General features: G+C 68.9%; 38 protein-coding genes and 9 pseudogenes. 29 read left to right on the top strand and 18 right to left on the bottom strand.

Annotated features, from left to right (window positions below):
* The first annotated feature begins 801 nt into the window (after positions 1–801).
* Positions 802–1,005 carry a cold-shock protein gene (locus ACIPUC_RS00335; protein ID WP_446585947.1) on the top strand — a complete coding sequence of 68 codons (204 nt, stop codon included), beginning with the start codon at positions 802–804 and terminating at the stop codon, positions 1,003–1,005.
* 469 nt (positions 1,006–1,474) lie between these two features.
* Positions 1,475–2,005 (top strand): ferredoxin, encoded by a 531-nt coding sequence (locus ACIPUC_RS00340; protein ID WP_446585948.1) that lies wholly within the window; start codon positions 1,475–1,477, stop codon positions 2,003–2,005.
* Between the two features lie 575 nt (positions 2,006–2,580).
* Here ACIPUC_RS00340 and ACIPUC_RS00345 read toward each other — a convergent pair.
* Entirely contained in the window at positions 2,581–2,961 is a 381-nt protein-coding gene (locus tag ACIPUC_RS00345; protein WP_446585949.1) for a DUF317 domain-containing protein, read from the bottom strand.
* A gap of 408 nt (positions 2,962–3,369) precedes the next feature.
* Between ACIPUC_RS00345 and ACIPUC_RS00350 the strand changes: the two are divergent.
* A pseudogene (locus ACIPUC_RS00350) lies at positions 3,370–3,691 on the top strand (transposase); the annotation flags it as partial.
* A 78-nt stretch (positions 3,692–3,769) separates the two neighbouring features.
* On the opposite strand, the gene ACIPUC_RS00355 reads toward ACIPUC_RS00350, so the two are convergent.
* Positions 3,770–4,375, bottom strand: coding sequence for a dihydrofolate reductase family protein (locus tag ACIPUC_RS00355; RefSeq protein WP_446585950.1), 606 nt, complete (start codon positions 4,373–4,375; stop codon positions 3,770–3,772).
* A gap of 397 nt (positions 4,376–4,772) precedes the next feature.
* On the opposite strand from ACIPUC_RS00355, the gene ACIPUC_RS00360 reads away from it, so the two are divergent.
* Positions 4,773–5,300, top strand: a complete 528-nt coding sequence (locus tag ACIPUC_RS00360; protein ID WP_446585951.1) for a hypothetical protein — start codon at positions 4,773–4,775, stop codon at positions 5,298–5,300.
* Positions 5,301–5,663: 363 nt separating this feature from the next.
* The gene (locus ACIPUC_RS00365; RefSeq protein WP_446585952.1) at positions 5,664–6,041 is read left to right on the top strand and encodes a DUF5958 family protein; all 378 of its coding nucleotides are present in this window, start codon (positions 5,664–5,666) and stop codon (positions 6,039–6,041) included.
* Between the two features lie 39 nt (positions 6,042–6,080).
* Here the strand turns inward: ACIPUC_RS00365 and ACIPUC_RS00370 are convergent, their stop codons facing one another.
* Together ACIPUC_RS00370 and ACIPUC_RS00375 are read right to left on the bottom strand one after the other, a co-directional pair.
* Positions 6,081–7,178 carry a barstar family protein gene (locus ACIPUC_RS00370; protein WP_446585953.1) on the bottom strand — a complete coding sequence of 366 codons (1,098 nt, stop codon included), beginning with the start codon at positions 7,176–7,178 and terminating at the stop codon, positions 6,081–6,083.
* A gap of 177 nt (positions 7,179–7,355) precedes the next feature.
* Positions 7,356–7,508, bottom strand: coding sequence for a hypothetical protein (locus tag ACIPUC_RS00375; RefSeq protein ID WP_446585954.1), 153 nt, complete (start codon positions 7,506–7,508; stop codon positions 7,356–7,358).
* A gap of 295 nt (positions 7,509–7,803) precedes the next feature.
* Here ACIPUC_RS00375 and ACIPUC_RS00380 point away from each other — a divergent pair, with 295 nt between their 5' ends.
* The 3 genes and pseudogenes from ACIPUC_RS00380 (at position 7,804) to ACIPUC_RS00390 (ending at position 9,197) form a co-directional block, all read left to right on the top strand.
* Positions 7,804–8,283: a DUF6924 domain-containing protein gene (locus tag ACIPUC_RS00380; RefSeq protein WP_446585955.1), complete on the top strand. Its 480-nt coding sequence runs from the start codon at positions 7,804–7,806 to the stop codon at positions 8,281–8,283.
* A 75-nt stretch (positions 8,284–8,358) separates the two neighbouring features.
* Positions 8,359–8,653 (top strand): annotated as a pseudogene (locus tag ACIPUC_RS00385) (NF041680 family putative transposase); the annotation flags it as partial.
* Between the two features lie 118 nt (positions 8,654–8,771).
* Entirely contained in the window at positions 8,772–9,197 is a 426-nt protein-coding gene (locus tag ACIPUC_RS00390) for a hypothetical protein (protein WP_446586795.1), read from the top strand.
* 83 nt (positions 9,198–9,280) lie between these two features.
* Here the strand turns inward: ACIPUC_RS00390 and ACIPUC_RS00395 are convergent, their stop codons facing one another.
* Complete coding sequence (locus ACIPUC_RS00395) at positions 9,281–10,810, bottom strand: NnrS multi-domain protein (RefSeq protein WP_446585956.1); 1,530 nt, start codon at positions 10,808–10,810, stop codon at positions 9,281–9,283.
* Positions 10,811–11,140: 330 nt separating this feature from the next.
* Between ACIPUC_RS00395 and ACIPUC_RS00400 the strand changes: the two genes are divergently transcribed.
* A complete protein-coding gene (locus tag ACIPUC_RS00400) occupies positions 11,141–11,425 on the top strand; it encodes a hypothetical protein (protein WP_446585957.1) in 285 nt (94 codons plus the stop codon).
* 207 nt (positions 11,426–11,632) lie between these two features.
* Positions 11,633–12,136, top strand: a complete 504-nt coding sequence (locus tag ACIPUC_RS00405; RefSeq protein ID WP_446585958.1) for a hypothetical protein — start codon at positions 11,633–11,635, stop codon at positions 12,134–12,136.
* A gap of 36 nt (positions 12,137–12,172) precedes the next feature.
* Here ACIPUC_RS00405 and ACIPUC_RS00410 read toward each other — a convergent pair whose 3' ends face one another.
* Positions 12,173–12,424 (bottom strand): hypothetical protein, encoded by a 252-nt coding sequence (locus ACIPUC_RS00410; RefSeq protein WP_446585959.1) that lies wholly within the window; start codon positions 12,422–12,424, stop codon positions 12,173–12,175.
* A 334-nt stretch (positions 12,425–12,758) separates the two neighbouring features.
* Between ACIPUC_RS00410 and ACIPUC_RS00415 the strand changes: the two genes are divergently transcribed.
* The 3 genes and pseudogenes from ACIPUC_RS00415 to ACIPUC_RS00425 form a co-directional block, all read left to right on the top strand.
* The gene (locus ACIPUC_RS00415) at positions 12,759–13,385 is read left to right on the top strand and encodes a hypothetical protein (RefSeq protein WP_446585960.1); all 627 of its coding nucleotides are present in this window, start codon (positions 12,759–12,761) and stop codon (positions 13,383–13,385) included.
* A 1,080-nt stretch (positions 13,386–14,465) separates the two neighbouring features.
* Positions 14,466–14,837: a hypothetical protein gene (locus ACIPUC_RS00420; protein WP_446585961.1), complete on the top strand. Its 372-nt coding sequence runs from the start codon at positions 14,466–14,468 to the stop codon at positions 14,835–14,837.
* A gap of 169 nt (positions 14,838–15,006) precedes the next feature.
* Positions 15,007–15,132 (top strand): annotated as a pseudogene (locus tag ACIPUC_RS00425) (transposase); the annotation flags it as partial.
* Between the two features lie 159 nt (positions 15,133–15,291).
* On the opposite strand, the gene ACIPUC_RS00430 reads toward ACIPUC_RS00425, so the two are convergent.
* A complete protein-coding gene (locus tag ACIPUC_RS00430) occupies positions 15,292–15,636 on the bottom strand; it encodes a hypothetical protein (RefSeq protein ID WP_446585962.1) in 345 nt (114 codons plus the stop codon).
* Positions 15,637–16,061: 425 nt separating this feature from the next.
* Here ACIPUC_RS00430 and ACIPUC_RS00435 point away from each other — a divergent pair.
* From ACIPUC_RS00435 to ACIPUC_RS00445, 3 genes and pseudogenes are all read left to right on the top strand, one after another.
* Positions 16,062–16,172: pseudogene (locus ACIPUC_RS00435) on the top strand (IS5/IS1182 family transposase); the annotation flags it as partial.
* Between the two features lie 710 nt (positions 16,173–16,882).
* Positions 16,883–18,420: pseudogene (locus tag ACIPUC_RS00440) on the top strand (serine hydrolase).
* Positions 18,421–18,727: 307 nt separating this feature from the next.
* Positions 18,728–19,297, top strand: coding sequence for a hypothetical protein (locus ACIPUC_RS00445; RefSeq protein ID WP_446585963.1), 570 nt, complete (start codon positions 18,728–18,730; stop codon positions 19,295–19,297).
* A 522-nt stretch (positions 19,298–19,819) separates the two neighbouring features.
* Here ACIPUC_RS00445 and ACIPUC_RS00450 read toward each other — a convergent pair.
* A complete protein-coding gene (locus tag ACIPUC_RS00450) occupies positions 19,820–20,122 on the bottom strand; it encodes a cupin domain-containing protein (protein ID WP_446585964.1) in 303 nt (100 codons plus the stop codon).
* A 481-nt stretch (positions 20,123–20,603) separates the two neighbouring features.
* Between ACIPUC_RS00450 and ACIPUC_RS00455 the strand changes: the two genes are divergently transcribed.
* The 4 genes and pseudogenes from ACIPUC_RS00455 to ACIPUC_RS00470 form a co-directional block, all read left to right on the top strand.
* A complete protein-coding gene (locus ACIPUC_RS00455) occupies positions 20,604–21,341 on the top strand; it encodes a dienelactone hydrolase family protein (protein ID WP_446585965.1) in 738 nt (245 codons plus the stop codon).
* A gap of 246 nt (positions 21,342–21,587) precedes the next feature.
* Entirely contained in the window at positions 21,588–21,881 is a 294-nt protein-coding gene (locus ACIPUC_RS00460; RefSeq protein ID WP_446585966.1) for a barstar family protein, read from the top strand.
* Between the two features lie 55 nt (positions 21,882–21,936).
* The gene (locus ACIPUC_RS00465) at positions 21,937–22,680 is read left to right on the top strand and encodes a hypothetical protein (RefSeq protein WP_446585967.1); all 744 of its coding nucleotides are present in this window, start codon (positions 21,937–21,939) and stop codon (positions 22,678–22,680) included.
* 235 nt (positions 22,681–22,915) lie between these two features.
* A pseudogene (locus ACIPUC_RS00470) lies at positions 22,916–23,402 on the top strand (serine hydrolase domain-containing protein); the annotation flags it as partial.
* A gap of 636 nt (positions 23,403–24,038) precedes the next feature.
* Here ACIPUC_RS00470 and ACIPUC_RS00475 read toward each other — a convergent pair.
* From ACIPUC_RS00475 to ACIPUC_RS00505, 7 genes are all read right to left on the bottom strand, one after another.
* Complete coding sequence (locus ACIPUC_RS00475) at positions 24,039–25,178, bottom strand: NAD(P)/FAD-dependent oxidoreductase (protein ID WP_446585968.1); 1,140 nt, start codon at positions 25,176–25,178, stop codon at positions 24,039–24,041.
* A gap of 33 nt (positions 25,179–25,211) precedes the next feature.
* Positions 25,212–26,834, bottom strand: coding sequence for a LodA/GoxA family CTQ-dependent oxidase (locus ACIPUC_RS00480; RefSeq protein WP_446585969.1), 1,623 nt, complete (start codon positions 26,832–26,834; stop codon positions 25,212–25,214).
* Between the two features lie 16 nt (positions 26,835–26,850).
* Positions 26,851–27,576 carry a hypothetical protein gene (locus tag ACIPUC_RS00485; protein ID WP_446585970.1) on the bottom strand — a complete coding sequence of 242 codons (726 nt, stop codon included), beginning with the start codon at positions 27,574–27,576 and terminating at the stop codon, positions 26,851–26,853.
* Positions 27,577–27,924: 348 nt separating this feature from the next.
* Positions 27,925–28,425 (bottom strand): metallophosphoesterase family protein, encoded by a 501-nt coding sequence (locus tag ACIPUC_RS00490; protein ID WP_446585971.1) that lies wholly within the window; start codon positions 28,423–28,425, stop codon positions 27,925–27,927.
* Positions 28,426–28,615: 190 nt separating this feature from the next.
* Complete coding sequence (locus tag ACIPUC_RS00495; RefSeq protein WP_446585972.1) at positions 28,616–29,188, bottom strand: DUF6082 family protein; 573 nt, start codon at positions 29,186–29,188, stop codon at positions 28,616–28,618.
* 239 nt (positions 29,189–29,427) lie between these two features.
* Positions 29,428–29,652 carry a hypothetical protein gene (locus ACIPUC_RS00500; RefSeq protein WP_446585973.1) on the bottom strand — a complete coding sequence of 75 codons (225 nt, stop codon included), beginning with the start codon at positions 29,650–29,652 and terminating at the stop codon, positions 29,428–29,430.
* 59 nt (positions 29,653–29,711) lie between these two features.
* Positions 29,712–31,256, bottom strand: coding sequence for an FAD-dependent oxidoreductase (locus ACIPUC_RS00505; RefSeq protein WP_446585974.1), 1,545 nt, complete (start codon positions 31,254–31,256; stop codon positions 29,712–29,714).
* 31 nt (positions 31,257–31,287) lie between these two features.
* Here ACIPUC_RS00505 and tal point away from each other — a divergent pair.
* Together tal and ACIPUC_RS00515 are read left to right on the top strand one after the other, a co-directional pair.
* Positions 31,288–32,291: pseudogene (gene tal / locus ACIPUC_RS00510) on the top strand (transaldolase).
* A 47-nt stretch (positions 32,292–32,338) separates the two neighbouring features.
* The gene (locus ACIPUC_RS00515; RefSeq protein ID WP_446585975.1) at positions 32,339–33,589 is read left to right on the top strand and encodes an NAD(P)/FAD-dependent oxidoreductase; all 1,251 of its coding nucleotides are present in this window, start codon (positions 32,339–32,341) and stop codon (positions 33,587–33,589) included.
* 523 nt (positions 33,590–34,112) lie between these two features.
* On the opposite strand, the pseudogene ACIPUC_RS00520 reads toward ACIPUC_RS00515, so the two are convergent.
* Positions 34,113–34,313 (bottom strand): annotated as a pseudogene (locus tag ACIPUC_RS00520) (IS110 family transposase); the annotation flags it as partial.
* Between the two features lie 311 nt (positions 34,314–34,624).
* On the opposite strand from ACIPUC_RS00520, the gene ACIPUC_RS00525 reads away from it, so the two are divergent.
* Positions 34,625–35,272 carry a DUF7933 domain-containing protein gene (locus tag ACIPUC_RS00525; protein WP_446585976.1) on the top strand — a complete coding sequence of 216 codons (648 nt, stop codon included), beginning with the start codon at positions 34,625–34,627 and terminating at the stop codon, positions 35,270–35,272.
* 79 nt (positions 35,273–35,351) lie between these two features.
* A pseudogene (locus ACIPUC_RS00530) lies at positions 35,352–35,840 on the top strand (IS5 family transposase); the annotation flags it as partial.
* A 27-nt stretch (positions 35,841–35,867) separates the two neighbouring features.
* Here ACIPUC_RS00530 and ACIPUC_RS00535 read toward each other — a convergent pair.
* Entirely contained in the window at positions 35,868–36,614 is a 747-nt protein-coding gene (locus ACIPUC_RS00535; protein WP_446586749.1) for a hypothetical protein, read from the bottom strand.
* A 15-nt stretch (positions 36,615–36,629) separates the two neighbouring features.
* Here ACIPUC_RS00535 and ACIPUC_RS00540 point away from each other — a divergent pair, with 15 nt between their 5' ends.
* A complete protein-coding gene (locus ACIPUC_RS00540) occupies positions 36,630–36,752 on the top strand; it encodes a hypothetical protein (RefSeq protein ID WP_446585977.1) in 123 nt (40 codons plus the stop codon).
* 199 nt (positions 36,753–36,951) lie between these two features.
* On the opposite strand, the gene ACIPUC_RS00545 is transcribed toward ACIPUC_RS00540, so the two are convergent.
* Positions 36,952–37,629, bottom strand: coding sequence for a hypothetical protein (locus ACIPUC_RS00545; RefSeq protein WP_446585978.1), 678 nt, complete (start codon positions 37,627–37,629; stop codon positions 36,952–36,954).
* Positions 37,630–38,317: 688 nt separating this feature from the next.
* Here ACIPUC_RS00545 and ACIPUC_RS00550 point away from each other — a divergent pair.
* From ACIPUC_RS00550 to ACIPUC_RS00565, 4 genes are all read left to right on the top strand, one after another.
* Positions 38,318–38,827 carry a hypothetical protein gene (locus ACIPUC_RS00550; protein ID WP_446585979.1) on the top strand — a complete coding sequence of 170 codons (510 nt, stop codon included), beginning with the start codon at positions 38,318–38,320 and terminating at the stop codon, positions 38,825–38,827.
* A gap of 79 nt (positions 38,828–38,906) precedes the next feature.
* Positions 38,907–39,038: a hypothetical protein gene (locus ACIPUC_RS00555; RefSeq protein ID WP_446585980.1), complete on the top strand. Its 132-nt coding sequence runs from the start codon at positions 38,907–38,909 to the stop codon at positions 39,036–39,038.
* A gap of 682 nt (positions 39,039–39,720) precedes the next feature.
* Positions 39,721–45,906: a DNRLRE domain-containing protein gene (locus ACIPUC_RS00560; RefSeq protein ID WP_446586750.1), complete on the top strand. Its 6,186-nt coding sequence runs from the start codon at positions 39,721–39,723 to the stop codon at positions 45,904–45,906.
* Between the two features lie 93 nt (positions 45,907–45,999).
* Complete coding sequence (locus ACIPUC_RS00565; RefSeq protein ID WP_446585981.1) at positions 46,000–46,428, top strand: hypothetical protein; 429 nt, start codon at positions 46,000–46,002, stop codon at positions 46,426–46,428.
* Positions 46,429–46,658 lie beyond the last annotated feature (230 nt).

The raw sequence follows: 46,658 nt of genomic DNA on the forward strand, positions 1-46,658 counted from the left end.
CGGCGCTGCCACTCACCCAGCACCACTCCGATAAGAGCCAAGGAGCCGAGGATCGGAAGAGCTATCCACGGCATGCCTCCCAGCGCGACGACCGGCACAAGCGGCCCCAGTCCGAGGATGGGCAAAAGCTGTTGTCCCTTCACATCCAAGAAGTCGAACGGTACGGCCGAAGCGTTAAAAGCTCTGCCTGTGCGGGCGTCATGGGATGCCCCGCCAGACTGGGGGCGTCAGCACCCCCGCCAGGGCCCTGCTGAAGTTCTCTACGCCCCGCGACCCGGCCGCGCTCGCCGCGTTCATCAACCTGCGCGTCCTCAACCCCGAAGACGAACACTGGCGGCGGGGGGAAAGCCGCCGTCATCTACGCCCGCAAGCACGGCAACCTGCGCGTCCCGTTCACGTTCCGTGTGCCGGGCGCGGAAGGCGCGGAGGCGTCCGGGTGGCCGGCCTCGCTCGCGAACTTCCCGCTCGGGCAGTTGGCTTTGTACGTGACAACCGACGCCAGCCGAAGGTGGGTTCTGACTCCACTGGCACTACCGGGTAACCGCGTGGTGAGGTCCAGTTCGGTGTTGGCGGGGGGTAGTGCCGAAACTGCCGGTGGACTGACGGGGCCGTGTTCTCTGTGTGGCAGGAGTCCTGGGGAGATACCGTGGATGTCAGGAGCAGTCGTGGTTCCGAGCCGCTGCTCGCCCGTGATCGCGATCGCGGACGTTTCGGCTGTCCGGGACCGCTTGGGCGACGCCGGTCGGACGCGGCGGTCGCACAGTGCGGGCGCCAGCGGCTGCGCACGTCTAGGAGAACAGCATGGCTACTGGCACCGTGAAGTGGTTCAACGCCGAAAAGGGCTTCGGCTTCATCGAGCAGGACGGCGGTGGCCCCGACGTCTTCGCCCACTACTCCGCAATCGCCGCGCAGGGTTATCGCGAGCTCCAGGAGGGCCAGAAGGTGGCCTTCGACGTCGTCCAGGGGCAGAAGGGCCCGCAGGCGGAGAACATCACGCCGGCCTGAGGCACCCTCATCCGACGATGCCCCGCAGGCGGCCCACAGCCGCCGGCGGGGCATCGGCACGTTCATCCACCGCGGTCTGATTCTCGTATAGCTGCCACTGCCGGGCGGTGGAGTCAGAACCCACCTTCTACTGGCGTCGGTTGTCATCTACAAAGCCAGTCAGTGGACCGCCGGCGTCCGCCGCTTCTACGCCCGCGGCGACATGGACGAAGAGCGCGTCACGCAGCGGTCTGGTCCCACTTCGACGTCGCCTGGGAGGAGGGCCTGGCTGCCGCGCGCGGTGGGCGGCCGAGCACGGGCACCTCCTGGCGCCAGGACGCCGCCGTCCAGGGCGCGGCAGTCGGCATCTAGTGCTGTGACCGCGAAGGCTCACCGGGTTGAGCAGGCTGGCCACCTGGATCTGACCTTTGAGATCTCCAGCGCCCGGAACGCTGCTCGGCGGATCGAACGAAGGTCCTAGGCTGAGCGCATGACGCGCTACTTCGACCCGACGTCCGTTCTGGCAGCCGACCACCAGAGCCTGTTCCAGGGGCGCTGGTCGGACCGGCACTGGCTCAACGTGCCCGGGCCGTTCTACGGCGGTGACACCGACAACTGCCTGACGGGCCGGATCGTCGCCCCAGGGCATGTGCTCTACGACGGTGAACGGTTCGGCGAGTTCGACTATCGCCAACCCCGGACCGCCGCCGAGACCCTGCTCGTGGTCGAAGCGGTCGGCGACGATCCATGGGGCGGCTACGGATACGACGGTGACGAGCACTGGACGGCGGAGACCGTCCGGGAGTGGTGGCGGAACCGGGCCCGAGTGCTGGAGCACCTGGCCGCCGGGCGGAGCGATTGGGAAAGCATCGACGCGTCCTACAACCAGGGCACCGCCTCCGCCGTTCGTGACTTCGAGGCCTACATCGCGGACGGGCTGGAGCAGGGCCTGCGGATCTACCTGCACTGGCTGCTTGAGCGCCGCTTCCCGACTGAGGATGCCACCCTGCCCTCGCTCTAATGCTGTGACTGCGCTGACGACACAGGCAACGGGCGTCAGGGCCTCGCCTGGGTCGCCACCAGTTTGTTTCATCACCTACGGCCCGACTGTCGCTGCCTGCCCGGCTGAGCGCGCAGAGCCGCCCCCCCCAGCGACGGGCCTCACTGAGAGATGGCAACTGCCAGCACCGCGACATGACCTGCCAGCGACCCCGGCGGCTCTCGACGAGTTGAGCGACACGGCACAGGGCAACCGCACTTGGCACAGCAGCAGACGCGGAAGTCGGCGGCGGTATCCGGCCGCGCCAGATTCCGCCGCCGACAGAGGACCTTAATACCAGTCGACTTGGCGGCCGTAGCGGTGCCTGGCGGCGACGACAGGGTGGACTTCATCGCAGCCAGAGAGCGCGTGCCGGTCGCCCGGCTTCAGCAGCCACGCCCGTTCCTCGAAGGTGCCGTGGACATCCGCATCCCATGCTGCCGCGTGTGCGCGACAAGGGGCCTCCTGATGGCGAGGGGTGCGGGCAGCCGAAGGGGCTGCCGTCGGCCTGGAGAGTGCCGGACAGCAGCCCACACCGGGATGGGGCGGCGGGTTGGTCAGCCGGGGAGGCTGAAGGTGAGGCGGCCGGCAGCGAGCTCGGGCAGGGTGCGGCGCTGGACCGGGGTCGGCGAGGCGACGGAGGAGGCGAAGGCGCCGACCAGTTCGTGCGGGACGCTGGCGCTGAATGTCGCGGCCCACAGGTAGGGGGAACCAAGGACCGGCCCGGCCCACGCCTGCCAGCCCGTCAGGTCCGGTCGCGGGTCGCTGTCCTGGATGCCTTCAGGAAGAGGACCACAGGTGAAGCCAGCCGACAGACCCGGATCCCAGGCGGTGGTCTCGGGGTGGTCGTAGTCGCGGGGCCACCCCCTGTCGGACAGCGCCGACAGGACGGTCTCGCGCTCTCCGTAGTTGATGGCGGGATCGGTCCGGACTCTCACACTTCCGGATCCGCTCGACCTCCCCTCACTTGCGGCTCGCGCCGCGGCTCTCCCAGGTCCCGTGGCGGCGGTGGAAGCGCTGTGGGACGGCGATACCGTGCACGACTGGTTCATTGTCCTGGTCGCGGTCTTGGATGCCCCAGAGGGGGAGGGTCACCTGGCCACTATCTACCGACGCCCGGGCGGTGCTCCCCCTGGCGACGCCGCCGCCAAGGCCGGCCGGACGCTGGCCAACCACCTCGGTGTGCCGTTCCACTTCGCTTCTCCAGACATCCCTGACGACGACGCCCCGCGCTGCCGGCGGTCCAGCGACCGTCGGAAGGGCGGTGACGGGGCGGCGGATCGAGGCGACCTCAAGAGACCGGCCCCTGGAGCGGCAACGCTGAAAACGTTTACTGCTTACCGGAACGCATCCGCGGCATACCGCCCATCCGCTCCCGCCGTGGACCCCGACGGCGCAAGCCCGCCAAGCTCCACGCGGACAAGGGATACGACTACTGCCACCTGCGGCGATGGTTACGCGGACGCGGCATCAAGCACCACATCGCCCGCCGAGGCATCGAGTCCCCGCAGCGACTGGGCCGACACCGATGGGACCATCGAACGCACTATGGCCTGGCTCGGCGGCTGCCGCCGACTTCACCGCCGCTACGAACGCAAAGCCGAACACTTCCTCTCCTTCACCAGCATCGCCTGCACCCTCATCTGCTACCGCAGACTCTCCAAATGAGATGACGTCTTATTAGGTCTTGCTCCGCACCGCCGTCCGCCGGCCTGGCGGCCGTCCAGACCGGCGGACGGGGCGACGTCACGCAGGGACGCCGAGCGGCGGGTGCTCGAGCACGCGGGGCTTGTACTCGACCAGCTGGATGCGGCCGTCGAAGGTGCGGTGCTCGATCATCTCGAGGGCAACGTCCGGATAGCCGTCGTAGATGCGTTCTTCGCCCGTGGCCCCGGTGATCACCGGGAACATCACGACCCGGAAGCGGTCGACGAGTCCGGCTCGTAGCAGGGACCGGCACAGGCTGAGGCTGCCGATCGTGCTGAGGAGCCCCGAGCCACTCGACTTCATGGCGCGGACCGCCTCGACGGCGTCGCCGCGGACGAGCGTGGAGTTGGCCCACGTCAGTGGCTCCTCGAGTGAGGAGGAGAACACCACCTTGGACGCTTGCGTGAGCTCGTCGACGGACGCCTCTTCTTCGGGCCTGAAGTCGTCTTGGCCATTGGGGACCTGGCCTGCAGCGAAGCCCGACATAAGGCGGTAGGTGTTCGCTCCCATCAGGTAGGTGGCCTCGGGCTGCTCGCCGAGCCATGCGAGGTACTCCGGGCCCTCGAGGCCCCAGAACCCGGGCCATCCCTCTCCCGATGCGTGGCCGTCGAGGGAGGTGATGAAGTCGACGAGAAGCTCCGACATGGCGGTGTCCTTTCCTGGGGTGTCACGAGCTTGGACTGCCCGGGAGCCACAAACTCATCGGCCGCGCTGTGCAGTAACGAGAAACCCATGACGCTGCAGCCGAACAGATCGGCGGTGCGCCACCCGCGGACGGCCCGGGCCAACCGTCACGCTCAGCCGGGCCAAGTGCAACGCTCAGGGGCCAACTGAAACGCTCAGTCACACCCGGTTGTGACTTAGCGCCGTAGTTGGCCCCGGCAGACAACTAGAACGCTAAATCCGGACGCCACTGAACTGCGGAAATGCCAGAGAGGGCTGACCGTGGCACCCGCGAGACCTATGATCGATCTGTATGCGGCGGGTGGCTCACATACACGTGGGGCACTTCCACCACACGGTTTCGGCAAGGGCACGTGCCATGAGCGAAGACGAGGCCATCCGGCAGTTGCAGATGCTAGCCGACGAGCGGGCGCTCGGCTGCGAGGTCGACCCCGGCCGGCTCATCGAGGCTGGCCTCGGCGCACTGCTCACTGGCCTCGACACTCCCTCGATCCGGACTTTGGCCGGACTCGCAAGCGGGGAGGCGGAGCATGCGCCCGGGCTCTTCGAGGAGGTCCTGGACGAGCTCGGCATCACTCCGCGCCTGACTGCCGATCCCAACGCAGTTCTTTGGGAGCTGGCCCGTTCGTGGGCCAAGAGCATCGTCGACGGCTCCTGCGATCCGGGCACCGCCGCCGCGTTGATCTGGAGTGGAGTAGCTGCACCGCTGAACTATCCCGAAGAGCTCCGTGCGATTGTCGCGTGGGCGTCCACCTGGGAAGACTGGGACGGGGAACACTCGGACATCTCCCACGAAGAACTCAACGCCGGCATCATCCAGGCAGCCCGTGAGCTGCTGACAGCCCTTCCCCAACCTCCCTGGATTGCGGCCAATCCACCTAGGTAGATCGTCCGCCAATGCCCGGCACCGACGAGCGCGGCCGACGCCGGCATCGACTCCGTCGACCGGTGGGTGGCCACGGCCCGGCCCGCCCACGGGGAGGCTCGGGGCAACGCTGCACATCCGGAGGCAGCCAGGGCAACGCCGTAGGGCAGGACAAGATCGTCAAGGGTGCCGAGGTGCGACCACACGGGCTGGGTCCAGGACCTCGTGGCTCGACTGCTGAGTCCATACAGCCAGCACAACAGGACCGGGACGGCCGGGACAAGGGAGGCTGGCGAAGCTGGTTGCCAAGGCAATCTTCGATCCCTCTGCCTGCTACTGGCTGCAACGGTACGGACCAGGGATTCGGGCAGTGACCATGTTGGCGTGTGGCCTGCCGGTCGAAGCCGTCGTCCCGGGTCCGGGGCGGCTGCTTCGTACTACTCACTGAGCCCGGAGGAGCGGTCGGAGACAATGCTCTTTCTGCGCCATCACTGCGAGCAGGCACGCGCCGACGACGAAGACGGACCGGAAAGCATCCGCCGGGCCGGGCTGCGCCCGACGCACACACCCGCGGTACTCATCACACGCGGCCCGATCAACCGGCAACTGGGGAAGATCGTCTCTCTCACACCTGTCGACGAACGCCGCAAGGCGTTCCGGCTGCTGGTCGCCGTACTCTCGGTCGCCGATGAACGACGGCGCGAACGCTTCTGCGCCGGCGGATGCGGTCATTGGTGGCACAACCTGTCCGCCGCAGACTGACCCTCCCCCGTCGGCACCTCCCCGCGGCTCGGCTCCTGTTCAGGTGCAGGTGACGCGCATCCCGCCCTCCGCCAGGATTTCGAGCACCGCGGCGACCAGGTCGTACGGTTCGCCCTCCGACCTCAGGACGCGGGACAGGTGCTCGCGCGCGGTCGTGGCATCCCGCCAGAGCAGGCTTGCGGGGGCGGTGTAGCCGAAGGTGCCGCGCAGACAGTCCCTGAGGGCGTCCAAGCAGCCGCCGAAGTAGCCGCCCGGTCCGTTCACCGCCTCGCCGAGCGCCAGGTAGAGCCCCGGGACGTCGGTGATGTGCCGGCCGTCCAGCTCGTACGCGTGTCCGGCGGGCCGGTCCTGATGCTTGCGTCGGCAGGCCCGCTGGAGGACGAGATCGAGCCAGACCCCACGCTGCCGGGTGTCGAGGCAGGCCCAGGCTCCCGGTGTGTCCGGCGGGCCGGCGAGCCAGCGATCCCAGATGGCCCGCGCGTGCTCCGCAACGGGCGTGAACAACGTTCCGTCGAGTTCCAGATCGATCAGATCCGTGCCGTGGGAGGACGGCCGCCACGTGCGGACCTGGGCCCAGAACAGCCGGTCCGTGACACGCTCGTCCCGGTCATCCCGTACCTCCAACAGGGCCTCTCCCAAGTCCAGCGCCCGCCGGGTGCCCTTCGCCAGAGCCCACTGCAGCTGATCCCCCGGGGCGAGACCCCGCAGGACGAGCAGGGACTCGATCTGCCCGGGCGTCAGGACGCGGGCGAATTCCCGGCAGGAGCCCAGCCATCGGTACTCGTCGTGAAATCGGACAGGACCTCGGTGTCCCTCGGGCGGGCCCAGATAGACGTCCGTACCAGTGAGCACGAGACCGTCCGTCCCAGGGTGCTGCCCGAGGCTCTCCGCGTCTTCCAGAAGCCACGCATCGAGCGTGTTGTCTTCCGGCACCAGCCACACCCGAGCGCCGACCCAGCCCCGGACCTCGACTCCTTCCGGGACCCAGCCGAAGAGTTCGTACGTCTCGCGCCGGGGTTCTCCGAACAGTCCCTCCACCTCGGCGCAGACGCCCCAGACATGGCCGTTCCCCGTGTCCGTCAGCGTGTACCGTCCCTGCCCGCGATGGTCCTCGTCCTCATGCACGGTGGGAATCATGCCCGGACCACGAGTGGACCCGGAAGCAATTTTCGTGGTCGCCCGGGGGGACCCGCGGTTGAGCGTCCGTGGTCACGGCGGTGAGGCCCCGACGGCGGCGATCCTTCGCGGGGTCGCGGAAGGTCTTCCAGGCACCGTGGGCGCGGAAGAGGCTGAGCAGTCCAGCCCCCGCGATAGTCAAGCGCGGGGGCTGGACCAGCTCAGGTAGGCGATCAGGAACAGGCCGGCGAGCAGGCTGAAGATCACCTCGGCGACGGCTTCCCCAACCGTCTCCATCAGGAACTCGGCGACGCCCTCTGCTGCCCTGCGGATCCCACGGCGCTTCCCCATCTTCGAGTACGTCGCAGGCTCACCGGGGCCCTGGTGGGAAGGACCCGCGCGGGGCCGGAACGGTTGCCGAGGGTTGCTGAGAACGGAGATCGGGGGCCGGGAAAAGGGCGAGTGGAAGCGTAGGATCGCTCGCTGCCCCAGCGGGATGCAGCTATCCGGCGATCAGCACCTCCAGCAGCCCCAACCCGGAACCTGTGTAGCCGTCCCTCGGTGGGTGCCGGCCCGCCTCGGTCGGGGCCGGCATCGCCATGAGACATCCGCACGGCACGTACACGGATGACCGAGGGCCGGGAACTTGAGAGAACTGCCGACCGACACCGACCGCGATGAGTTCCACGCTCTGGTGGTCAGGACCGACTACGGCGACGAGCCGGCTTGGAAGGCCGTCACCGCGGAGCTGATGAAGCCCTGGGGAGACGACGGGTGCTACGAGGCTCTTGTTCACTTCGTCGACGATCCGGCCTGGGCCGGAGCGACCGTCGACGAAGTCCTCGAAGCCGCCTCGGCCAACGACGAGCTGAGCGTCCTCTTCGTCGCCGACTCGGTCACCATGAGCTCCGCCCACCATGCGCTCCTGGCGGTGGCCACCTCCGAGGAGGAGGACGAGCCCTTCGAAGAAGACGACGAGGGCATCCACGAGTTCGGGCGGGAGTTTCGCACGGTCCCGACCGAGGTGCACTGGATCCACGCGAATCTGTCGCTCGCCAACTTGGACTTCGAGGAGTACGCGCAGGCGGCCCACGAGGATCCCGAGAAGGTTTTCCGGTCCTTCTGACGGACGCGAGCGGGGGCACGGAAGGGGCCGACTTTGTCCGCGGCCAAAAGTCGGGGCCGACGCGGGCCCGCCGACGGCTGGACCAGGCCGAAGGTCCGTGAACCGGAGGCCGCCGACCGCTGGACGTGGCTGGTCATCGCGACCGATACCCAGCTCCGCCTGTCCCGCCCGCTCCCCGTCGACCTGCGACGCCCCTAGGAGAAGCCGGCCGACCCGAACAGGCTGACCCCGCACCGGCGTTCGCCGCGGGTTTCGGAACCTCCAAACGCGGCTGCCCTCGCCAGCGGCTGTTCCCAAACCCTCCCGCTCAGGCCCCGGACGGCCGCCCGGCTCGAAGAACCAACGGACGGCAACACGCCACGACGTCGGCCTCGAACTCGTCACCGGCCAGCCCTACCGTCGGCCCGCCCACCACAAGACGGGCACCAAACCCCGCCGAACCGGATGGGGCCGTATGGCAGCTACCCAAGTAGCCCTACGCTGCGGCAATGCCGAAGATCAGATTGAACAACGACACCGAGAAGATACTTGGGATCTGGCTCGAGCCATGGGGCGAGGACTATTGGATGAACCCCAAGGAGCAGTTCACGATCGTCACCGACACCCCCGCGGGCGTGCACCCTGACGAACCGCCCTTCGAGGTCGCCTTCCACGACCAAGGTGCCAGCGTCTGGGTGAACATCGGCTATGAGGCCACCGTCTACGACCAGTCCGGCTCCGAAGTGGACTGCGGACACCAACGCCCCCTCGCAGTGCTCCGGACCTGGACCGAGTCGGCCGAAGCCGCCGCCCGTCGAACGACCGACCCGTCCACACTCCGGGCGATGCGCGAGCATGCCGGGTTTCTCCGCCAGGCACTCACACAAGCCGAAGCAACCGATCAGCAAGCACAAGAACGCCCATCGTCACCATGACCGCACGCCAGGTCAGTGGTTAAACGACAAGCTTAGGCAGAGCCAGCACGAAACCGGAAAGCCGCACTCGGCCTCACACCAGCTCAGGTTCCTGGCGGGAGGCAGGACCGGGCCGGGTCCGCCGCCGGCACCAGGCGGACCTGTTCGGACGGGATCCTCAGTGGGCCGTCCGTTTCGGTGTTCCAGACGGCGATCCGCTCCCCCGTCACGGTGAAGGAGAGATAGGGATGGCTGGGGTCGAGTACACCTCCTTGCTCATTCAGTTCGTTGCGGGGCACGGTCGGCTGCACACACATCCATCGCGGCCATACCCCGTAGTACTCCGGCGCCTCCCTGCGGTTCTCAGCCGCATCGATCGCCTGACCGGCGGCACGCGGGGCCGAATCGGCGAGCCAAAGCACCCCCAGCAGCCCGTACGCAAGCAGAGTCGGTGCCCAGAGCACCGCGCTGATGCGCTCGCCGGGACGCGTCGACGGCCAGTGGAGGTGCTTGGCGATGCCCCACAGTGCCGGCAGGATCAGCACCAGGCTCAGCAGGCCAATCACCCTGGCCCCGGAGGCGACCTGCCCGACCGGGTGCACGTCCAGGTCATCAAGGGAGAGCGCCAATCGGTTCGCATACAGCGCGTGCTGGACGGTTGCAGAGCCGATGAAAAAGGTGAAGGTCAACGTTGCCAGCAGCGGCACGGCCCAGCCGATCCACTCACCCCGATTCCACTGGCGCATCAGAAGCCAGAGGCCGATGCCGATGGTCGGCACCGCGACTGTCAGCGCGGCCCCCTTGGCCGACAGCGACGGGAAGCCGCCGAGGGCCATGCCCACAACGGCCCCATACAGCCCAGCCATGCCGAACAGCGTGAGCGACCCGCCGCCGAGTGCTCCGGACACGTAGAGCCGGATCATCTGCCACGCCCCGGCGAGCAGGAACCCGAGGGCACAGGTCACCCAGAACCAGCGCGGGACTCCTTCCTGCCGACTGGCGAGGTACAGGCCGAGTCCCACGGCGATCAGGAAGCCAAGCAGCCGCGCTACCACACGGCTGAGGCGTTCCTCGCGCTTCATGGCGTAGCGGGCGAGAAGCCGGCGCCCCGGCGGCGGGTGGATCTCTGTGTCCTTACGCACCGGGGCGCCGCCGGGTAGGGCCATCCGGGCAAGTCTCTTGGCCTCCTGCTCCGTGCCCGCCGTAACCGAGCCCGTGTCGTGCACGCCGGACCAATCCTCGTAACGGGTCCAGAGTCCGCGCCGGGACGGGGACCGGCCATGGCCCTCGGCGAACACCCTCCACTCCGGCAGCAGCTCCAAGTCACGGACGACGAGTTCGGTCCGGCGCACGTACATCTCCAGCACGGCGGCCCGCGCCAGCTTCTGCACCCGCCACGCGGCTGCCTGCTCGGTGTGCCTGTTCCGCGCGCCAAACAGGCGTACCTCCACGGAGAACAGACGGGCCGGGGTGTCAGGTTCGGCGTCGAGCACCCCCGCCGAGAACCCGGTCCCGCGCGCAACGTCCGCAAGCACCGGCCAGCCGTACGCCGCGAACTCCTCCCGAGCCTGGGCCACGTCTCGCTCCGGGCCCCGCACCTCGATCAAAACGAGCACCCGCTGGTCGTAACGCACCCGATCACGCTAACGGAAGCGGACCACTAGATTCCCGTTGCGTCGATGCCCGTCTCAAAGTCATCGGCCGGTGCACCCGCACGGTCCTGTCCCGCCAACCGGTCTGCCGCCCCCGCACCCCCCTTCACTGGCACCGGCGCCAACCGCGGCCAGGTGCTCACCAACCAGCCGGGCCACATCCGAGCACAGCGAGACCCTCCGCCACGAGACGTTGTACATGCACTCGATCTCCCACATCTTCATGCGGTCGCGGTGATCGCGACGCCGAATCGCGGCGTACAGCTCGCCCTCGCGCCTACCTGCACCTCAAACGGACGTCACCCCCGTCCGGTGGCGGCCCGGCCCCCCTCGCCCCGCTCAGTCGCCGGATGGATCCTCCGCTGCCCCGAAACCCTCACCGAACCCGAGCAACTCCAGCTCAAGAACATCTCAGCCAACTGCCCCGAGATCGCAGCCCTCACCCGCCACATCTGGTCGTTCGCGACCATGGTCACCGAGCACCAGGGCGAACGGCTGCCGGACTGGCTCGACGCCGTCAGACGGGTGACCTCCCCAGCCTCCACACCCTCGCCACAGGACTCGAACGCGATCGGGACGCCGTCATCGCCGGCCTGACCCTGCCCTGGAGCTCAGGCGTCGTCGAAGGACATGTCAACAGGATCAAAATGCTCAAGCGCCAGATGTTCGGTCGCGCGGCTTCGCCCTCCTGCGGGAACGGGTTCTCATGTCCTGATCACCGAACACGCAGGAGGAACTCGATGGCAACACCATCTGAAAATGTGCGAGTCTCCTTCTCCCGGATGGCCGATCGAGAAGACTGTGATGACCCGCGACGACGCTCTCAAGCAGCTCAACCACATCGCGCGCGAGAGGGCATTCGGTAGGCACGTCGGGTCGGACCGGCTCATCCAGGCTGGGCTGGACGCGCTGATCGCCGGGGTCGAGAGTCCCTCCCTCGCCATGCTGGCCGGTCTCCTCCGGAGCGAAGAGCCCGAGGCTCCGGCACTCTTCGACCACGTGCTGGAGGAGTTGGGACTGCTTTTCCACCCGCCCGCTGACCCTCGGGCCGCGAAGTGGGCCCTGGCCTATTGGGTCGCCGGTCAGATCGCCGACGGATCCCTGGATCCCGCAGTCGGCACCCACCTCATCTGGGCAGACATCGCCTATGGCCTCGGCTACCCCGTAGAACTCCAAACCCTCGTCCACTGCGCGCACAACTTGGACGGCTGGGAGGAGAGCTGGGGCATCTCCGTCGAGGAACTCAACGAGGAAGCGGTTGAGGCAGCGAGGCAGTTCCTAGGCAAGGAGTCCGAGGCAGGGGACTGACCAGCGGTTCGTCTCGCCCCCAGGATTGGTCACCCGCTAGCCGATCCGGTCACTCAGCGTGGCTGCACCACAGAAGCTGAGACAGAACCACTTCACATGAACGAAGCCAAACTCCCGCCCAAAGCGGGGAAGTACTCCAGAGCAGGCCCTCAGTCGGTTGATGGCCCGCGTGCGGTCGGCTGCCAGGTCGTAACGGCGAGCGGTGAGCATCCGGATTTGGTGGGGGCGGAAGGCGTCGTCGGTGAGCAACCAGTCGGCATCGACGGTCGCTAAGTGATCATGCTCCATTTCGTCGTACGTGGAGCGCCACGAGCCCCGGTCGGTGGTGGGAGCCAGTGCCTCGAGCAGGAGCTGCAGGCGCTCGGGGTGGGAGAAGGGGCCTTCGGACAGGCGCAGGCACCGTTGGGTGCGGGGACGGATCCCATGGCACCCGGACATCCTCGCGATGGGCGCCTGACGGCAGCGGCTTGGTCACCTAGCGACAGCCGTGATCACTGTCCCTGCGCAGCATGAGCAGGGACAGGTCTCCCGTCCTTGCTGACACCCATCCGGCGCCACCGCCACTCACAGCTGATTCCGGCGGGGCGCCAGCAGCCGACAAGGCGCAGCTAGTCTTACGATCATGGCCTTGCGACCCGATGAGTTCTACGACCACGCACGTGCGGCTGCGGATGATGAGCTTCGGCTTCCGCTGGCAAGAATGACCGGATGGGACATCAGCCCCTTTGAGGCGGATGGACTACGCGTGTCCGCGCTCCGCCCGCCCGTTCTGCCCGAGCCGCGGCGGCACGGGGAAGACCCGGCGGACTGCGATGAATGCCGCTCCCGCAATGAAGGCATCTGGCTCAACGACCGCTGGCGACTGGCCCGGATAACAGGCGTCGGTGTGCCACTGGTGCTGATGCTGTACCCGCGCGACCACTACGACATGGCCGATCTGCCCGACGAGCTCGCCGCCGAGCTGGGCGTGCTCACCACTCACATCGTCCGCCACGTACAGGCTCTGCCCCACATCTGCCGAGCCCACGTCTACCGGATCGGGGACGGGTCCGCACACCTGCACGTGTGGTTCTTCGCCCGGCCCGAGGGACAGACCCAGCTGTACGGGTCGTGGCTGCCCGTCTGGGACGACCTCCTGCCCGAATACCCGGCAGACGTAGCCGACGCAGATGCAACCGCCGTTGCCAAAGCCCTGACTGCCTCGTACGGAGGCGGCCGCTCAGACACCACCGGGCAAATGAACCTCTGACCCCTATTTCCGTTTTGGTTGCCCCGCAATGAGGCACCGGGCCTCCGGAGCTGGCATGGCTTTCTCCCCTGCCGAACACATGGCCCGGGGGGTGTCACCGGCTCCGGAGGCATCGACAGACCGAAGATTAGGCTCGATCGATCTCCAGGACGAGACCATCGCCGGCTGGAGGGAGTGCGTGCTAACGCCGTTAGCACCCCAGCCGGCCTGTGCGTCTCATTGCAGTGTCACCCCCGCACGGGCGAACGAGGCGGTGTTTAACCACCACGGCACCGTGCCGCTGATGGGTGTGAGGCAGGCTGGGGCGCAATAAGGTCCGAAGGAAATGCTCTAGTACGGGCCGCCGCGGAACAGCAGGCTGCTGTGGTGGCGCGGGCGGTCGCCACGTTCGTGGGCCGCGTCGGAGCGGTCGGTTCGAAGATCCCCGTGTCGTCAACCGGGTACCCCCGCCGATCTCCACGACAGCCACGCGGCCAAGGAAGTCCTCTTCCGCCTCCGCCTCATGCACCCCGAGATCACGATCGTCTGGGCCGACTTCCCGGCGCTGGCGGCCCCTCTGTGCGGAGACCCGGGCGGGAGCGGATCGCCAGGGACGACAAGGGTTGTCATCCGGCAAGTGCGCCGCTGCCGCCGGGGGTACCGAAGGTGGCGGAGGGGCCCCTGCTGGAGGACGTCCTGCTGGTCCGCGACGAGCGGGCGAACCTGGTGTGGGGCTTCTGGTTCAGGGCCCAGCGCACGACGATCCGGCTCTACTCCATGGCCGACGTGGCGCTGCTGCCGGTCGTCGGCCCCTTGGGGACTGGCCGGCGGTTTGCACCGCCCGCGCGGGCCGCCGCTTCCCCACTTCCCTCTCCCACCCTCCGTCCCAGGTCAGGGCACCTGGTTGCCGGCGGAAGCGGGGCGGTTTGCGCGAGTGGGCGAGGCTGGCCGGGGATTGCCTGGGGTGCCATGCCAGCGACCTTCAGTGCCGTCAAGTCCCGAAGACGAGCGGCATGACCGGGGGCACCGGCGTGGGGTGAAATTGATTCACGGGTTCACCAGACCGGTAACCCCAGACATCGATATGGAGAAGTGTTTATCATGGCGAAGATTGCTAACGACCGAATCGTCGAAAGAGCCAACAGGCGTTCCGACGGCTCCTGGGAATTCCTCATCACGTACACGGTCCACTTTGATGCGTTCGAGATCGGCCGGTTCTTCCATGACTCCGTGAAGGTATGGGAGGAAGACTCCTCCGACGACGACCAGGTCACGGCGTATGCCCCCGTGGAGACCTTCAGCGCGTCGGGCCCGTCGGTATTCCGGCGGAAACAGTTCACGGCTCAGGGAAACGCGCTGAACACGGAGCTGGGCGATGAAGAGATATACGCCTGGATCTGGATCCGTGATTCGAACAGCACGGGGCCGGCGGCCGATGAGCAGCGCACGCCCATCAAGTCCATCAACCCCTAAGAGCTCGTAACAGGATCTTGTTGAGACACCCTGGTCGGGCGTAACCGGTGTGATGATTCGGCCGTTCATGAGTGTCTGAGCACTCGGCCGTGGATTGTGGACGACGACTCGTGGGCACTGATCGAGCCTCTGCTGCCGCCCTGGCCGATGAAGTCGCAGGGCGCGGCCGGTAGCGGACCGGTTGTGTCTGCAGGGCATCCTGTACGTTCTCTGCAACGACATCGCCTGGCAACTGCTCCCGCTGGAGCTGGGGTTCGGCTCCGGACAGACCTGCTGGCTCCGGCTGGAGCGGTGGCAGCAGCCGGGGTCTTCGACCAGCTGCACCGGATCCTGCCGGGCGGGGAGCGGGCGTTCCAGAAGGGCCTCCAAGCCCCAAAGCCGCCTGAGCCCCGCACCTCCAGCCCAGCTCGGGGGAGTGTCTACTCGTGGCACCGGGACGGCGCGGGGGCGGCCGTCACCTGTCAGTGGCGGGGGGCGGTGCGGTGGCACCCAGCGCCCGCCGGGCGTCCAGCCATACCCTCTCGAACTCCTCGGCCGAGATCCCGCCGGCGCGCGGCGCTTCCTCCCATCCCGTGAGCCTGCCCTCGGCGACAAGGCCGTACCGCTGCTCATACCGGCTCATGGTGGCGATGTCCGCGCGCTCCTGAAGCCGGAGAACTTCCTCCAGGGAGGCGGCGGTCACCGGGGTTCCGTCATCGCCTCGCAAGTCCACTTGCCGCAGCACCCACCCCTCCTCATCACCCTCGAAGTACTGCCACAGGCCTTGGGCCTCGTCATATGTGCGGATCCACATCACCATGGCACCACGCTCGCGCAGGCAACAGAGCTGATCCGGTACGGCACGCGCATGACCGCGAACGGCTCACCCCGTCGCCGAGTACCCGGCCTGTCTTCGTCGTTCTCAGCAGCGCGTCCCGCTCGCCCTCATCGACCGCCAGGCCCCAAGGCATCGTCATCGAGACCGGCCATCATCCGTGTGAAGCCCCTGCGGGCGGGTCACGGCATCTAGGACGCTTACTGTCCTATACGGAGGCCATTCTTCCGCTAGGACTTCTCGATCGCCCCCGGGGTCTACGAACTCGCCTGGGCACCGGACGGGCGCGCCACGTGGTCGTACGGCCGGGAGCTGCGCCGCGGGTCCCGTCGCATCGTGTGGCGCCCGATCGACACCCACTCCATCCGGCCCCTGAAGGACCCGGTCTCCAGGCAGAGACCGGACAGATCGTCGCCCGACTCAAGCAGTGGCGCGGCCTCGCAATGCGGACGGACAAGCTCGCCATCGCTTACCAAACCGCACTCCACCTTGCTGCCATCCTCATCTGGACCCGGCGCTGAGCGAGGCGTCCAAAGGGTTCGTCAGGCCAGCCCATGGACGACGAGCCGGGTGTGGGAGGTGCCGACCGCGGCTGTCCTAGGTCACGATCCAGGCTGAACGGGGGAAGTCGAGTCCCCGGGGATGGGGTGTGGCGAATGTGAGAGTGAGCCACCCGCTCGACACCCTTTCAGGGAGGCCGGTCGGTAAGCGACTGGCTGCCGCGGCTCAGGCCCGCCCGCCCAAGTAAGGGCTAAGGCGACGACACAGGCAGGAAACGGCGGAGACGGTGTGACAGGCGCCGTTCAAGTAAGCGGGCCTTTGATTACGATTCCTCCAGGCGAGAGCAGGGACACCTCCGTGCGCTGTCCAGATGGACAGATCGCCACAGGCGGAGGCTTCGTCGGCGGCAGCAACATCCGGGCGTCCAGATCTCTCGGGATCCCGGTGTTGCCGACTAACCAGCCCATCGGATGGAACGTGGTACTCGTCAATGAAGGCGCGGTGCCTCAAAGCGGGTCTGCGCAAGTAGTCTGCGTCGACTCTGCCGACCCGATCCCTTAAACGCCGGCCACGGGGCAGAACCCGATCCTTGAGCCGCACAGGAGCCGCACAGGCCCACCCAGCCAAATCCAGCCCCGTCGGCGATTGAGGCGCGGGGCACGGGGCGGAGCCCCGGTAGGGGGCGCGGGCAGGACAGGCGGGACCGGCTCGGCGGCGGGACAATGGCGGCATGCGTACGCTCCGCGCACTCGGAGCGGCCGGGGCCGCACTGGTGCTGGCCGGAACAGGGGTGGCCACGGCCGCCCCCAGCCCGCCCCCCGCCCCCAAGCCGCAGCTCACCGACGCCCAGATCGACAAGGCCGTGGCCCGCCTCGACCAGACCATCACCGACCTGATGCGCCGCACCGGCGTCCCCGGCCTCTCCGTGGCCGTCGTCCACGACGACGAGGTGGTCCACCTCAAGGGATTCGGCGTCCGCCGCACCGGCGAACCCGCCAAGGTCGGCCCCGACACCGTCTTCCAGATCGCCTCCGTCTCCAAGCCCGTCTCCTCCACCGTCGTCGCCGGCGCCTTCACCACCCCCGACGAGTGGGACCGCCACATCACCCTCCCCGGCTTCGCCCTCAAGGACCCCTGGGTCACCGACCACGTCACGGCCGCCGACCTGTTCTCCCACCGCAGCGGCCTGCCCGACCACGCCGGCGACCTCCTCGAAGACCTCGGCTACGACCAGTCGTACATCTTCGACCACCTGCGCCTGGAGCCCCTCACCCCCTTCCGCGCGAGCTACGCCTACACCAACTCCGGCCTCACCGCCGCCGCCGAGGCCGTCGCCCGCGCCAAGGGCACCACCTGGCAGAAGCTCAGCGCGGACACCCTCTTCAAGCCCGCCGGCATGACCGACACCAGCACCGAGTTCTCCGCCTACGCCAACTCCCCCGACCACGCCGCCATCCACGTCAAGAACCCGGACGGCACCTGGAGCCCCCGCCACGTCCGCGACCCGGACGCCCAAGCCCCCGCCGGCGGCGTCAGTTCCACCGCCCGCGACATGTCCCGCTGGCTGCGCCTCCAGCTGGCCGACGGCACCCTCGACGGCAAGCGGATCATCCCCGCCGAAACGCTCGCCCGCACGCACGTTCCCCATATCGTCTCGCAGCCGCCCACCTCCCCCACCGGCCGCGCCGGCTTCTACGGCCTCGGCTGGAACGTGTCCTACGACGACTCCGGCCGGCTGCGCCTGAGCCACTCCGGCGCGTTCGAACTCGGCACCAACGCCAACGTCACGATGCTCCCCCTGGAGAAGCTCGGCATCGTCGTCCTCACCACGGCGCCCCCGTCGGCCTGGCCGACGCCGTCGCCCTCGATTTCTTCGACGTCGCCCAGCACGGCAAGGCCACGACCGACTGGCTTCCCCTGCTCGCGTCCGTCTACGCGCAGGAGGTCGACAACGCCCGGTCCCCCACCGACTACGCCCACCCGCCCGCCTCCGCCAAGCCCGCCAAGGACAGCGCCGCCTACACCGGCACCTACGACAACCCGTACTACGGCAAGGCGACCGTGACGGCCGACGACAAGGGCACGCTGACCCTCGCCCTCGGCCCCAAGCCGATTCTCTTCCCGCTCACCCACTACGACGGCGACACCTTCAGCTTCGAGACCACCGGCGAGATGGCGGCCGGCCGCACCGGCGTGACCTTCACAGACGGCACGGTCCGCGTCGAGTACCTCGACGCCAACCACCTGGGCACCTTCACCGAGCAGTAGGCCGCATAGCCTGTCCCCGATGCGACGCAGAGCCCAGCCACCCCCCTCGGCGCGCACTACGCGGGCGGAGCCGGCGCCGAGGCCATCGCCCGCCTGCTGGACGCCGGCCGGGTGCTCGGCCCGGGCGGGCCTCATGCCCCGCCGCCTCGCAGCCCCGGCGCGAGCGTGAACCGCCCCGAGGGTTCCTGACCAGCCAGCCCTGTCCGCCAGAGGACATGGCTGGTTGCTCGACTCGGGACGGGTGCCGTGCGTTCCGGTGGTGGGGGGTGGCCGTGGAGCCCGGCGACACGCCGCGTACGGTCGGCGTATGCACGATGAGCAAGACCAGGATCCGGGCATTGGCAAGCCCGCGCCGGGGCAGGCCGTCGCGCCTGCTGACATCACCGATGGGGCTGTGGCGTCCGATGCGGTGCTCTTCGTGTGCGCGACGTGTGGGATCCCCTTGACGGAACCGCTTACCCGGCTGCCCGCAGTTCCCGAGCCTCCGTTCTTCGCATGGTGGGACGCGGACGAGCCGGGCCCGTCGCCGGCAACCGTGCCGTCAGGCTGCTACGCCATCGAGACGGAGCCCTACGGTGCGCCCCTGGTCGCCACCGACGTCCCCGGGCCGGCGATGCCGCGCCGCGGGACGAAGGCTGACGTGCACGGGCAATGGCTGGTGTCGCAAGGCCCGCGAGGCAACATCGTCATCAACCCGGACGACGCGCGCGGCCTGACACTGCAGCACGCCTCCTCCGCCTGCTGCGGAGCGACCCCAGACGGTGGAATGAACCAGCTGTGCGCCTGCGGAACCCTCGTCGCAACCCTGTGCTCCGACTGCTGTCTGCCGTACGAACTCCACCTCTCAGCCGACCACGTCCGCGCCGTCCACCCCTAAAACAGGTCTGGGCTGCTGCCACTTCTCACCGACATTCCACCCGCCACCGGGCATCGGCTGATCTCGAAGACCGTCGATATACGCTGCCAGATCTCACCTACTCAGCCACCCGCGCCACCCACACCCCTGACAGCGCAGCAGCCCATCTCGGCACGGCCGACTGGCAGGCGCCCGAGGCGTCATCCGTCCGAGGTGCGGGCCGGGCCGTCTCGCGGCCGCAACGGCCTGTGTGCGGCACGGTGGCAGCCATGCGCCGCTGGTCTCTCCCCCTGCTCCTCACCGCCTGCTCACTGTCCCCCGATGCGTCACGGTCCACCCCGCCCCGCTCCCGCCCGCCGGACCCCCGCCCGTGAGAGCCTCAACGTCCGTGAGGCGCTCCGTTCCGCGCACGCACAAGCGCCCCGCACCATCGAGTGCGATGGACCGCGCAGGAGTAGGACTCCCCCGCCTCGCCCAGTCGCCGCTGTCCTGACAGCTCGGCGAGGCGACCGCCCGCGGGCTCTGACTCAGCCGGCAGCTCCTTCAGCCGCGCCCGACCGCCAGCGTGCCGAGACGGGACTCCAGCCACACCGGCAGGTCCAAGAGGCGGACCCCTTCCTGCTCATCCGGGTCGGTCCGGGCGACCAGGCACACCATGTCCTGGGCGCCGGTGTTCACCGGCATGTGGGGTGTGTCGGCGGGAATGTGGATGTAATCGCCGGCGCGCAGCAGCACGTGCTCGGCCAAGCCCTCGCCATGCCATACCTCGACCTGGCCGGACTGGATGAAGATGGCCGACTCGTGTCCCTCGTGCAGGTGGGGACGGCCGCGGGTGCCGGCGGGCATCACCAGGCGGTGAAGGCACAGCCTCTCCGAGCCGGCCGACTGGGCACTGATACCAGCCCCGAACGTGCCACCCTGGACACCCTCGTACTGTCCGGTCCGGACCACCGTGCACTGCTTAAGATCTGCCATGTGTGCAGTACAACAGTCCGCCGGCAGCGTTCGATCAGATCTCGCCAGGCACCTACAGAAGGCCCGCGCACTTACGATCCGGCAGGCCGTCGTCCGGAATCACAGGGATCGGCTTTAAGCGGTCCCGCTGCATCAGCGGGCTCTACGGCCGGGCCCGATACGGCCCCGGCAGCAGCGCTCTTCGCCCGCGTGACGGGGCATGGGGGGTGACCGAGGTACGCGCCGAAGGGGCAACGAGATGATCTTGAAGCCCTGAGCGCTCGGCCCCGTATTTCAGAGGGACACGCGCACTGTTCTGCCAGCGGCAGAACACCGGCCGGACCGGGCTCGACGATCACTACAGTCCAGTCTCATGACGACGATTACGACGCGTACGGTCGAGTATCCGGCCGACGGTTTGACGATGATCGGGCACCTCGCGCTCCCGGCCGGTATCGACCGCCGGCCCGCAGTGCTGCTCGGACCAGAGGGCATGGGGCTCAGCGACGTCGAGCGCCGCCGGGCCGATGCTCTCGCCGAGCTGGGATACGTAGCGCTGGCCTTCGACCTTCACGGCGGGCGCTATTTGGGCAACCCCGAGGAGATGCTGGCCCGTTGCCTGCCGCTGCTCGCTGATCCCGACCGGATGCGGGGCATCGGCCATGCGGCGCTCGACGTGTTGCGCACCGAATCGCGGGCCGACCCCGACCGGATCGCCGCCATCGGCTACGGCACCGGAGGCGCCGTCGGGCTGGAACTCGGGCGCGACGGCGTCAACCTGCGCGCGATCGGGACAGTCAACGCACTGACCACGGGCCGACCGGGCGAGGCAGCGCGCATTCGCTGCCCGGTGTGGGCCGGCGTCGGGTCGGAAGACCCGATCATGCCAGCCGCACAACGGAACGCGTTCACTGCCGAGATGCAGGCCGCAGGCGTCGACTGGCGCCTCGCGGTCTACGGCGGCGCCTTGCACGCCTTCCACCACCCGCCGGTCGACCACCCCACGGTCCCCGGCGTCGGCTACCACCCACAGCACGCGCAGCGAGCCTGGCGCGACGTCGTTGACCTGCTCGCCGAGTGCCTGCCCGTGACGGAAGATCTGCGGGCATGACCCGGGCAAACAGCCTGGCGCCAGGCCTGGTCCGCGTCGGGCACTCACAGTCCCCTCCCCTCAAGTCCCCATAACAGAACCACATTCGGGCGGATGCTCGACCGCGGAGCCACAGCGTTTCCCTGCGCAGGAGCACCCAGGCCCCCAGGTGGTGGTGCCACAGGCGGCGAAGGCCGCCGCCGCGGGTCGCGGCAGTACCAGCGCCGAGACCACTCCGAGGACACTGCGCCAGGGCAGGTGTTCACCTTGGACGGTCTGCAGGTCGTCGATCCCGACAGCTTCTACTGCGCGCTGGGTGAAGCCGTCAACGGTCCCGGGGGCTACCTCGGCTGGAACCTCGCTGCCGTGGACGACTGTCTCGGCGGAGGGTTCGGTGCCGCACCTCCGTTCACTTTGGAATGGCAGCACTCAGACTCCGCAAGGGCTCGTCTCGTCAGTGACCACGGGGGCAATGGCGCCTTCTTCGAGGTGCTTCTAGAGATCTTCATGCCGCGGTATCGACGTCCTATTGCGGTGACGAAAGAGCTGTTGCCCTCGTGAGTGAGGGTCGGCACCAGGAGTGGTCGTCGGCTCGCGAGGTAGTTAGGCTGACCGGATGACAGCTGATCGCTTAGTCGACCCGCACCCGTCCGCTGCAGCCAAGTACCCCCGCATTCTGGCCCTGGCCTGCGCGGCCGGGATGGCCCTTGCCGGGAGCGCCTGTTCCTCGTCCGGGAGTTCCGGCGGGGCCGCCTCGGGCGGTGAGAGGCTGTCCTACGACCGGGTCGCCTCGACGGCGAAGCAGCTGACGGGTACGTCGGCCTGCCCGTTCGGCCTCGACCCGGCGGCGGCGCTGAAGGCGGCCGGTGCCGAACGGACCGTCACCCCGGCGTCCAGCGGCCACCCCGCGGCTCAGGGGACCGTCGACCCGGGCCGGCCGGCTGAGGCCTGGCCCAGCGCGCTGCCCACGCCGTCGGGACTTCCCTCCGCCCCCGCCGTCCCGCCGAACGCGTCCGTCGTCTGCAACTTCACGGCTTCGGAAGCCCCGGTGGAGATCGACCTCGTGGCGGTGTCCGAGGACGGGGTGGCAGTGAACCTTGCGCTGCCGAAGATCGCCTACCTCGGCAAGCTCAGCGCCGCCGAGGTGATGGCGTTCTCCAAGGACAAGCCCGGGATCGGCCAGACCAGGGTCACCCCGGGCCGGGGCACGGTCGCCGTCGCACGGCTGGCGGTGGCGGGCAAGGGCGACTTGGCGCTCGTGGTCTCCCAGGGATCGCCCGTCACCAAGGCGGACCCGGCCCTGGCCGGCGAGTCGCTCAAGAAGGTCGCCGAGGCACTCGCGGCCCAGCTGCGGCCGTAGGCGGCGCCGGCAGGCGACCCGCCGCGCACTGCTCGCCGCCCGACCGGAGCGAGCCGGTGCGGTATCCGAGACGGCCGAACCGGAGGTCGCCAGGGCCCTCGGCCGAGGCCGCATCGGAGCCCCGGGTGGCTCCGAACGATTGGACTCGCCGGACGGCGTACGGGACCGGGCCTCCAGCCGGGGCTCGGGGGGTGACGTTGCCGTCCGAGTCCCTGAGCTGGAAGAAGCACCCCCCATGCGACGCACGCCCTCCCGCCGTCTGCTCGCCGCGGCGATGCTCGGGGCGTCCGCCACGGCCGTCCCCGCCGCGGGCGTCGTCCGGTACGACGGGGACGAGTGCCCGCCGGACGGCCTCGGGCCCCGAGCTGACCGCCCGGCTGGACAGGGCGATCGAGGACGTCCGCCGGACGGCCGGCATCCCCGGCGTCATCGCGGGACTGTGGATGCCGGGCAAGGGCAGCTACGTCCGCGCGACCAGCGTCGCCGACACTGCCACCGGCCGGCCGATGACCACCGAAAAGTTCCAGCGGATCGGCAGCGAGACCAAGACCTTCACGGTCACCGCGCTGCTCGAACTCGTCGACGACCACCGGATCGGGCTGGACGACCCGATCTCCGCCTACGTGGACGGCGTGCCGGGCGGGCAGGGGATCACGCTCCAGCAGCTCGCCGAGATGCGCAGCGGTCTGTTCCCGTACACCGAGGACCCGGACTTCCACGACTCGACCTGCTCAACCGTCAGCTCATCGGCACACAGTGAAGACTGGGGAGTTCTTGCGTTCCTGCCTCGCGTCTAGCTGCGAGATCTTCTCCTTGGCCGCAGCAAGACTGACGTTGAGTCCTTCTACTTCGCCGAGCCAGCCCTCGCGCTCAGCCTCCGCAATTCGGTCGGATAGGTTGTCACGGATTTCGACGAGCCTGGGCCTCTCAGAGGGGGAGACGATGAGGAGTGGGCATCGGACGCATGCGTGCTCCTGGACGCAGTCGGTGCCGTAGGCGCGTCCGCAGTCGCCGAGAGCGAGCTTGCGGCGCTCGAAGTGACCGAGGGAAGGGCCGCGGAGGCGGTGCCCATGTCGCCGTCCCCGGGGGCAGCCGGCAGCCTCCATGGGAAGCTAGCAGACAAGCCTCTGACCTGCGAAAACTTCGCAGTTAGTTCAGTCAACACGCCTCACCTATGTTTGCCGCACTCGGCGAACAGACCGTCGCCGTCCCTTGCACTGAGGCTGCCGCGCTGATCGTCCCCAGCCTCGCCGGCTCGCTCCCGTCCGCTCTCGTTCCGCCCGTACGGGATGCCGCGCCCTAGCCGGGTGCCGAAGTCTTCGGCTGACGATCCGTTCCCCGTCGTCCGGACGGGCGGATCAGGCGGAGATGAGCGGAGGCAAAGAGGCCTGGTGCCGACGGCGCCAGAACGGGGCGGCGTCCCAGCGCCGTTCGCGTCGGTACTGCGCAGCCTGTGCACGCAGATATTCCTGGTGGAGGGCCGCGATGCGCCCGGCGTAGGCCGCCAGGGCATGGGTGTCACCGCTGTGGTCGGCCAGGATCGCCCGCGCCGAGTCCAGGCCGGTGGCCAGGGCCATAAGGATCCCCCGGGCAGCCAGCGGGTCGGTCGCACTGGCGGCGTCGCCGGCCACGGTCCAGCCCGGGCCGGCCGCTGGACGGGTGTGGGAGGATCCCGCGGCCAGCACCCGTAGCTGTCGGGGAGGGGCGTCCAGGTGAGCGATGCGGTGACGGATGTGGCCGGTGCGCTGCGCCTGGGCCCACCATGCGTCCCGGTCGAGCAGGTGGGTGCCGACGACGAGGTCGGCGTCCGTCATGGCCATGAGCACCTGCGTACCGCCCGGTAGCGGGGCGGTGTACCACCAACCCCAGGGAGTGGACTCGACCAGTGAGGTGTGCTCCGACCCGGCCGCTCCGCCCGGGGCGGTCAGGAGCCCGGCGACCGCGGTCAGCCGGTCGGAGCGGATCGGCGTCGCACCGAGACGTCGGGCCAACCGCGCCGGCCGGCCTGTGGCGTCCACGAGGTAGCGGGCCCGGAGCAGGCCGCCCGCATCGGTCGTCAGCTGCCAGTGGTCTTCCCGGCGCCAGACGCAGCGGACACGCCCGGCGTGCCGCGATGCGCCGGCGGCCCCGGCCACCTCGAGGAAGGCGGCGTCGAACCGGGCCCGGTCCAGGTGCCAGCCCGCGCCGTACGGGCCGAGCACCTGGCTCACCTCCGTAGGCGCTTCCCCACCCCAGGCAGCCTGGATTCCGTAGCAGGGCGCATGTCCGTCCAGGGCAACCAGATCGAGCAGGCCCAGGCGCTCGAGCAGCGGCCGGGCGGCCGGCGCACAGCTCTCCCCGACCTGCCAGTCGGCCGTTGCGACGGGCGCGACGATGACGACGTCCGCCCCGGCTCGCACGAGGGCCAGCGCCGCCGCGCACCCGGCGGGGCCGCCACCGGCGACGAGAACGTCACAGCTGCCGATCGTCACGCCGGCGCCCGACCCGGTTCCGCTCACCGCACCGCTCCTGCCCAACCCGCCCGGCCCGGACTACGGGGAGTCCGGGGCGGTCCGCTCGGTCTCGACCAGGGGCTCGCTGCCGTCCGGCCCCGGCCGGGCCACGATGAATCCGAGGGTGCTCCACTTCGTGACCATCTCGTTCATACCGACGGCCTCCTTGCCGTCGCCGACACCCCGGTCCCACTCCTGGAACAATCCGGCCGCACCGGTGAGGAACGCGTCGAGCTCCGGCTCGGGAAGCACCTCATCGGGGCGGGCAGCCGGCCACCAGTGGGTCCGGCAGGCGTAGAAGTCGGCCTGCCAGGGAACGGCCATGTACTTGGTGAGGTCCCCGGCCGTCAGGTCATCGCGCAGCCGGAAGGGCGCGGACCACGTGGCCGGCTCGTCGGCGATGAACGTCATCTCGATGCCGGGGAAGAATCCTCCGCCGCTGGCCGGCTCCAGCGCCGCCCGCACCAGGGCGTGCGGCTGGTCCGCCGGTGGCAGGACGTCGAAGGGGACCGGGTCGGGTACCCGGCCGGCCCAGTCGGCCACGAAGTCACCGTCCGCCCAGCGCCGCATCCGCTCGTACTGGCCCGGAAGCAGGGTCAGCCAGGTCCGCGGCTCGTCGTCCTGCGGGTCGCCGTCCGCCGCCAGGAAGGGCATGAACCCCCTGTTGGCCTGGCTGACGTCCATCGCCCCCGGCGTACGAAGCTTGTGGAAGACGGCGCGGCGCTTCGGGGCGTCGGCGACGGCGTTCGAGGCCAGCCGGGCCAGGCGGGTGGGCGCCAAGAAGTTCCCCGCGGCGCGGTCGCGGTGCCGGAGGCGGGCCAGTTGATTGACCCAGGCGAAATGGACCGGCCGGGCGAGCACGGGGTAGATGTCGCGGGTGAAGGACACCTCCGGCGGCGTGGGCAGCGCCCCCGACGTGCGGGCGACCTCCAGGGCGACGTCATACAGGGTGATCAGGCTCGCTGTGTACGGGGCGAAGTCGGGGGGTGCCACCAGGCACCAGGCGGGGGTCACCGGTACCTGCCGGCCCTCCGACCCCAGGGACACGCTCGCGCGGACCGGCCCGTCGGAAATGTCGTCGCACCAGAAGTCGTTGTTGGCATAGTGGTGGACGGGGTAGGCGGGCTTGGCCGAGAAGGACTTTCCGAACCCGCCGAGGACCAGCAACCGGCCGGCCTCGTCCGTACGCAGTTCACCCAGTGGTACCGGCGTCCCGAGGAAGGTCCCGGTGTCGAACCGGGCGTCCACGCCGCCCTGGGAGGGTCCGGTCACACTTCGGGGACCGGGCCGGACGGCCAGTCGCGCACGGGCGGTCGCATCGGCGGGGTGGATGTGCCGGTTGCGGCGGTTGGAGCTCGGGGCGAAGCGCCCGGCGAACTCGAACCACGCGCCCTTGGCGTTGGCCAGTTCCGCGGTCCAGGTGATCTGCGCCTCGGCCGAGGTGATCTCGCCGAGGACGTTGCCGTCCCGGTCGTACCCGTACACCCGGAACCGGGCGGCCTGGCGTTTGATACGGCCGGCGGAGTCCTTGAAGCCTCCGTCGGGCCGTGGCGGGATGCCCGGGGCTTCCGGGCCGACAAAGAAGCCGTCGGGGCTGTCGCCGACTCGGGCGATACCGATGGAGGGATGGATCTCGCAGTGGACCACTTCGTCGAGGTGCACGGCCACTCCAGGGGGATCAGTGGGGATGGCCTCCTGTGGCCAATTCCCCCTCCTCGATGTAGAACTCCCGCTGCAGCGAGAACCGCAGATCGATGCCGTCCGGGACGCTGTCCCCGTCCTCCAGAAGACTCGCGGCCACCTGCTGTCCTTCGCCCAGCCGGTTCTGCGGACTGTCGGTCCTGCCGGGGATCGCGAGCCGAGGACCCTTCCCCAGTACTTCGTCCGTGAGCGAGGTGCCCGAGACACTTCTGACGTTCCCGATGGCCAAGAGGTGATCGAAGTCGGGCGGGGCGGTGACCAGATGCGCGAGGAACAGTTCGCTGCCCTTCCCGAAGGCGAGGTAGGTGAGGGCCGGCGGTCGGGACGCATGCGCGTCGAGCTGCCGGAAGTGCACCACACGTCGGACCTCGACCTGCACGGGGTCGATGAGTTCGACGCCGTCCCGCTCGAAGTGTCCGCGGAACAGTGTCCCGTTGAACGAAGTGATCCTGGGCTGCCCTTCGGGCGTGACCAGATCGGAGAGACGGAACGCCTCGGGGTTCAGCGTGTAGAGGTCCGTTCCTGTCGTCCGGCGGTCCTCGGCATAGAGTTCCTGCGCGTTACCGGACCCGTTGTGCAGGGTCACTTCGAGCAGGACCTGGAAGTCATGAGGAGGCATGAACATGGGGAGGTGGGACAGGTAAATCGTCTCCTCGCCCACCACCACCATTCCGTGGGCTGCCTTGGGTTCGACGACCGGCATCGGCCTCATCTCCAGTGTGCGGCCAGCTTTCGTCCCAGCTTCCGGGACGCCCCCAGGGCATCTTTGAGGCTGACACACGAGCTGGAAGATCGCCATCGGGGACGGGGGCACGCCTCGACCGGCTGGGCGCGCATTTCGACCGCATATGCAATAGCGTCATATCGGTGATCCAGTCCCACAAGGCGAATAGCACACCCAGAACCTAACGAAGCACTACTAGGACTTGTCCGGCCGATCACGTTCGGAGCCGGATGGTGAGGGCTGCGGCGGTTGCGGTGCCGAGGTAGGCGAGCCACGGCGTCGAGGGAATCGTCCTGAAGCTCCTCGAGGACGGCCGCGTGGGAGAGCTCAGCGCCGCAGGGGCAGGCGGTGGAGCGTCACGTCGTACACCCTCCCGTCAGCGACCGTCAGCGTCATGAACGAGCAGAAGGGCTGGCGTCTGCGGTCCGTGGGCGAGCCCGGGTTGAGCAGGCGCAGCCTCCCGGCGGTGGTGTCCCACGGAATGTGGCTGTGGCCGAAAACCAGGACGTCCACGTCGGGGAACCGTGCGGCGCAGCGCCGTTCCCGTCCGGCGGCCGCTCCCGTTTCGTGCACGACCCCGAAGCGCGCTCCTTCCAGCTCGGCGTAAGCGACCTCCGGGAGTCTGCGGCGCAGGCCGGGGCCGTCGTTATTGCCGTACACGCCGATCAGCCGGCGGGACCTGGACTCCAACAGGTCGAGCGTGGGCTCGTCGATCCAGTCCCCGGCGTGGATGACGGCGTCGGCGTCGTCGACGGCTGCGACGAGGGCTTCGGGGAGTGACGTGGCGCGGGTGGGGATGTGGGTGTCCGAGGTCAGCAGGAGCCGCATGCGTCCCACGGTAGATCGCTACGGCCTTGAGCACCTCGGCGGACGCGACCGGTTTGAGCACGGTGGCGGTACACGGACCGCTGGAGACGCCGGGGGCGAAGGGGGTCGGCTCCGTGCGCTCCGCCCCACCGCCGGCTCGGGCGCTGCACCTCACGCCAAGCGATAGGCAGGCCTGCACGACTTCTAAGATTCAGCAGTCAGTACCTGACTGGATGAAGTAGCCATCCGCCGGCACCGCAGGCCCTGAACTGATCGCGGCCTGATACCTCTCTTCCACTATCTCGGCGAACATCGCAGCTCTTCGATCCCGCCCTCCGACGGCGCCTTGAAGCCATGTACTACTACCAAGACTCCAATGCAATCTTCCTATTTCGCCGCGAAAGTGCCGATCAAGGATAAAGCGAAGCGTGGAGGCGTCTATATCTCCAAGCTGATACGCGGCATGCCATCTACCTATGATCAGATTGGTAAAGATGACCTGCCGATATCGCTCGAATACGATCGGGGTGTCAGGCGGTTCCCAGCACGCAGCCAGGGTGGGATCCTCCATGGCCAGATAGACCATCTGTCGATGCGTTGCTCTGTCCCGTTCGTCTCTAACAGCCTTCGTTTGCCGTGCTTGATACATGAGCGACATTGCGACACCTGCCAGCGCAATACCAGACAGCAGCACCGATGCAGCACTGAAAGCCTGAGTGCGGTCACCGAGAATCTTGAAGACGGAGACCAGAAGTACTGCAAATAGCACCACGGAGGCACTCACGGAGACCAAAAGCCGACGATGAATCCTCAAAGCAGGAACCACTACGCCTCCCCCAGTCTCGCCAATGTTGACAGCACAATGGAACGGGAACAATAGACTGGGGGACCGGGCAATCCGACTCTCCTGAAACCCCTGCCCCTGGAAGTGGCAGTAACCACTCTGCTTTCATAGTCGCCCAGAGGACAAGGTCACCTTCCCTCCAGGAAGGGCCGTCGGCGACACGACGTGCCCGGCACGTACTACATCCAGGCGCAGGTCGCCGAGCCGCACGACAAGGCGAAGGGCATCGTCGTCCCGATCCCACTGATCGTGGAGGTCTCCGGCACACAGCGCTCCGGAAAAGCCCGGTGTTCTTCTTCGGTGACGACGACTCGCCTGTGGGCAACCTCGCGCTGCCGGTAGGTGTCGGGGCCGGGGTCCTCCTGCTCGGCCGCACCACCTACTACGCTCACCAGTTCGCCCATGACGCGCCGGGCACCTCCCGCAAAGTGGCTCACAGCACAGCGGAGGTCCTTCGTACGGTTCACAGGTCTGCTGGGTCCTGGCGCTCGAGCGGCTGGAGTGCCGGGCCCTGCAGGACCTCGCCGTCGATGGCGAAGCGGGAGCCGTGACAGGGGCATTCCCATGTCCGTTCGGCGTTGTTGAAGGCGACGAGGCAGCCCATGTGGGTGCAGACGGCGGACACGGCGTGGAGTTCTCCCTGGTCGTCGCGGTGAACGGCGTACGGTTGCCCGCCGGCCCGGACGACGGTGCCGTGGCCCGGCCGCAGCTCGCTGACGGGGCCGTTGGTGCCCTCTCCCAGGGTGGCGAGGCGGTCCTTGACGAAGTGCTTGCCCGCATTCCACTGGGCCTTCAAGACCGCGGGCGCCGAGCGGACCGCGGCACCGAATCGGCGGGGGTCGTAGAGCTCGGCCCACGGTTCGGCGGTTCCCGTGACGAGGGAGGCGATGAGCCGTCCGGCCATTACGCCACCCGTCATGCCCCACCCCGCGAAGCCGGTGGCCACGTAGACGTTCTCGCCGGCGGTCGGCAGTCCGCCGATGAGGGGGAGGGTGTCGGTGGAGCTGTTGTCCTGCGCCGCCCACCGGTGGGTGATCGCGGCGTCGGGGAAGTTCTGCTCGGTCCAGGCGTGCAGGCGGGCGTAGCCCGCTTCGGTATCGGCGCCGGAGCCCGGAGCGAAGGCCTCTCCGGTGACGATCAGCAGTCGGCGGCCGTCGGCGAGCGGTGCGGTGCGGACCGACCGCTTGCCGCCTTCCTCGGTGATGTACATGCCGCCGGGGTCCTGCTCTGCGGGCAGCGGTCCCGCGATCACCAGGTCGCGGTGCTGGGTGAGCCGGGTGGACAGCAGGGCGTCGTGGAAGGCGGGGTGGTGGGTGGCCACGACCACGTGCCGGGCCGAGACGGTGCCCCCCGAGGCGGTGGTGAGCCGGCACGGATCGCCGCCTTCCACGTCCGTCACCCGCGTGTTCTCGTACAGGCGGCCGCGGCGGGCGACGAGGTCTTCCACGAGCCCCCGCAGGTAGGCGAGCGGGTGGAACTGTGCCTGGCCCTCAACCCTCACGGCGCCAGCGATCGGGTACGGCAGCCCCGTCTCGGTGACGAACGAGGCGTCGAGCCCCGCCGCACGGGCGGCCTCGGCCTCGGCCCGCAGTGCTTCCACGCCGTCGGGGTCTACGCAATAGGTGAGGGCGGGGCGGCGTTCGAGGTCACACTCGATGCCGAGTTCTCCGGCCACCTCGATGACGTGGCGCAGCGCGGCGCTCTGGGATGTCGCGTAGAGGCGGGCCGCATCCTCTCCGTGTTCGGTGCGCAGGGTGTTGTAGACGGCGGTGTGCAGGGCGGTGAGTTTGCCTGTGGTGTGGCCCGTCACGCCGCCCGCCAGCCGGTCTGCCTCCAGGACGATGACGCTCAGTCCCGCCCTGGCGAGTTCCCAGGCCGCGCTGAGGCCCGCGATGCCACCGCCGATGACCGCCGCGTCCACCTGCTCGGCGGTCGTCAGGACGGGGAACGCGGGGTAGTCGGCCGTATCCATCCAGTGGGACCGGCCGGGAGCAGAGATCTGATTCATGACTGCCGAGTGCCCCGAGAGGCGGGTGGCAATGCGTGGTGTGCGGGAGGACATGGCGAGGGTGCGCGAACATGGGGTCGTGGGCATCACCAGCAACCCGACGATCTTCGCCAAGGCGATCCGCTCCGGAGCCCGCTACGACGCCCAGATCGCCGATCTCGCTACTCGCGGACTGCACGTCGAGGAGGCCGTCAGGCTGCTCACCGCGTTCGACGTGCGCTGGGCCTGCGACGTACTGCGACCGGTGTACGAGGCGAGTGACGGGGCGGACGGTCGCGTGTCCCTCGAAGTGGACCCGCGCGTCGCCCACGACACGGCCGCGAAGATCGCCGAGGCACGGGCCCTGTGGTGGGTGGTGGACCGGCCGAACCTGTTCGTGAAGATTCCCGCTACCGAGCAGTCCCTGGAGGCGATCAATACCGCACTCGGCGAGGGCATCAGCATCAATGTGACGCTGATCTTCTCCCTGGACCGCTACGACCAAGTGCTCCGCGCCTTCCTCGACGGCATGGGCAAGGCCCACGCCGCGGGCCGTGACCTGGCGTCCATCGCGTCGGTTGCCTCCTTCTTCGTCAGCCGGGTGGACACCGAGGTCGACAACAGACTCGACAAGATCGGCACGCCCGAGGCGCGCACCCCGCGCGGACGGGCCGCCATCGCCAACGCCCGCCTGGCCTACCAGCACTTCGAGCAGGCCAGCGCAACCGAGCAGTGGCAGACGCTGACCGCGGCCGGGATGCGAGCCCAGCGCCCCCTGTGGGCGTCCACCGGTGTCAAGGACCCCGGAGTCGTCAACACGATGCCCGAGCAGACCCTCCGCGCGGTCGCGGACCACGGCCGCATCCACGGCGACACCATCCACGGCACCTATACGACATCCCAGCAGGCACTCGACGACCTCGAACGCCTCGGAGTCTCCTACGACGACGTGGTGCGAATCCTGGAGGCAGACGGCATCCCAAGTTCAGGGCCTCCGGCAATGAGCTGTTCGAACAACTGGAGGCCGAACTGCACACCAAACGCGGCGCCGCATGAAGCCGCCGACCCACCGGACTGCAGGCAGAGTCAAGCGAGGAGAGAACATGGCCGCGAACACCGCATTTGTGATCGTCGGAGCGAGCCTGGCCGGTGCGAAGGCAGCACAGACCCTCCGGGAGGAGGGCTTCGACGGCCCCCTCGTGCTGGTCGGAGAGGAGAGCGAGCGCCCCTACGAACGCCCGCCGCTCTCGAAGGGCTACCTGCTGGGCAAGGACGAGCGGGAGACCGTCTACGTCCACCCACACCAGTGGTACGCCGAGCACGACGTCGACCTGCGCCTGGGCACCACGGTCACCACGATCGACCCCGCCGGACACGCGGTGACACTCGCTGACGGCAGCCGCATCGCCTACGCGAAGCTGCTCCTGACCACCGGCTCCTCACCGCGCCGCCTCGCCGTGCCCGGAGCCGACCTCGACGGCGTGCTCTATCTGCGCCGGCTCGCCGACAGCGACCGCATCAAGGAATCGTTCGCGTCCGCTTCCCGCATCGTCGTGATCGGCGCCGGCTGGATCGGCCTGGAGACCGCGGCGGCCGCCCGCGCGGCCGGCGTGGAGGTCACCGTGCTGGAGATGGCGGAACTGCCGCTGCTGCGCGCGCTGGGCCGCGCGGTCGCCCAGATCTTCGCCGACCTGCACACCGACCACGGGGTGGACCTGCGCTTCGGTGCCCAGGTCGCCGAGATCACCGGCGCCGGCGGCCGGGCCAACGGTGTGCTGCTGGCCGACGGCAGCCGCATCGCTGCTGACGCAGTCATCGTCGGGGTCGGCATCATGCCCAACACTCAGCTTGCCGATGCTGCCGGCCTGGAGGTCGACAACGGCATCCGCGTCGACGCCCACCTGCGGTCTTCCCACCCGGACATCTACGCCGCGGGGGACGTCGCCAACGCCTTCCACCCGCTGCTCGGCAGGCACATCCGTGTCGAGCACTGGGCCAACGCCGTCAACCAGCCGCAAACCGCGGCCAAGGCGATGCTCGGCCAGGACGTGGCCTACGACCGCGTTCCGTACTTCTTCACCGACCAGTACGACCTGGGCATGGAGTACACCGGCTACGTCGAACCCGGCGGCTACGACCAGGTCATCTTCCGCGGCCGGAGGGACACCCGCGAGTTCATCGCCTTCTGGCTCACCGAGGGCCGCCTCCTGGCCGGCATGAACGTCAACGTCTGGGACGTCACCGACCCGATCCGCGCCCTGGTGACCTCCGGGCAGCCGGTCGACCCGGCCAGGCTCGCCGACCCCGACGTATCCCTAAGTGACCTTCTCGACCGGCCCGGCCCCGTCAAGTGAACAGACGTCAAAGTCAGTCCACACCGGAAGCCATGCCGGCCGTACCCGGCCTTACTGATGGCCTCAGAATGAGGTCCGGAGGCGGCGAAAACGTATGAGGCGCAGCCGGTTGAAGCGAGGACCTGTGCGGTCTTTCCCAAGTAGCTCTGTCTCGCAGCCTGACCCACGACGGCAGGCAGCTTCACAGACTCGCCCGTCCGGCCTAGGCACCGTGCATAGTGTGCTCATGGATCGATTCGTGGGTCAGGCCCGCCTCGAATGGTGGGCCAATCACTCGACTTGCCTTGAGATGTACGACATCGACATCGCCGTCACTGTCGACGCCGTCGGCAAGTTGCGGGCAACCGGTCGGCATGCCAACGCCCTCGACACGACCCAGCGCGAAGGCTGGGACTTCCTCATGGAGATGGATCCCCACTTCTCCATTGCGTTTCCCAGCGAGGATCGCGGCGGGATCATGGTGCGAGTCGTCGAGGCAGAGAATGGAACCCTCTCCCTCACGGAGGCACCGGACTGGGACGGCTAGCAGACCGCGGCTCGTCTCGATGGCCACCGGGATCGGCGTCTCCGCAGTGTCGCCGTCCTCTGCCAGCAGGTCCAGCAGCAGCTGGTAGCCGTCCAGGTCGGCATTGATCCGACACTTGGCCAGCAGCTTGCCGGTGTCATCGACGAGCGCGACATCGTGGTGTCCCTCCGCCCAGTCGATCCCGCAGAACACGTCCATGGATCCCGCCCCTTCTCCGGTGCCGCTCTCGAAGACGAGCACGCTGGGCCGCACGGCACGCTGAATTCCAGGGCTCCAAGGTTCAGCCGTGCGCAGCGCCGCCAGACCGACGCTCCCTGACGCTCGTCGCCTTCGCCGCCCCCTCCGTCGGCATCTCCCTTGCCGCGTACCAGCACCGACCAGGGCGGAGCCCGGAGGCGATCGGGTGAAAAGCGCGTGTCTCCCAACACGGATCGATCCGGCACTTCGCCTGCTTGGAAGGATTCCGCGCAGAGGGTCGCGGTGACCCGTACGGGAGCGGAGAGCCATACATGAGTACGCACGGGTGGTCTCGGCGGATCGCCGGCCTCGCCACCGTCATGGGGCTGGGCGTCGTACTGCCCCTCACCACAGGGGCCGTACCCGCATACGCCCAGGCGCAGTTGAGCGTTACGAAGACCCATGAAGGGGACTTCGCCCGAGGAGGGTTCGGCGACTATCTCATTACCGTGACGAACGTGGGGGACGAGGCTGGCGAGGGTCTCGTCTTCGAGGACACCCTTCCGACAGGGCTGACGGTCAACGCCGTGACCTCGTCCGCGCCCGCGGGGCAGTGGGATTGTGCCACCGCTGCTGATGGGTCGTCGGTGGTGTGCACCGTCGCGAGCGACCTGCCTGCCGACGGCTCCTGGACGTTCACCGTGCAAGTCAGAGTCGCCGCCGACGCTCCCTGCACCGTCACCAACATGGCCACGGCCACCGTTGCGCAACCCGGTGGCTCCAGCGACTCCGCGAGCGATCCCACGAGGATCACCGGCGGCGATTGCGACGGCGGCAACGGGGGCAACGGGGGGTCCATCCTGCCCATCAACCTCAGCGGCATCCTCCCGATGTTCAACAACATCAGCATCAACAACAACATCCACAGCCCGGGCGCCATCAACAACACCCGCCAGACCTTCGGGCTGAACGCACCCTGAGACCGGGCACGACCACGCACGGAAAGGGGCCCGGCCGCACACGCGGCCGGGCCCGCGTCGGCGGAGAGCTCGACTAGGCTCCACTGTCGTGCGCGCTCACCAGCACGCGGCCGGGGCCCACAAGAAGGGGCCCCGGCCGGCGAGCCCGATGACAATGCCATCGGCCGGTCTCGCGGCGGACTGACCACGCAGATCCACCTGGCCTCCGATGCCCACTGCCGGCCACTGGCCTTCGTGCTCACCGCCGGACAGGCCGGTGACGCGCCCGCCTTCGCTCACGTCATGGCCCGCCTTCGCGTTCCTCGGCAGCGAGGACGTCCCCCGTACCAGGCCGGACGTGGTCCTGGCCGACAAGGCGTACTCCTCCCGCGCAATCCGCGAGCACTTACGCAAACGCGGAATTCGGACGGTCATCCCCATTCCGGCCGATCAACGCGGCCACCGGCTGCGGCGCGGCAGCCGAGGCGGCAGGCCACCCGCCTTCGACCGCGAGGCATACAAGCAGCGCAACACCGTCGAACGCTGCATCAACCGCCTGAAGCAGTGGCGGGGCATCGCCACCCGCTATGCCTTCTTTGGTCTGGAGGCCAACGACTCAGGAGCAGGAGCGAACCGCATCGTCCCAGGCACCAGGGCTGCGGTAGTGGTTCTTGTGCCCCGCGGCAAGTACGTGGCGCAGTTCGGCAAGGTGCTGGGTGTTCGTGGGAAGATCCAGCCGGCCGAGGAAGGCCAGTGCGGCAGCCGGCTCCAGGTCGCCGTAGACGTCGTGGAAGCTCGCCAGGAGGCCGCGGAAGACGGCCGAGTGCAGGGTAGGAAGCCGCATGGCGGTGCGGTACGTCAGCTCCTTCACCGTCCAGCGCACCGGTCCCGAACACTCCAGAACCCGACGGGCTCGGCGGAGCAGGGCTTCCGATTCCTCGGCCACCACCCGGTCGATGTCGTTACCGAGAACCTCGGCGAAGGCCGTCGCGGAAGTGGCGTGGTCCTCAAACCAGTCCACCCACAGCGAATAGGTGACGGCCTCGGCGTCCCGGTCCGCCTCCAGCCGCTGACGGTAGCCGTCCCACAGCACGTCGGCCGGCAGGGGACCCTCCGCACCCTCGTTCGCGAACCGGATCTCGCACGTGACCCAGTACTCGTCGAGGAGGTCCAGCAGCCCGAAAGCCAACCGCACCTGGTCGGCTGCATCCAGGTCTTCGGCGAACACATCACCGGCCCAGGAGTGCGCCACCTGGTTGGCGGTGAGCAACACGTCCGGCTTCTCGTCGCTCACCCACCCGTCGCGCACCCGGCTGACGCCCTGATCAGCCAGCCAACGCCGTGCTGCCTCCTCGGCTTGCATCTCCACTCGGGAAGTATGACAAGCCTCGCAAGATCCGAACGAAACGGCCTAGCCGACGCGGGTGCGGCGCTCCATCAGGCGCTGGACAACGTCGCCGTCGACGCCCGGGACCTCACGGTCAACCTGCCCACGGCGTAGTGTCCATGGATCCCCGCGGCCGCGGCGGTAAGCCCGCATTCGGCGGCCATGGCTCCGACGGGGGCGGGCCAGGGCCTGCCACTGCTGTGCGGTGGGCTCGGCTGGAGGGGTGGCCGTTCCGCCCGAGCAAGGTCACCGATTTGCCGGAGAGACGGCGGCTGCCGACTCCTGCCCCCGGCCTGCGGTGGAGGGCGGTCGCTCAGGGCGCGTTGACCCGGAAGTTCTGGCTGTTGGTGTTGCTGGCGCCGGGGCTGTTGATGTTGTTGTTCGTGTTGATGTTGTTGTAGATCGGGATCAGGCCGCTCAGGCTGATGGGGAGAATGGACGTACCGTTCCCTCCGGTGCCGTTCCCACCGTTACCGCCGTTACCGCCGTTGCAGTCGGGGCCGGGGATGTTGACGGTGTCACTTGCCGAGTCGCTGGCGTCGCCTGCGACATCGATCACGGTGGCGGTGTTGGTGACCGTGCAGGGAGCGTTCTCGGCCACGTTAACGGTCACGTTCACCGTGTAACTGCCTCCAGCGGCAATCCGGTCGTCGGTTTCGCACTCAATCCTGACGTTAGGGCTCAACCGACACACAATCCCGGCGCCGGTGGTGTTCGGGCCGAAGCTGACCGAACTGAGTGTGATTCCTGCCGGGAAAACGTCCGTCATCCGCGTCCGCTCATTGATGGTCGGCTCATCACCGAGGTTGCTCACCGTGATGCTGAAGATCCCCTGCCCGCCTCGGGGGAAGTCCCCCGAGTGTGTCTTGGTGATGGTCAGCTGTGGCTGCGCGTAGGCGGGGGTGACCCCCACGGCGAACGGCAGGGCGACGCCCAGCCCCAGGACGGTGCCGAGGGCGGCGAAACGCCGCCTCAAGGTGTGGAGGGCCATGGTGGTTTCTCCTGAGATCTGTAGGTCTGCCGTGAAGCGGCCCTGGCCGGGAACGGCCGGAAGGTCGGCGCACGCGTGATGCCTGCACACACCGGAACGCAGCGAGGGACGGCTTGATCACGGCCGCGAGGCCCAAGTCACCCGATCGCCGGGCAATCGGCACACGACCGAAAAACAGGCGACGGACTATAGGCGCGATGCAGAGCCGGCCTGTCAGCGCTTTCGTCGGGCAGCCGGACCCCGACCGCATGTGGGTGACGCCCGCCTCGAGGCCAGGCCGTACCGGTGGCGCTGGCCCCGGACGGCAGCCCCCGGGCGACCTCGCCAAACACCGGTCACTGCCACCGCCGTCACAACCGTGGCCAGATCACAGAACTTGAGCCAGAACCCGTTCTCGTGAACAGAGCCAGTCATCTTCTTCGCGGCGCCAGGGCCGTCTGGGGGGTGCCGATGCACTTGATGTGCTGGGGCCATCAGATGGAGTTCCTCTGCCCTGGCCGGAGGGGGTGTGGGCCGGGGGCGGACCGCTCGGGGTGGATCCCCCCCGCCGCCGGTGCGTTCGTTGACCTTGGGGAGCGTTCAGGCCTGCCAACACGTTTGCCGAAGGGGCAGCGCCCCGCTAGCTTCGGGCGATTTGATCACCCGGGGTGGGAGGTGCGCTGAGGTGAGCAACTCCGGGATCCGGTGCATGGCTGGATTTGTGATGCTTGCGTCGGTCACCGCTTGCGGAGGCTCGACGAAGCCTCAACAACCGAAGCCGGCTACCGAGGTGCGACCGCTGTCGGCTGCTGAGCTGAGAACCCACCTCCTGCCCGCAGTCTTGCCGGGCGGCTGGACCTCGTTCCAGGGCGACGGCGCGCACCAGGCGATGCGGGACATGCGCAACCTGGTAGGTAGGTGCCGGAGCGTGGATCTGCCACGCGCGTCATGGGAGCCCGCCGAGACCTTCAGTTTCGCCGTCGCCGAAGGCCCCCGGCTCGGAGATGAGAGCCTCGTCATCAAGGCGACGGTTACGACGAGCGCCACGGGCTCGCAATCCGCCGACGCGACCGTTGTACGCGTGGGGAGTTCGCTCGTCGTCATCAGCAGCGTCCTCACGCTGACCCAGGAAGAGGCCGATACCGTCGCGGCGTTCATGTCTGTTGCCGTAGCGCAGGTCAAGTCGAACCATCCCGAGCCAGTCGACGTGGTCTCATGACGGCCCTTGCGATTCGATTCGGGAAGCGATCACTCAACGGACGGGAAGCGCTCTCCAGCAGGGAGGCTCCCCCCTCCCGGTGCAACCCCCGGTCCCGGCCCTCTGCGCGCGCTTCAGCGCGCCGGACCACGTGACCCTGGACGAGCGAGACCTCCTGGTGGACCCGCACGCCGTCACGGCCTGGACGTCGACGGCCTGCTCCACCTCCTGAACCCGCACCGGCGCGCAGAGCGCATGCGCCTACGGTCCTGGTCACCGACTGGGAGCACTACTCCCTGGCAGGCTTCCGCCGACTCCTCGAGGAGAAGGCGCAGCGCGCACGGAACACTCCGACTTCGCCGACGGCTGGCTGCCCCGCGTCTAACTTCGCCCCGCCTTGCTGCGGCTCGGCACCGAGCCGTCGGCCACCCTCAGCCCCTCCCCCCATCGGCGGCAGCGGCTGTGCGGGCGCTGATCGGGGCGGCGGTGGAGGAGGCGAACGGGACGGTGTCCCGGGCGGCCGGGATCCGCGCATTCCGTATCTTGTCGGGCACATTCACACCCGCGGACGGCAGCGTGACGCCGACGCTGAACCGTGCCGCTCGGTGGTCGCCGAGCGGTATACGGCGGCGGGAGTGTGACTGGAATTACATATTCCAATTGGAACTCGGCGCTCCGGATCTGGGATCTTGATACCCCTTTGGGCCCTTTGACCTCCGTTACGTTCACTCTCGCGTCGCGGCCTGCGGCGCGAGAACAACGCAGGAAGTACAAGAGACCGGGGAACCATGGAGATACACGTACCCGCTCCGGAGGAGCGGGGGCGGCCCTGGACTGGGAGGAGTCTGCGGCACATCGCAGGCGGACTCGTCCTGGCCCTGGGCGTCACGCTGCTGGACGGCACCAGCGCCGCGATGGCGGCAGAGGCCAAGGCCGTGGCGACCGCCGCCACGGCCGAGAAGCCGACCGCGACCTCGGCGGCGGACATCCCGTCCGCCCGGGTGGCGGCGCGGCTGTCGGGGAAGCGGGTGGAGGCGCTTTCGGAGCGCACGGAGACCTCGACGACGTGGGTGAACAAGGACGGTTCGCTCACCTCCGAGGTCTTCGCCGGCCCGGTCCGGTTCCGTGATGCGGCCACCGGGGAGTGGCGTGACGTAGACGTCGAGCTGGCCGCGCAGGTGGACGGTTCGGTCGAGTCGAAGGCTCACCCGCGGGGCCTGAAGCTCTCGGGCAAGTCGGGTGCGAAGGCCGCTTCGCTGAAGGCGGCGCAGGCTGCGCCCGCGACGGATCTGGTCACGCTCGGCTCGGGCGACGAGGCGATCACGCTGCAGTGGCGTGGCGGCCTGCCGGCGCCGAAGGTGGACGGCACCCGTGCCACGTACGAGGGCGCCGTGCCGGGAGCGGACGTGGTCGTCGAGGCCACGCGTACCGGCTTCGAGCAGTTCGTCGAGGTCAAGGCGAAGCCCGAGGCGGGCTTCGGCTACACCCTGCCGCTGAAGACCAAGGGTCTGAAGGCAGAGCAGCAGGCAGACGGCAGTGTGCTCTTCACCGACAAGAAGTCCAACAAGACCGCCACCATGCCGGCGCCGGTCATGTGGGACGCGACGGTGGACGAAGCCTCCGGTGAGCACACCCGGCGGGCCAAGGTCGCCATGAAGGTCGTCAAGACCAAGGACGGCGTCGACCTGGTCATCACCCCGGACGAGAAGTTCCTCGCGGACCCGGCGACGAAATACCCGGTGACGGTCGACCCCTCGACCTCCACTCTCGGGAACCTCTTCGACACCTACGTTCAGCAGGGCGAGACCGTCGACTGGTCCGCGGACACCGAGCTGGACCTGGGCAACCCCGGCACCAAGAACGCCGACGGCACCTGGCGCACCGCCCGTTCCTTCATCACCTGGAACACCGCGCCGATCGCCGACTCGCTGATCTCCAGCGCCACCCTGTCGCTGTGGAACTTCCACTCCGGCAACACCGACTGCACGGCCCAGCCGTGGGAGGTGTGGACGGCGAACAACGCCTCCACCTCCTCGCGCTGGACCAGCCAGCCGGCGATGGTGACCAAGATGGCCACCTCGACGGAGACCAAGGGCAACTCGGCCTGCACCGCGGACGGCTGGATCAACGCCAACGTCACGAGCCTGGTGCAGCACTGGTCCAACAACAAGTGGGCGTACTCGGGCATGGGCCTGCGGGCCACCGACGAGCTGGACGGCAAGGAGTGGAAGCGGGTCAACTCCGCCAACGCCGCTTCGAACCCGCCGAAGCTGACGGTGACGTACAACTACCGTCCCCGTACGGGTACGAAGCAGGAGGCGGGCGCCCCCTTCTTCTCCTACGGCGGCGCGTACGTCGTCAACACGGTCACCCCGACCCTGCGCGACACGTTCATCGATGCGAACGGCGACAAGGTCCAGGGCGCGTTCCAGATCTTCGACAACGCCACCAACGCGCAGGTCGGCGACGTGCTGCGGTCCGCGTTCGTCCCCTCGGGCCAGCCGGCCCCGGTGACGGTTCCGGCGGGTGTGCTGGCCAACGGCAAGACCTACCGCTTCCGTACCTCCCCGTACGACGGCACCCACTACAACCTCGGCTGGTCCGCGGAGAAGACCTTCACGGTCGACACCTCCGCCCCGTCCGCCCCGACCGGGATCACCTCGACGGACTACCCGTCGGGCGCCTGGGTCAAGGGCGCCGGGCAGGCGGGCGTGTTCAACGTGACCCCGCCCGCCGCCGACCACAACTGGCTCGAGTGGTCCCTGGACGGCACCACGTGGACCAAGGTGGCCACCGGTGGCGCCGCGGGCGCGAAGGCGATCTCCATCGCCCCGCCCAAGGACGGCACCCACATTCTCCAGGTCCGTACCGTCGACAAGGCGGACAACAAGTCCGAGTCGATCGAGTACACCTTCCACGCCGGCCCGGGCGGTTTCGTCCAGCCCTCAGCCGGCGAGCGCACTGCCCGCCGTCTGCCGCTGGTCGCCGACGCGGACGGCACCAAGTTCGACAAGGTCTCCTTCTCCTGGCGGCGCTCCGAGGCGGACGCCTGGGTGGCCATCCCGGCCGGTGACGTCACCTCCGGCGGCACCCCGCTGACCGCGTGGCCCGTTCCGATGACCGGCGGCAAGAACGCGCCGCTGGTCTGGAACACCACCGACACCGTCAACCCCGACGGCACCGTCCAGGTCAAGGCCGACTTCACCGGCCCGAACTCTGCGACCGGCGCCACCCAACCGCTCACCGTCATCGTCGACCGCAACGCCTCCGGCGCTGCCACCGACGAGGTCGGCCCGGGCTCCGTCAACCTGCTGACCGGCGACTACAGCCTGTCCGAAACCGACGCGTCCGCCTTCGACATGACGGTCACGCGCACCGCCTCCTCGCGCACGCCCGACCAGGGCGGCAAGCAGGAGGGCCAAGCCGCCATCTTCGGCAAGGAGTGGGTGGCGGGTACCGAGTCCGAGCTCACCGACTCCGAGTACAGCCACGTCCGCAGGATCTCTGACACGGCCGTCGACGTGGTCGGCACCGAGGGAGACGGCATCCACTTCACCGCCAACGCGGCGAAGACCGGCTGGATCCCCGAGCCCGGCGCCGAGGACCTGACCCTCACCGGCAGTGTCACCGGCTCCTTCACCCTGTCCGACACCGAGGGCACCGTCACCACGTTCACCAAGGTCGACCCGGCCGCCGGGACGTGGCAGGTGTCCAGCACCCTGCTGAACGGACTGACGCAGGCTTCCACGACCGTGGTGTCCGAGGCCGTGACCGTGGACGGCAAGACGCTGTCCCGCCCCAAGCGCGTCATCGCCCCCACCTCCGGCGTCACGGCCGCCACCTGTACGGCGACTCCCGCCACCAAGGGCTGCCGGGCCATCGAGTTCGTCTACGCGACGGCCACCACGGCCAGCACCATCGTCTTCGGCGACTATCTGAACCAGGTCAAGGAAGTCCGGCTGTGGTCCACCGAGCCCGGTGCCGCCACCGCGACCGCCAAGACCGTGCAGACCTACGCGTACGACGACTCGGGACGCCTGCGCCAGGCCTGGAACCCGCTCGTCAGCCCCGCGCTGACAACGGAGTACGCCTACGACACGGCGGGCCGGGTCACCGGCCTGACCGAGCCCGGTGAGCTGCCCTGGACCTTCACCTACGGCCAGGCGGGCAACGCCGCCACCGCCGGTCCCGGCATGCTCCTCAAGGCCTCCCGCTCCGGCCTCCAGCAGGGCAGCGCGAACGTCGAGTCCGGCACTGCCACCACCAGCGTCGTCTACGGCGTGCCGCTGACCGGCTCCACCGCCCCGCATGCCATGGGCGCCGGCGACGTGAAGGCCTGGGGCCAGACCGACGCCCCGACCGACGCGACCGCCGTCTTCCCGGCCGACTCGGTGCCTTCGTCCAACGACGGCAGCGCCCTGACCTCCGGCTCGTACACCCGCGCCAACCTCACCTACATGGGCGTGTCCGGCCGCGAGGTCAACTCGGCCGTCCCGGGCGGACACATCACCACTGCCGAGCACGACCGCTTCGGCAACACCGTCCGCGAGCTGTCGGCCGCCAACCGCGCCGTCGCGCTCGGCATCTCCGCAGACGACCGCACCGTCCAGGCGGACCTGGGCATCGCCCAGCTGTCCTCGGCCGACCGTGCCGAGCTGCTCTCCACCCGCTCCGTCTACGACGAGCAGGGCGTTCGGGAGCTGGAGGAGCTCGGCTCGCTGCGCCGGATCGACCTGACCGCCGACCTCAAGTCCGGTACGACGGTCCTGGTGCCCGCGGGTACCTCGGTGACCGCCCGCTCCTGGACGGTCAACGAGTACGACTCCGGACGTCCCACCGACGGCACCGCCAAGGTCAAGGACCAGATCACCAAGGTCACCGGCGGCGCCCAGGTGCGCGAGCACCCGTCGGTGCTCGGCGAGCCGCGGGTCACGGAGACCCAGTACGACTGGGTCAAGGGCCTGCCCGTCAAGTCCATCCAGGACCCGGGCGGCCTCGCGCTGACCACGACCACCGAGTACGACGCGCAGGGCCGTGTCACCAAGGAGATCCCGGCCGGCTCCACCGGAACCGACGCGGGCACCCGGGTGACGACGTACTGGTCCGCGACCGGCACCGGCGCCTGCCAGGGCCGCCCCGAGTGGGCGGACGCGGTGTGCACCACCGGGCCGGCAGGCGCGATCACCGGCGGCGGCACCAACCCGGCGCAGCTGCCGACGACCACCACCGAGTACGACTGGTGGGGCCACCAGGCCAAGGTCATCGAGACCTCCGGGGCCACCACCCGCACCACCACGCTGGCCTTCGACGCCGCCGGCCGCCAGACCAAGTCCACCATCACCGGTGGTCTCGGCCAGGCCGTCCCGGAGACGACGACGGAGTACAGCCCGACCAGCGGTGAGGTCGTCAAGACGACCTCGACGGTGGGCGGCACGATCACGAAGGCGTACGACAAGCTCGGCCGCCAGATCTCGTACACCGATGCCGACGGCGGTGTCACGACCACCGAGTACGACCTGCTCAACCGTCCGGTCAAGGTCACGGACAACGCTCCGTCGACCGTGACGTACACCTACGACCATGCGGCCGAGCCGCGCGGTCTCGCCACGAAGACCACCGACTCCGTCGCCGGTTCCTTCGAGGCCGCCTACGACGCCGACGGCTCGGTCACCTCCGAGAAGCTGCCTGGCGGCTTCACGCTGACCCAGCGGGAGGACACCTCCGGTGCGGCGGTCGAGCGCAAGTACACGCGCGACAGCGACGGCTCGCTGGTCTACTCGGACACGATCACCCAGTCGATCCACTCGCAGAACACCACCCACACCGGCTGGTCCGGCCAGTCGTACCAGTACGACAAGACCGGCCGCCTGCTGACGGTGGAGGACACCGCCGACACCGTCTGCACCCGTCGTACGTACGGCTTCGACGCGCGGACCAACCGCACGTCGCTGACCACCGCGACCGGCACCCCGGGTGCGGAATGCCCCGCCAGCGGAGGCACCACCACCACCCACACGTACGACAGCGCCAGCCGCCTGGTCGACTCCGGCTACGTCTACGACGCCTTCGGCCGGACCACCACGGCGCCCGGCAACGGCACCATCGGCTACTACGCCAACGACCTGGTCCACCAGCAGACGTCGGGCTCCGAGCGCCAGACCTGGCAGCTCGACTCCGCCCTGCGCTTCCGCTCGTTCAAGACCGAGACCGGCAGCGGCTCCACCTGGACCCAGACGGCCTCCAAGGTCAACCACTACGACGGTGACGGCGACAACCCGCGCTGGATCACCGAGGACACCGCCACCGGGACGCTGACCCGCAACGTGGACTCGGCCTCCGGCGACCTGGGCGCGACCACGAGCAAGACCGGTGACGTCGTCCTGCAGGTCACCAACCTGCACAGCGACGTGGCCCTGCAGCTGCCGCTCGACCTCTCCAAGGCGCCCGTCGCCCTGGAGTCGGACGAGTACGGCAAGGCCCGGGCGGGCCAGCCCGAGGCGCGCTACGGCTGGCTGGGCGGCAAGCAGCGGTCTGCGGAGACCCTGACGGGCCTGACCCTGATGGGCGTCCGGCTCTACAACCCCGCCTCCGGCCGGTTCCTGTCCGCCGACCCGGTGTACGGAGGCAATGCCAACGCCTACGACTACTGCTACGGGCAGCCCACGAACTGCTCCGACCTCGACGGCAAGTGGGCCTGGCTCGCGGTCGGCGCAGCGGCTTGGGCCTGCTCCAAGTGGTGCCCGGGCAAGAACACGCGCCGCATCGCCGGCGTGGTGTCGATGGTGTCCGGCGGCGGGTTCCTGCGCAGCATGGCGATCAAGGGCGGTGCACGGCTCCTGGCGAAGCGCTCGGTCAAGAACAGCATCCAGACCAAGCGCGGCTACCGGGTCGACGTCCGCGGCAAGAAGCCCCACTACAACAAGTGGGGTGCCCGGCCCAAGGGCAAGGGTCTTGGCACCAGCTGGCGCCGCCTCCGCTACAAGAACAAGCACATGGGCTTCCCCCACGTGCAGTACTACCGGGGCGGCAAGAAGTACAGCAAGTGGGCCTACCGGCCCGGTCTCCGGCACATCTGGGGCGCCTGGCGCTCTCTCCGATGAGCTGATGTGACACTCGGGGGTGGGGGGGGGGGGGGGGGGCGGCCCCCCCCCCCCCCCCCCCCCCCGACTTGCTCCGACACGAAAGGTTGCGTCATGTGGGATGGCTGTACACCGCTCCTGGGCGCTGAGCCCGATCCGCCCAGGCGGGAGATCACCGCCTGGCAGATCCCGGGCATCGGGGAGATGGACATCGAGTCCGAGGGGTACCGGATGTCGGTGCTGCCCGCGGACGGGTCCCTGCGGGTCGAGCTGGCGTTCTCCGCCGCGTATGCGGAATCCGAGACGGCGCCCTACCGCCCGCTGGGACCCATGGTCCTGTCGTTGGAAGGCGTGCTCTCTCTCGGCCTCGACACTCCCGGAGCCCCTGCCGACCCGCTGTGGAAGCGGGTGCTCCGGGGAGACTCCCAGGATGAGCTCCTGCGGATGGCCTGGGACGAGAAGGGCGACGTCCTGCACGTGCGGGACGGCGGTTCGACCCTCTCCTTCCAGGGCGGCACCTGGCGCTGGAGGTCGGCCGGGTAGCCCGCATCCCGGGCCCGGCAGCCCCCGCCGCCGGGCTGCGTACCTGGAGCCTTTGCTGACGGGTCCGGCCGGCGAGCCGACCGACCCCGGCCACCCGTCCGTAGGGAGAAGGGCCCCTAAATCCACCCTCGGCCTCATCGCAACCGCCTGATCATTCCCGAACGGGGCGGCGGGGGGGGGCCCCCCCCGGCCGCCCCCCCCCCAAAACCGGGGGCGCCAAAACACCCAGC

It is taken from the genome of Streptomyces sp. LARHCF249, assembly GCF_052871255.1.

Bases quoted from the DNA above. Each gene is read 5' to 3' on its own strand.
- ACIPUC_RS00335 (WP_446585947.1), top strand. From the start codon at position 802: ATGGCTACTGGCACCGTGAAGTGGTTCAACGCCGAAAAGGGCTTCGGC.
- ACIPUC_RS00340 (WP_446585948.1), top strand. From the start codon at position 1,475: ATGACGCGCTACTTCGACCCGACGTCCGTTCTGGCAGCCGACCACCAG.
- ACIPUC_RS00355 (WP_446585950.1), bottom strand. From the start codon at position 4,375: ATGTCGGAGCTTCTCGTCGACTTCATCACCTCCCTCGACGGCCACGCA.
- ACIPUC_RS00360 (WP_446585951.1), top strand. From the start codon at position 4,773: ATGAGCGAAGACGAGGCCATCCGGCAGTTGCAGATGCTAGCCGACGAG.
- ACIPUC_RS00370 (WP_446585953.1), bottom strand. From the start codon at position 7,178: ATGATTCCCACCGTGCATGAGGACGAGGACCATCGCGGGCAGGGACGG.
- ACIPUC_RS00375 (WP_446585954.1), bottom strand. From the start codon at position 7,508: ATGGGGAAGCGCCGTGGGATCCGCAGGGCAGCAGAGGGCGTCGCCGAG.
- ACIPUC_RS00390 (WP_446586795.1), top strand. From the start codon at position 8,772: ATGCCGAAGATCAGATTGAACAACGACACCGAGAAGATACTTGGGATC.
- ACIPUC_RS00405 (WP_446585958.1), top strand. From the start codon at position 11,633: ATGACCCGCGACGACGCTCTCAAGCAGCTCAACCACATCGCGCGCGAG.
- ACIPUC_RS00410 (WP_446585959.1), bottom strand. From the start codon at position 12,424: ATGGAGCATGATCACTTAGCGACCGTCGATGCCGACTGGTTGCTCACC.
- ACIPUC_RS00415 (WP_446585960.1), top strand. From the start codon at position 12,759: ATGGCCTTGCGACCCGATGAGTTCTACGACCACGCACGTGCGGCTGCG.
- ACIPUC_RS00420 (WP_446585961.1), top strand. From the start codon at position 14,466: ATGGCGAAGATTGCTAACGACCGAATCGTCGAAAGAGCCAACAGGCGT.
- ACIPUC_RS00430 (WP_446585962.1), bottom strand. From the start codon at position 15,636: ATGGTGATGTGGATCCGCACATATGACGAGGCCCAAGGCCTGTGGCAG.
- ACIPUC_RS00445 (WP_446585963.1), top strand. From the start codon at position 18,728: ATGCACGATGAGCAAGACCAGGATCCGGGCATTGGCAAGCCCGCGCCG.
- ACIPUC_RS00450 (WP_446585964.1), bottom strand. From the start codon at position 20,122: ATGCCCGCCGGCACCCGCGGCCGTCCCCACCTGCACGAGGGACACGAG.
- ACIPUC_RS00455 (WP_446585965.1), top strand. From the start codon at position 20,604: ATGACGACGATTACGACGCGTACGGTCGAGTATCCGGCCGACGGTTTG.
- ACIPUC_RS00465 (WP_446585967.1), top strand. From the start codon at position 21,937: ATGACAGCTGATCGCTTAGTCGACCCGCACCCGTCCGCTGCAGCCAAG.
- ACIPUC_RS00485 (WP_446585970.1), bottom strand. From the start codon at position 27,576: ATGCCGGTCGTCGAACCCAAGGCAGCCCACGGAATGGTGGTGGTGGGC.
- ACIPUC_RS00490 (WP_446585971.1), bottom strand. From the start codon at position 28,425: ATGCGGCTCCTGCTGACCTCGGACACCCACATCCCCACCCGCGCCACG.
- ACIPUC_RS00500 (WP_446585973.1), bottom strand. From the start codon at position 29,652: ATGGGCGAACTGGTGAGCGTAGTAGGTGGTGCGGCCGAGCAGGAGGAC.
- ACIPUC_RS00505 (WP_446585974.1), bottom strand. From the start codon at position 31,256: ATGAATCAGATCTCTGCTCCCGGCCGGTCCCACTGGATGGATACGGCC.
- ACIPUC_RS00515 (WP_446585975.1), top strand. From the start codon at position 32,339: ATGGCCGCGAACACCGCATTTGTGATCGTCGGAGCGAGCCTGGCCGGT.
- ACIPUC_RS00525 (WP_446585976.1), top strand. From the start codon at position 34,625: ATGAGTACGCACGGGTGGTCTCGGCGGATCGCCGGCCTCGCCACCGTC.
- ACIPUC_RS00535 (WP_446586749.1), bottom strand. From the start codon at position 36,614: ATGCAAGCCGAGGAGGCAGCACGGCGTTGGCTGGCTGATCAGGGCGTC.
- ACIPUC_RS00540 (WP_446585977.1), top strand. From the start codon at position 36,630: ATGACAAGCCTCGCAAGATCCGAACGAAACGGCCTAGCCGACGCGGGT.
- ACIPUC_RS00545 (WP_446585978.1), bottom strand. From the start codon at position 37,629: ATGGCCCTCCACACCTTGAGGCGGCGTTTCGCCGCCCTCGGCACCGTC.
- ACIPUC_RS00550 (WP_446585979.1), top strand. From the start codon at position 38,318: ATGGCTGGATTTGTGATGCTTGCGTCGGTCACCGCTTGCGGAGGCTCG.
- ACIPUC_RS00560 (WP_446586750.1), top strand. From the start codon at position 39,721: ATGGCGGCAGAGGCCAAGGCCGTGGCGACCGCCGCCACGGCCGAGAAG.
- ACIPUC_RS00565 (WP_446585981.1), top strand. From the start codon at position 46,000: ATGTGGGATGGCTGTACACCGCTCCTGGGCGCTGAGCCCGATCCGCCC.